53 protein-coding genes and 2 tRNA genes are annotated in these 55,130 nt (G+C 68.8%); 31 read left to right on the top strand and 24 right to left on the bottom strand.

The window, feature by feature from the left end:
• Positions 1 to 239 precede the first annotated feature (239 nt).
• Positions 240 to 1,373, top strand: coding sequence for a carboxylate-amine ligase (locus tag KHC23_RS24155; RefSeq protein WP_213376253.1), 1,134 nt, complete (start codon positions 240 to 242; stop codon positions 1,371 to 1,373).
• Between the two features lie 130 nt (positions 1,374 to 1,503).
• The gene (locus KHC23_RS24150) at positions 1,504 to 2,874 is read left to right on the top strand and encodes a glutamate--cysteine ligase (protein WP_213376252.1); all 1,371 of its coding nucleotides are present in this window, start codon (positions 1,504 to 1,506) and stop codon (positions 2,872 to 2,874) included.
• Positions 2,875 to 2,902: 28 nt separating this feature from the next.
• Here KHC23_RS24150 and KHC23_RS24145 read toward each other — a convergent pair whose 3' ends face one another.
• On the bottom strand, positions 2,903 to 3,787 hold the full coding sequence (locus tag KHC23_RS24145) for a LysR substrate-binding domain-containing protein (RefSeq protein ID WP_213376251.1): 885 nt from the start codon (positions 3,785 to 3,787) through the stop codon (positions 2,903 to 2,905).
• Positions 3,788 to 3,980: 193 nt separating this feature from the next.
• Between KHC23_RS24145 and KHC23_RS24140 the strand changes: the two genes are divergently transcribed.
• Both KHC23_RS24140 and KHC23_RS24135 read left to right on the top strand, forming a co-directional pair.
• Positions 3,981 to 4,382, top strand: coding sequence for a DUF1127 domain-containing protein (locus KHC23_RS24140; protein ID WP_213376250.1), 402 nt, complete (start codon positions 3,981 to 3,983; stop codon positions 4,380 to 4,382).
• 252 nt (positions 4,383 to 4,634) lie between these two features.
• Positions 4,635 to 5,696, top strand: a complete 1,062-nt coding sequence (locus KHC23_RS24135) for an LLM class flavin-dependent oxidoreductase (protein WP_213376249.1) — start codon at positions 4,635 to 4,637, stop codon at positions 5,694 to 5,696.
• Between the two features lie 180 nt (positions 5,697 to 5,876).
• Here KHC23_RS24135 and KHC23_RS24130 read toward each other — a convergent pair whose 3' ends face one another.
• Complete coding sequence (locus KHC23_RS24130) at positions 5,877 to 7,277, bottom strand: glutamine synthetase family protein (RefSeq protein ID WP_213376248.1); 1,401 nt, start codon at positions 7,275 to 7,277, stop codon at positions 5,877 to 5,879.
• 189 nt (positions 7,278 to 7,466) lie between these two features.
• On the opposite strand from KHC23_RS24130, the gene KHC23_RS24125 reads away from it, so the two are divergent.
• From KHC23_RS24125 to KHC23_RS24100, 6 genes are all read left to right on the top strand, one after another.
• Entirely contained in the window at positions 7,467 to 8,642 is a 1,176-nt protein-coding gene (locus tag KHC23_RS24125; protein ID WP_213376247.1) for an ABC transporter ATP-binding protein, read from the top strand.
• A gap of 10 nt (positions 8,643 to 8,652) precedes the next feature.
• Positions 8,653 to 9,564, top strand: coding sequence for an ABC transporter permease (locus tag KHC23_RS24120; RefSeq protein WP_213376246.1), 912 nt, complete (start codon positions 8,653 to 8,655; stop codon positions 9,562 to 9,564).
• Positions 9,564 to 10,382: an ABC transporter permease subunit gene (locus KHC23_RS24115; RefSeq protein WP_213376245.1), complete on the top strand. Its 819-nt coding sequence runs from the start codon at positions 9,564 to 9,566 to the stop codon at positions 10,380 to 10,382. The genes KHC23_RS24120 and KHC23_RS24115 overlap by 1 nt, the downstream gene beginning before the upstream one ends.
• Positions 10,383 to 10,698: 316 nt before the next feature.
• Positions 10,699 to 12,585 carry a DNA mismatch repair endonuclease MutL gene (gene mutL, locus KHC23_RS24110; protein WP_213376244.1) on the top strand — a complete coding sequence of 629 codons (1,887 nt, stop codon included), beginning with the start codon at positions 10,699 to 10,701 and terminating at the stop codon, positions 12,583 to 12,585.
• Positions 12,586 to 12,609: 24 nt separating this feature from the next.
• The gene (locus KHC23_RS24105; RefSeq protein WP_213376243.1) at positions 12,610 to 13,890 is read left to right on the top strand and encodes an NAD(P)/FAD-dependent oxidoreductase; all 1,281 of its coding nucleotides are present in this window, start codon (positions 12,610 to 12,612) and stop codon (positions 13,888 to 13,890) included.
• Between the two features lie 10 nt (positions 13,891 to 13,900).
• A complete protein-coding gene (locus KHC23_RS24100) occupies positions 13,901 to 14,422 on the top strand; it encodes a DedA family protein (RefSeq protein WP_213376242.1) in 522 nt (173 codons plus the stop codon).
• 21 nt (positions 14,423 to 14,443) lie between these two features.
• On the opposite strand, the gene KHC23_RS24095 is transcribed toward KHC23_RS24100, so the two are convergent.
• The 5 genes from KHC23_RS24095 to KHC23_RS24075 form a co-directional block, all read right to left on the bottom strand.
• Complete coding sequence (locus KHC23_RS24095) at positions 14,444 to 14,644, bottom strand: hypothetical protein (RefSeq protein ID WP_213376241.1); 201 nt, start codon at positions 14,642 to 14,644, stop codon at positions 14,444 to 14,446.
• 19 nt (positions 14,645 to 14,663) lie between these two features.
• The gene (locus tag KHC23_RS24735) at positions 14,664 to 14,978 is read right to left on the bottom strand and encodes a BrnT family toxin (RefSeq protein WP_213376240.1); all 315 of its coding nucleotides are present in this window, start codon (positions 14,976 to 14,978) and stop codon (positions 14,664 to 14,666) included.
• A gap of 122 nt (positions 14,979 to 15,100) precedes the next feature.
• Positions 15,101 to 16,120 carry a ketol-acid reductoisomerase gene (gene ilvC / locus KHC23_RS24085; RefSeq protein WP_213376239.1) on the bottom strand — a complete coding sequence of 340 codons (1,020 nt, stop codon included), beginning with the start codon at positions 16,118 to 16,120 and terminating at the stop codon, positions 15,101 to 15,103.
• A 14-nt stretch (positions 16,121 to 16,134) separates the two neighbouring features.
• The gene (locus KHC23_RS24080) at positions 16,135 to 16,797 is read right to left on the bottom strand and encodes a TetR/AcrR family transcriptional regulator C-terminal domain-containing protein (RefSeq protein ID WP_213376238.1); all 663 of its coding nucleotides are present in this window, start codon (positions 16,795 to 16,797) and stop codon (positions 16,135 to 16,137) included.
• A 69-nt stretch (positions 16,798 to 16,866) separates the two neighbouring features.
• A complete protein-coding gene (locus KHC23_RS24075) occupies positions 16,867 to 17,811 on the bottom strand; it encodes a DMT family transporter (RefSeq protein WP_213376237.1) in 945 nt (314 codons plus the stop codon).
• 195 nt (positions 17,812 to 18,006) lie between these two features.
• Between KHC23_RS24075 and KHC23_RS24070 the strand changes: the two genes are divergently transcribed.
• Positions 18,007 to 18,552, top strand: a complete 546-nt coding sequence (locus KHC23_RS24070; RefSeq protein WP_213376236.1) for a DUF924 family protein — start codon at positions 18,007 to 18,009, stop codon at positions 18,550 to 18,552.
• Between the two features lie 54 nt (positions 18,553 to 18,606).
• Here the strand turns inward: KHC23_RS24070 and ilvN are convergent, their stop codons facing one another.
• The gene (gene ilvN, locus KHC23_RS24065; protein WP_213376235.1) at positions 18,607 to 19,122 is read right to left on the bottom strand and encodes an acetolactate synthase small subunit; all 516 of its coding nucleotides are present in this window, start codon (positions 19,120 to 19,122) and stop codon (positions 18,607 to 18,609) included.
• Between the two features lie 158 nt (positions 19,123 to 19,280).
• Positions 19,281 to 21,041 (bottom strand): acetolactate synthase 3 large subunit, encoded by a 1,761-nt coding sequence (locus KHC23_RS24060; RefSeq protein WP_213376234.1) that lies wholly within the window; start codon positions 21,039 to 21,041, stop codon positions 19,281 to 19,283.
• 351 nt (positions 21,042 to 21,392) lie between these two features.
• Here KHC23_RS24060 and dapB point away from each other — a divergent pair, with 351 nt between their 5' ends.
• From dapB to KHC23_RS24045, 3 genes are all read left to right on the top strand, one after another.
• Positions 21,393 to 22,199: a 4-hydroxy-tetrahydrodipicolinate reductase gene (gene dapB / locus KHC23_RS24055; protein ID WP_213376278.1), complete on the top strand. Its 807-nt coding sequence runs from the start codon at positions 21,393 to 21,395 to the stop codon at positions 22,197 to 22,199.
• A 16-nt stretch (positions 22,200 to 22,215) separates the two neighbouring features.
• Positions 22,216 to 22,839, top strand: a complete 624-nt coding sequence (locus KHC23_RS24050; protein WP_213376233.1) for a 2,3-bisphosphoglycerate-dependent phosphoglycerate mutase — start codon at positions 22,216 to 22,218, stop codon at positions 22,837 to 22,839.
• A 154-nt stretch (positions 22,840 to 22,993) separates the two neighbouring features.
• Positions 22,994 to 23,440: a PACE efflux transporter gene (locus tag KHC23_RS24045; protein WP_213376232.1), complete on the top strand. Its 447-nt coding sequence runs from the start codon at positions 22,994 to 22,996 to the stop codon at positions 23,438 to 23,440.
• 129 nt (positions 23,441 to 23,569) lie between these two features.
• Here the strand turns inward: KHC23_RS24045 and KHC23_RS24040 are convergent, their stop codons facing one another.
• Positions 23,570 to 24,469, bottom strand: coding sequence for a methylated-DNA--[protein]-cysteine S-methyltransferase (locus KHC23_RS24040; protein ID WP_373878529.1), 900 nt, complete (start codon positions 24,467 to 24,469; stop codon positions 23,570 to 23,572).
• Between the two features lie 66 nt (positions 24,470 to 24,535).
• A complete protein-coding gene (locus tag KHC23_RS24035) occupies positions 24,536 to 25,066 on the bottom strand; it encodes a DUF2244 domain-containing protein (RefSeq protein ID WP_213376230.1) in 531 nt (176 codons plus the stop codon).
• A 22-nt stretch (positions 25,067 to 25,088) separates the two neighbouring features.
• On the opposite strand from KHC23_RS24035, the gene nth reads away from it, so the two are divergent.
• A complete protein-coding gene (gene nth, locus KHC23_RS24030) occupies positions 25,089 to 25,967 on the top strand; it encodes an endonuclease III (protein ID WP_246544933.1) in 879 nt (292 codons plus the stop codon).
• A gap of 3 nt (positions 25,968 to 25,970) precedes the next feature.
• Here the strand turns inward: nth and KHC23_RS24025 are convergent, their stop codons facing one another.
• Positions 25,971 to 26,633, bottom strand: coding sequence for a sulfate transporter family protein (locus KHC23_RS24025; RefSeq protein WP_213376229.1), 663 nt, complete (start codon positions 26,631 to 26,633; stop codon positions 25,971 to 25,973).
• 364 nt (positions 26,634 to 26,997) lie between these two features.
• Here KHC23_RS24025 and KHC23_RS24020 point away from each other — a divergent pair, with 364 nt between their 5' ends.
• Entirely contained in the window at positions 26,998 to 28,380 is a 1,383-nt protein-coding gene (locus KHC23_RS24020) for a flavin monoamine oxidase family protein (protein ID WP_213376228.1), read from the top strand.
• Between the two features lie 129 nt (positions 28,381 to 28,509).
• Here the strand turns inward: KHC23_RS24020 and pheT are convergent, their stop codons facing one another.
• The 5 genes from pheT to KHC23_RS23995 form a co-directional block, all read right to left on the bottom strand.
• Positions 28,510 to 30,930, bottom strand: a complete 2,421-nt coding sequence (pheT, locus tag KHC23_RS24015) for a phenylalanine--tRNA ligase subunit beta (RefSeq protein WP_213376227.1) — start codon at positions 30,928 to 30,930, stop codon at positions 28,510 to 28,512.
• Positions 30,931 to 30,949: 19 nt separating this feature from the next.
• Positions 30,950 to 32,050 carry a phenylalanine--tRNA ligase subunit alpha gene (pheS, locus tag KHC23_RS24010; RefSeq protein WP_213376226.1) on the bottom strand — a complete coding sequence of 367 codons (1,101 nt, stop codon included), beginning with the start codon at positions 32,048 to 32,050 and terminating at the stop codon, positions 30,950 to 30,952.
• Positions 32,051 to 32,340: 290 nt separating this feature from the next.
• Positions 32,341 to 32,724: a 50S ribosomal protein L20 gene (rplT, locus tag KHC23_RS24005; RefSeq protein WP_213376225.1), complete on the bottom strand. Its 384-nt coding sequence runs from the start codon at positions 32,722 to 32,724 to the stop codon at positions 32,341 to 32,343.
• Positions 32,725 to 32,755: 31 nt separating this feature from the next.
• Complete coding sequence (gene rpmI, locus KHC23_RS24000; RefSeq protein ID WP_213376224.1) at positions 32,756 to 32,956, bottom strand: 50S ribosomal protein L35; 201 nt, start codon at positions 32,954 to 32,956, stop codon at positions 32,756 to 32,758.
• Between the two features lie 245 nt (positions 32,957 to 33,201).
• The gene (locus KHC23_RS23995) at positions 33,202 to 34,224 is read right to left on the bottom strand and encodes an SH3 domain-containing protein (RefSeq protein ID WP_213376223.1); all 1,023 of its coding nucleotides are present in this window, start codon (positions 34,222 to 34,224) and stop codon (positions 33,202 to 33,204) included.
• A 244-nt stretch (positions 34,225 to 34,468) separates the two neighbouring features.
• On the opposite strand from KHC23_RS23995, the gene KHC23_RS23990 reads away from it, so the two are divergent.
• Positions 34,469 to 35,275: an undecaprenyl-diphosphate phosphatase gene (locus tag KHC23_RS23990; protein WP_213376222.1), complete on the top strand. Its 807-nt coding sequence runs from the start codon at positions 34,469 to 34,471 to the stop codon at positions 35,273 to 35,275.
• Between the two features lie 84 nt (positions 35,276 to 35,359).
• Here KHC23_RS23990 and KHC23_RS23985 read toward each other — a convergent pair whose 3' ends face one another.
• Positions 35,360 to 36,382 (bottom strand): complex I NDUFA9 subunit family protein, encoded by a 1,023-nt coding sequence (locus KHC23_RS23985; protein WP_213376221.1) that lies wholly within the window; start codon positions 36,380 to 36,382, stop codon positions 35,360 to 35,362.
• A gap of 343 nt (positions 36,383 to 36,725) precedes the next feature.
• Between KHC23_RS23985 and KHC23_RS23980 the strand changes: the two genes are divergently transcribed.
• A tRNA-Leu gene (locus tag KHC23_RS23980) sits at positions 36,726 to 36,810 on the top strand.
• Between the two features lie 93 nt (positions 36,811 to 36,903).
• Here KHC23_RS23980 and KHC23_RS23975 read toward each other — a convergent pair.
• The gene (locus KHC23_RS23975) at positions 36,904 to 37,671 is read right to left on the bottom strand and encodes a 16S rRNA (uracil(1498)-N(3))-methyltransferase (protein WP_213376220.1); all 768 of its coding nucleotides are present in this window, start codon (positions 37,669 to 37,671) and stop codon (positions 36,904 to 36,906) included.
• A gap of 130 nt (positions 37,672 to 37,801) precedes the next feature.
• On the opposite strand from KHC23_RS23975, the gene KHC23_RS23970 reads away from it, so the two are divergent.
• From KHC23_RS23970 to KHC23_RS23925, 10 genes are all read left to right on the top strand, one after another.
• Entirely contained in the window at positions 37,802 to 38,545 is a 744-nt protein-coding gene (locus KHC23_RS23970) for a hypothetical protein (protein ID WP_246544931.1), read from the top strand.
• 4 nt (positions 38,546 to 38,549) lie between these two features.
• Positions 38,550 to 39,521, top strand: a complete 972-nt coding sequence (ubiA, locus tag KHC23_RS23965; RefSeq protein ID WP_213376219.1) for a 4-hydroxybenzoate octaprenyltransferase — start codon at positions 38,550 to 38,552, stop codon at positions 39,519 to 39,521.
• Between the two features lie 73 nt (positions 39,522 to 39,594).
• Positions 39,595 to 40,227: a ribonuclease D gene (locus KHC23_RS23960; RefSeq protein WP_213376218.1), complete on the top strand. Its 633-nt coding sequence runs from the start codon at positions 39,595 to 39,597 to the stop codon at positions 40,225 to 40,227.
• 153 nt (positions 40,228 to 40,380) lie between these two features.
• Entirely contained in the window at positions 40,381 to 41,169 is a 789-nt protein-coding gene (locus KHC23_RS23955) for a hypothetical protein (protein ID WP_246544929.1), read from the top strand.
• A gap of 47 nt (positions 41,170 to 41,216) precedes the next feature.
• Positions 41,217 to 41,894 (top strand): LptA/OstA family protein, encoded by a 678-nt coding sequence (locus tag KHC23_RS23950; RefSeq protein WP_213376217.1) that lies wholly within the window; start codon positions 41,217 to 41,219, stop codon positions 41,892 to 41,894.
• 247 nt (positions 41,895 to 42,141) lie between these two features.
• A complete protein-coding gene (gene lptB / locus KHC23_RS23945) occupies positions 42,142 to 43,206 on the top strand; it encodes an LPS export ABC transporter ATP-binding protein (RefSeq protein ID WP_213376216.1) in 1,065 nt (354 codons plus the stop codon).
• Positions 43,207 to 43,263: 57 nt separating this feature from the next.
• On the top strand, positions 43,264 to 44,856 hold the full coding sequence (gene rpoN, locus KHC23_RS23940) for an RNA polymerase factor sigma-54 (RefSeq protein ID WP_213376215.1): 1,593 nt from the start codon (positions 43,264 to 43,266) through the stop codon (positions 44,854 to 44,856).
• Between the two features lie 171 nt (positions 44,857 to 45,027).
• Positions 45,028 to 45,633 (top strand): ribosome hibernation-promoting factor, HPF/YfiA family, encoded by a 606-nt coding sequence (gene hpf / locus KHC23_RS23935; RefSeq protein ID WP_213376214.1) that lies wholly within the window; start codon positions 45,028 to 45,030, stop codon positions 45,631 to 45,633.
• 91 nt (positions 45,634 to 45,724) lie between these two features.
• Positions 45,725 to 46,189 carry a PTS IIA-like nitrogen regulatory protein PtsN gene (gene ptsN / locus KHC23_RS23930; RefSeq protein ID WP_213376213.1) on the top strand — a complete coding sequence of 155 codons (465 nt, stop codon included), beginning with the start codon at positions 45,725 to 45,727 and terminating at the stop codon, positions 46,187 to 46,189.
• 102 nt (positions 46,190 to 46,291) lie between these two features.
• Positions 46,292 to 46,615: a helix-turn-helix domain-containing protein gene (locus KHC23_RS23925; protein ID WP_213376212.1), complete on the top strand. Its 324-nt coding sequence runs from the start codon at positions 46,292 to 46,294 to the stop codon at positions 46,613 to 46,615.
• Between the two features lie 178 nt (positions 46,616 to 46,793).
• Here the strand turns inward: KHC23_RS23925 and KHC23_RS23920 are convergent, their stop codons facing one another.
• From KHC23_RS23920 to rpmH, 5 genes are all read right to left on the bottom strand, one after another.
• A complete protein-coding gene (locus tag KHC23_RS23920) occupies positions 46,794 to 47,867 on the bottom strand; it encodes an NAD(P)-dependent alcohol dehydrogenase (RefSeq protein ID WP_213376211.1) in 1,074 nt (357 codons plus the stop codon).
• 115 nt (positions 47,868 to 47,982) lie between these two features.
• Positions 47,983 to 48,657, bottom strand: coding sequence for a ribosome biogenesis GTP-binding protein YihA/YsxC (gene yihA / locus KHC23_RS23915; protein WP_213376210.1), 675 nt, complete (start codon positions 48,655 to 48,657; stop codon positions 47,983 to 47,985).
• A gap of 18 nt (positions 48,658 to 48,675) precedes the next feature.
• Entirely contained in the window at positions 48,676 to 50,508 is a 1,833-nt protein-coding gene (gene yidC, locus KHC23_RS23910; protein WP_213376209.1) for a membrane protein insertase YidC, read from the bottom strand.
• The gene (gene rnpA / locus KHC23_RS23905) at positions 50,498 to 50,905 is read right to left on the bottom strand and encodes a ribonuclease P protein component (protein ID WP_213376208.1); all 408 of its coding nucleotides are present in this window, start codon (positions 50,903 to 50,905) and stop codon (positions 50,498 to 50,500) included. The genes yidC and rnpA overlap by 11 nt, the downstream gene beginning before the upstream one ends.
• A gap of 65 nt (positions 50,906 to 50,970) precedes the next feature.
• Entirely contained in the window at positions 50,971 to 51,105 is a 135-nt protein-coding gene (gene rpmH / locus KHC23_RS23900) for a 50S ribosomal protein L34 (protein ID WP_018389439.1), read from the bottom strand.
• A gap of 499 nt (positions 51,106 to 51,604) precedes the next feature.
• Here rpmH and KHC23_RS23895 point away from each other — a divergent pair, with 499 nt between their 5' ends.
• The 3 genes from KHC23_RS23895 to KHC23_RS23885 all read left to right on the top strand — a co-directional run bounded on the left by KHC23_RS23895 (position 51,605) and on the right by KHC23_RS23885 (position 54,971).
• On the top strand, positions 51,605 to 53,206 hold the full coding sequence (locus tag KHC23_RS23895) for a sensor histidine kinase (protein ID WP_246544927.1): 1,602 nt from the start codon (positions 51,605 to 51,607) through the stop codon (positions 53,204 to 53,206).
• Positions 53,207 to 53,267: 61 nt separating this feature from the next.
• Positions 53,268 to 54,596 carry a glycoside hydrolase 5 family protein gene (locus KHC23_RS23890; protein ID WP_271188705.1) on the top strand — a complete coding sequence of 443 codons (1,329 nt, stop codon included), beginning with the start codon at positions 53,268 to 53,270 and terminating at the stop codon, positions 54,594 to 54,596.
• Positions 54,597 to 54,894: 298 nt separating this feature from the next.
• Positions 54,895 to 54,971, top strand: a tRNA-Arg gene (locus KHC23_RS23885).
• Positions 54,972 to 55,130 lie beyond the last annotated feature (159 nt).

The raw sequence follows: 55,130 nt of genomic DNA, 5'->3' as shown, positions 1-55,130 counted from the left end.
GGGTTGCCGCCCGCTATGCCGCTAGGGGAGGTTGCGGAGGAATTTTCGATATTGCAAGTTTAAATTTTACTTACAGAGCAATAATTGAAATACAACTCCCTATTTATATGACATTTTCATAGGTCATATTCCGGTCTTACTTTTGCATCATGCCTCGTCGCAACGCGCGGCTGATTGATTCTGTGTCGGCTAAGCTGAGACGGGATGCGCCATGGGGAATGAATGCGGGGAAGGACGCCATGTCTGAAGCCAGGACGGAAGACTACCGCATCGGCATCGAGGAAGAATATTTCATCGTCGAGAGCGAGACCAAGAGCGCCCTGCGGCGGGTCCCGCCGGCCTTCATGGGCAAGGTGCGCGATTCGCTCGGCAAGGCGGTCTCCGGCGAGTTGCTGCAGTCGCAGATCGAGGTGATGACCCGTCCCCATGGCAGCGCCGCCGACGCAAGGCGCGAGTTGCACGGTCTGCGCCGGTCCCTCGCCGAGGTGAGCGAGGGCTTCGACCTCGCCTTCATCGCCGCCGGCACCCATCCCACCGCCAGCTGGCAGACCGGCAAGCGCACGCCGACGCAGCGCTATGACGGGGTGATGCACGATTTGCAGATGCTCGGCGAGCGCAACATGCTGTGCGGCATGCATGTGCATGTCGAACTGCCCGACGCCGACCAGCGCATCGACGTGATGCGCCGCATCCTGCCCTATCTCCCGGTCTTCGTGGCGCTGTCGACCTCCTCGCCCTTCTGGGAATCCAAGCGCACCGGCCTGATGGGCTATCGGCTCGCCGCCTATGACGAGCTGCCGCGCACCGGCCTGCCGGAGCTGTTCGAGAGCGCGAAGGACTACCGGGACTATGTCGACGCGCTGGTGGCGGCGCGGGCGATTCGCGATTCGAGCTATGTCTGGTGGACCATCCGCCCGTCGGAAAAGCACCCGACGCTGGAGCTGCGCGCGCCCGACAGCTGCACCCGGGTGGAGGATTCGGTCGCCATCGCCGCGCTCTACCGGGCGCTGGTGCGCCACCTCGTGCGCGACCCGAAGCTCAATGCCGGCATCGACGCGGTCGACCGCGCCATTGCGGTGGAGAACAAGTGGCGGGCGCAGCGCTACGGCATCCATGGCAGCTTCGTCGACCGCCGCGCGCGCGAGGCGATTCCCGTGGCGCAGGCGGTGGAGACGCTGATCGACCAGCTCACCGACGATGCCGAGGCGCTCGGCGGCCGGCCGGAACTCGACCATCTGCGCACCATCATCACGGGCGGCACCAGCGCCGACATTCAGATCGCGGTCTATCAGGAGGCCGCCCACCGCACCGGCAACCGCAACGAGGCGCTCAATGCGGTGAAGACCTGGCTCACCCACGCCTCGGCGCAGTAGACGCTGCGTAAGCCGGGGGGTGGTGATATACGGCGCCGCAATCCCCGTTTTCGGTCGGTAGTTACCGTGATTTGCGCCGCGCCTGCGCCTGTGTATGGTCTCGCGCCCAGCATGCCGGCCGGAGTTTCCTATGGCGCGAGACCAGATCGATACGCAGCCCATCGAATGCCGCGACGAACTCGTCGCGTGGTTCGAGGCCGGCTGCAAGGCGCCGTCGAAGTTCCGCGTCGGCACCGAGCACGAGAAGTTCCCCTTCACGCTGAGGGGTCACGATCCCGTTCCCTATGAGGGCGAAAACGGCATCCGCGCGCTGCTGGAGGGCATGCAGGCGCTGAACTGCTGGGAACCGATCATGGAGGGCGAGACCATCATCGGCCTCGCCGACAATGTCGGCGGCGGCGCCATTTCGTTGGAACCGGGCGGGCAGTTCGAGCTTTCCGGCGCGCCGCTGGTCACCGTCCACGAGACCTGCGCGGAGGTGAACAGCCATCTCGAACAGGTGCGCGAGGTGGCGACGCCGCTCGGCTTCGGCTTCCTCGGCCTCGGCATGAGCCCGAAATGGACGCTGGCGCAGACCCCGGTCATGCCCAAGGGCCGCTACAGGATCATGGCGAACTACATGCCGAAGGTCGGCACGCACGGCCTCGACATGATGTTCCGCACCTGCACCGTGCAGGTGAACCTCGATTTCGGCTCGGAAGCCGACATGGTGAAGAAGCTGCGCGTCGGCCTCGCTTTGCAGCCGGTGGCCACCGCCCTGTTCGCCAATTCGCCGTTCACGGAAGGCAAGCCGAACGGCTTCCTTTCCTTCCGCTCGGAGGTCTGGCGTGACACCGACAACAACCGCGCCGGCATGCTGCCCTTCGCCTTCGAGGACGGCATGGGCTTCGAGCGCTATGTCGACTACGCGCTCGACGTGCCGATGTACTTCATCAAGCGCGGCGACACCTATATCGACGTCGCCGGCTCCTCCTTCCACGACCTGCTCGCCGCCCGGCACGCGGCGGTGCCGGGCGAGAGGGCGACCGTGTCCGACTGGGCCAACCACCTCTCCACCATCTTCCCCGAGGTGCGGCTGAAGCGTTACCTCGAAATGCGCGGCGCCGATGGCGGCCCGTGGCGCAACCTGTGCGCCCTGCCAGCGCTGTGGACCGGGCTTTATTACGACACCACGAGTCTCGACGCCGCCTGGGACCTCGCCAAGGGCTGGACCGCCGACGAGCGGCAAAGGCTGCGCGATGACGTGCCCCGGCTCGGCTTCAAGGCGGAGATCGCCGGCCGCTCGATGCTGGATCTGGCGCGCGAGGTGGTGGAAATCGCCCGCGCCGGCCTCGCCCGCCGGGACTATCGCGACAGCCAGGGGCGCGACGAGAGCCGCTTCCTCGGCCCTCTCGACGCCAGCCTCGCCGCCGGCCTCACCCCGGCCGAGATGCTGCTGGCGCGCTATGGGGGGCAATGGAACCGCTCGATCGAGCCGCTCTTCGACGAGTGCGCCTACTGAGCGGGCGGCGCCGGAGGGCGTTCGCGCGCTACTCCGCCGCGATCGCCGCATCGGAGATGTTGTCGAGGCCCTGCACGATGTGATGGGCCAGCGCGTCGGCGAGCGGCGAGGCTTCGTGCCGGTTGCGCAGCAGGCCGATGCGGCACGGCGCCAGCGTCGGGAAGCCGTCGGAGGGCCCCAGCACCCGCATGCCGGGCCGCAGCCCGGATTCCGGCAGCACCGAGATGGCGAGGCCGGCCAGCACCGCCGCCGAGACCGCCGTCGAGTTGGACGAGGTGTAGAGGATGCGGAACGGCCGGTCGGCGGCCTGCAGCATGGAGATCGCCTCCTGCCGCCAGTTGCAGGTCTGCCGCCCCAGCGCCAGCGGCACCGGGCCTTCCAGATGCACCGAATGACGGGTGGAGCCGACCCAGAGCAGTTGCTCGCGGCGGATGATCTCGGTCTCGCGGTTCATCGTCTCGCAATCGGTGATGATGGCGAGGTCGAGATCGCCGGTATCGATGCGGTCGATGAGATCGGTCGAGGGGTCGCACACCACGGTCAGTTCGACATTGGGGTGGGTGGCGGAGAACCGCGCCATGATTTCGGGGAGATAGCGGTCGGCATAGTCGTCCGGCACACCGAGCCGCACCCGGCCCGACAGCTCGGCGGAGGCGAGGCTGGCCATCGCCTCGATGTTCAGCTTGACGATGCGGCGGGCATAATCGAGCAGCCGGTCGCCCTCGTCGGTGAGGCGGGAGGCGCGCCCGTCACGGGCGAAGATGGCCCGGCCGACCCGTTCCTCCAGCCGTTTCATCTGCATCGAGACCGCCGACTGGGTCTTGTGGACCACCTCGGCCGCCTTTGTGAAACTGCCTGTTTCGGCAATCGCGATGAATGTTCTTAATTGATCAATGTCCAGCAGTACGCTCATCGGAGCCCTCACGACGGCCTATCATCAAGGTTGATGATATCTCGGATCATAAACATTCGCTAGTGTGATTGATCGGAGCCCGTCATAACACACCTGCCGCGAACGGACGATGTCGATATCGGGTGGCCCCTGAGCCTGCCCGCGATCAGAAAACCCAATGTCGTCGCCGCGCGGCCGACAGATGGAGGTTTCGATGTCGTATCTTGGCGAAGTCCGGAGAACCGCGTTCTCCTCGTTCGGTACCGCGGCGAGCGGTCTGCTGATCGCCGCGTTCACGGGTAGCGTCCAGTTCATCAAGGCGGTCGCCAGCCGGCGTCATCTCGCCCAGCTCGGCGAGTTCGACGACCGCATGCTGCGCGACATCGGCCTGACCCGGGCCGATCTGCGCGACGCCTCGTCCGGCCCGCTCTGGCAGGACCCGACCGCCGTGCTCGTGGTCCGCTCGGTCGAGCGCCGCGCCGCCCGCCGCATGTCGATGCGCGACGCGCTGCGCGAGGCCGCCCGTCAGGACGCCGCACAGGCCGCGCGCGCCGGCCGCCCCTCCGGCCACACGCCTGTCACGCCGCGCAACGACGATCTCATCTCCTGCGGCTGACCATGCGCCGTCCCCGTTCACGGCCCCGTCCGGCCGAACCCGACTACGGCGACATCGACCCCCTCGTGTCGCCGACTTGAAGCCCGCTGGTTCGTCCAGCGGGCTTTTTTTCCGCCCGCACGGCCGCACTCTCTGCCGGCCTCGCCTTTGCAGCCGTGAAATCCCGTCCTTGCACGGGCGGTGATGCGCGAGCGCGCCGCCCGGTCCATATGGGTGGCGCCGGCGCGGTGCCGGAGCAAGGGGACCTCTCCCATGGCACAGCTTCTCGAACTTGGCCTCGACACTTTCGGCGATGTCACCTCCGGCGCGGACGGCACGCCGCTCCCCCATGCGCAGGTGATCCGCGACCTGGTCGAGGAGGCCGTGCTGGCCGACGAGGTCGGCGTCGACTTCATCGGCGTCGGCGAGCATCACCGTGACGATTTCGCCGTCTCGGCACCGGAGGTGGTGCTGGCCGGCATGGCCACACGGACGAAGCGCATCCGCCTCGGCTCGGCCGTCACCGTGCTGTCCTCGGACGACCCGATCCGGGTGTTCCAGCGCTTCGCCACCGTCGACGCGCTGTCGAACGGGCGCGCCGAGGTCATTCTCGGCCGCGGCTCCTTCACTGAATCCTTCCCGCTGTTCGGCTTCGACCTGAAGGATTACGAGACGCTGTTCACCGGGAAGCTCGACCTGTTCGCGGCGCTGCTGCGCGGCAATGGGACGGCCGAAGGCATCACCTGGGAGGGCGAACTGCGCCCGCCGCTGAACCGGCAGCACGTCTATCCGCTGGTCGAGACCGGCACCCTCAAGACCTGGATCGGGGTCGGCGGCTCACCTGAATCGGTGGTGCGCGCGGCCCGCTACGGGCTGCCGCTCATGCTCGCCATCATCGGCGGCGAGCCCGGCCGCTTCGCGCCCTATGTCGACCTCTACCACCGCGCCGTCGCCCAGCTCGGCGAAACCGCGCAGCCGATCGGCGTGCATTCGCCCGGCTATGTCGCGGAGACCGACGAGCAGGCGCGCGAGGAATTCTTCGCCGACTACAAGCGCATGCGCGACCGTATCGGCGCCGAGCGCGGCTGGCCGCCCATGGGGCGCGACGAGTTCGAGCGCGAGGTCACCCGCGGCTCGCTCTATCTCGGCTCGCCCGAGACGGTGGCGCAGAAGATCGCACGGACGGCGAAGGCGCTGGGCATCGGGCGTTTCGACATGAAGTACAGTGCCGGCCCGTTGGCCCATGAGAAAGCGCTGAAATGCATCGAACTCTACGGCACCAGGGTCATCCCGCGCGTGCGGGAGATTCTGGCCGAGGAGAAGGTGGAGGCGTAAGGCTCCGTAGGAGCCAACGCCGCCCGCACGACGTCATCCCGGACGGCCGTAGGGCCGATCCGGGATCGCGCCGGGCCGGGCTGAAGATGCGGATGGCCGGGTCAGGCCCGGCCATGACAGTGCTCAAGGATGGCCGGGTCCCGCCCGGCCATGAGGGTCGTCAGGCGCGGCGGCCCCGCCTCACACATTCAGCAGCAGATATTCCCGCTCCCAGGGCGAGATCACCCGCATGAAGGTGTCGAACTCGGTCTGCTTCACCGCCGTGTAGGTCTTCACGAAGGACGGCCCCAGAACGGTGGCGATCGCCTCGGAATGCTGCATCGCCGCCACGGCTTCGAGCAGGCCGCGCGGCAGCTCGAAATCGAGGCCCTTGGCGTCGGCTTCCAGCGGCTCGGTCGGGCGCAGCCCTTCCACCATGCCGAGATAGCCGCAGGCGAGCGAGGCGGCGATGACGAGATAGGGATTGGCGTCGGAGGACGGCACCCGGTTCTCCACCCGCCGCGCCGCCGGCGAGGAGGGCGGAATGCGCAATCCGGCGGTGCGGTTGTCATAGCCCCACTGCACGTTGATCGGCGCCATCGAATCGCGGGTCAGCCGGCGGTAGGAGTTCACGTAAGGGGCGAGGATCGACATCACCGCCGGCAGGTAGCGCTGCTGGCCGGCGATGAAGGAGAAGAACTCCGGCGTCGGGTCGCCGTCGAGATCGGAAAAGATGTTCCTGCCGGTCTCTTCATCGACGATGGACTGGTGGATATGCATGGCCGAGCCGGGCTCGTCGGCGATCGGCTTGGCCATGAAGGTGGCGTAGATCTTGTGCTGCAGCGCCGCCTCGCGGATGGTGCGCTTGAACAGGAACACCTGGTCGGCGAGCACGATCGGGTCGCCGTGCAGCAGGTTGATCTCCATCTGCGCCGCGCCGTCCTCGTGGATCAGCGTGTCGATCTCCAGCCCCTGCGCCTCGGAATAGTCGTACATGTCCTCGAACAGGGCGTCGAACTCGTTCACCGCCTGGATCGAATAGGACTGGCGGCCGATCTCGGGCCGGCCCGAGCGGCCGATCGGTGGCTTGAGCGGGTAGTCGGCATCGACATTCGGCTCGACCAGGTAGAACTCGATCTCCGGCGCCACCACGGCCTTCCAGCCCTTCTTGGCGTAGAGGTCGACCACGTTCTTCAGCACCTGCCGCGGCGCCAGTTCCACCGGACGCCCGTCGCGGTGATAGGCGTCGTGGATGATCTGGGCGGTGGGGTCCTGCGCCCAGGGCACGATGGCGAGGGTGGAGAAGTCCGGCTCCATCACCAGATCGCTGTCCACCACCACCGAATCGACGAGGTTGTCATAGGGCGGGTAGTCACCGGAAATGGTCTGGAAGAACACCGACAATGGCAGGTTCATCGTCGGGCCGGAGAGGAACTTGGATACCGGCATGATCTTGCCGCGGCCGACGCCGGCAAGATCCGGTACGGCGCATTCGATCTCGGTGATGCCGCGGGCGGCCATCCATGCCTTCGCCTCGGCGAGGGAGGAGACACCGCGGGGATTGTCGACCGCGTCCTTGTCGGAACGCTTCTTCTTGGCCATGATTGCCTTCCTGATGCGCGTTCTGCGCCGCCTGAGGCAATCACGGCCCGCTCGGTGTCGTCAAGGCGGCCCACCCCGCCACCTTTCCAGGCATGGTAAAATTGTTCGCATTGTGCCGTTGAGCCGTCGCCCGAAGCCGGTTAGCGTCGACGTGCCGACATAGCCGGCGGGGAAACGGGATCAGTCAGCATGAGCACCGGCGTCGCCGAGAAGACGCAGAAGACCATTGGCGGCATCCGTCGCAAATTTGCTCCCTGGAACGACCCGCAGGCCGTTCCGCTGATCCGTTACCAGAACGTCACCAAGCGCTTCGGCGAGTTCACCGCCGTCGACAATCTCTCCCTCGACATCTACGAGCGCGAATTCTTCGCCCTGCTGGGCCCGTCCGGCTGCGGCAAGACCACGCTGATGCGCATGCTGGCCGGCTTCGAGGACCCGACCGAGGGGCAGATCACCCTCGCCGGGCAGGACCTCGTCGGCACGCCGCCCTACAAGCGGCAGACCAACATGATGTTCCAGTCCTACGCGCTGTTCCCGCATATGAGCGTGTGGGACAACATCGCCTTCGGTCTCCGGCAGGACCGCATGGAGAAGGGCGCCGTTAATGCCCGGGTCGAGGAGATGCTCAAGCTGGTCAAGCTGGAGACCTTCGCCAAGCGCAAGCCGCACCAGCTTTCCGGCGGCCAGCGCCAGCGCGTGGCGCTGGCCCGCTCGCTGGCCAAGCGGCCCAAGGTGCTGCTGCTGGACGAGCCGCTCGGCGCGCTCGACAAGAAGCTGCGCGAGGAGACCCAGTTCGAGCTCATGGACATCCAGATGGAGCTCGGCATGACCTTCCTGATCGTCACCCACGACCAGGAAGAGGCGATGACGGTGGCCGACCGCATCGCGGTGATGAACCATGGCAAGCTGGTGCAGGTCGACCAGCCGGCGGTGATCTACGAGCACCCGAATTCGCGCTACGTGGCCGATTTCGTCGGCGACGTGAACATTCTCGACGCTACCGTGGAGACGGTCGAGCCCGGCATGGTCACGGTGCGGCCTGCGGCGGCGCCGGACCGGCGCTTCCGCATCGCCCAGGACTGCGCGGTCAAGCCCGGCGACAGCGTCGCCATCGCCCTGCGGCCGGAGAAGATGCGGGTCGAGCTCGACCCGCCGGGCGATTCCAGCGTCAACTGCCTCCAGGGCGAGATCTGGGACATCGGCTATCTCGGCGACCTGTCGATCTACCATGTCGAGCTGCCCGGCGGCTCGCGCGTCAAGGCCGCCAAGCCCAACCTCACCCGCATGGTCGAGCGCCCCATCACCTGGGACGACAAGGTCTATGTCTCCTTCACGCCCGACGCCGGCGTGGTCCTGACAAGCTGAGGAGGCATTCATGGCGACCAAGGCGAACGGGCGGTGGCTGGTCCTCGCCATTCCCTATCTGTGGCTGCTGGCGCTGTTCCTCGTCCCGTTCCTGATCGTCTTCAAGATCAGCCTGTCGCAGGACGCGATCGCGCAGCCGCCCTATGTGCCGACCTTCGACCTGGCGCAGGGCTGGGCGCTGTTCCGTGAGAACCTGTCGGAACTCTCCTTCGAGAATTACGGCTATGTGCTCTCCTGGGACAACGAGTTCATCGAGGCCTACGGCTCCAGCCTGTGGATCGCCGGCATCTCGACCATCCTGCTGCTGCTGGTCGGCTATCCCATAGCCTACGCCATGGCGCGGGCGCCGAAATCCATCCGCCCGACGTTGCTGATGCTGGTCATCCTGCCGTTCTGGACCTCGTTCCTGATCCGCGTCTACGCCTGGATCGGCATCCTCTCACCCGAGGGGCTGCTGAACCAGCTGCTGATCGCGCTTCACATCATCAGCCCGGACGCGCCGCTGCAGATTCTCGCCACCGACACGGCGGTCTATATCGGCATCGTCTATTCCTACCTGCCCTTCATGATCCTGCCGCTCTACGCGGCGCTGGAAAAGATGGACGAGACGCTGCTGGAGGCCGCCGCCGATCTCGGCTGCCCGCCCTTCGCGGCGTTCTGGAAGATCACCTGGCCGCTCTCGCTGCCGGGCGTGTTCGCCGGCTGCCTGCTCTGCTTCATCCCGGCGGTGGGCGAGTTCGTCATCCCCGACCTGCTCGGCGGCTCGGACACGCTGATGATCGGCAAGGTGCTGTGGACCGAGTTCTCGGTGAACCGCTCCTGGACCGTTTCCTCGGCGGTGGCGGTGCTGCTGTTGATGGTGCTGGTGATCCCGATCGTCTTCTACCAGAACCTCCAGGCACGCGAAGTCGAGGGACGCTGATGCGCAAGGGACTCTCCTGGTTCAACGTCACCTCGATCGCGCTCGGGTTCACCTTCCTCTACATCCCGATCATCCTTCTGGTGATCTACTCGTTCAACGCCTCGCGGCTGGTGACGGTGTGGGCGGGCTTCTCCACCCACTGGTACTGGCAGCTGTTCCAGAACCAGCAATTGCTGGACGCCGCCTGGGTGACGCTGCGCGTCGCCTTCCTCACCGCCACCGTCGCCACCGTTCTGGGCACGCTGGCGGCGATCACGTTGACGCGCTACGGCCGCTTCCTCGGCCGCACGCTGTTCTCCGGCATGGTCTACGCGCCGCTGGTCATGCCGGAGGTGATCACCGGCCTGTCGCTGCTGCTGCTGTTCGTCGCCATCGGGCTGGACCGCGGCTTCTGGACCATCACGCTGGCGCACATCACCTTCACCATGTGCTTCGTCTCGGTGGTGGTGCAGTCGCGCCTCGTTACCTTCGACCGCTCGCTGGAGGAGGCGGCGCTCGATCTCGGCTGCACGCCGTTCAGGACCTTCTTCGTCATCACCCTGCCGATCATCCTGCCGGCGGTGGTCTCCGGCTGGATGCTGGCCTTCACCCTGTCGCTCGACGACCTCGTCATCGCCAGCTTCACCACCGGCCCGGGCGCCACCACCCTGCCGATGCGCATCTACAGCCAGGTGCGCCTCGGGGTGACGCCGGAGATCAACGCCGCCTGCACCATCCTCATCGCCATCGTCACCGTGGTGGTGATCTTCGCCTCGATCATGACCAAGCGACAGGAGGCGGAGCGCCAGAAGGCCGAGCGGCTGGCGGCAGCAGGGTAGCCCACGCCACCGGCCCGCCGCCCCGTCCGTCATGCTGAGGTGCCGGCCTCGAAGCACACGGCCCGGCGCCGCTGGGCGCGTACAGCGAGAGCCGGGATCACGTCGAACAGGACACCGTGCGTCCTTCGAGGCCCGGCCTGCGCCGGGCGCCTCAGGATGACGGTGGCCAGCAATGCGGCCCAGGCGGGAACGGCTGCGCCGCCTCCCTTCTCCATCCGAGCCCCCGCCGGGCTCATGCGCGCCATCGGGCATGGCCCGCGCCGCCCTGCTATAGTCCGCTCACGCTTTCCCGAATCGGACCCTGCCCGGACCCGCCATGCCGCTGCGCCTGCTGCCCTCCACCCTGGTCGACCGCATCGCTGCCGGCGAAGTGGTCGAGCGTCCGGCGGCGGCGCTGAAGGAGATCGTCGAGAACGCGCTCGACGCCGGCGCTACGCGCGTCGAGATCGTCATCGACGGCGGCGGGCGCCGGCTGATGCGCGTCACCGACGATGGCTGCGGCATGAGCGCGGAGGAGCTCGCCCTCGCGGTGGAGCGCCACGCCACCTCCAAGCTCGACGGCGAGGATTTGCTCGCCATCGCCACGCTCGGCTTTCGCGGCGAGGCGCTGCCCTCCATCGGTTCGGTGGCGCGGCTTTCCATCACCAGCCGGCCGAAGGGAGCCGAGAGCGCGCACGAGATCCGCGTCGAGGGTGGCGTCAAGGCGCCGGTGCGCCCGGCCGCGCTCGGCTTCGGCACGCGGGTGGAGGTGCGCGACCTGTTCTTCGCCACCCCGGCGCGGCTGAAATTCCTCAAATCCGAGCGCGCCGAGACGGCGGCGGCGGTCGATGCGGTCAAGCGCCTCGCGCTGGCCCGGCCCGAGGTCGGCTTCACCCTCGTCACCGATGACCGCCCGCCGATCACCTGGCCCGCCCGCGCGCGCGACCGCGATGGCCGGCGCGCCCGCATCGCGGATATCCTCGGCCAGGAGGCGGGCGGCAATGCGCTCGACGTGGAGGGCCTGCGCGAGGGCGCGCGGCTCTCCGGCCTCGCCGGCCTGCCGACCTACTCCAAGGCCAACTCGCTGTCGCAATACCTGTTTGTGAACGGAAGGCCGGTGCGCGACAAGGTGCTGATCGGCGCCATCCGCGCCGCTTATGCCGACCTGCTGCCTTCCGATCGCCACCCGGTGACGGCGCTGTTCCTCGACCTCGACCCGCGCGAGGTCGATGTGAATGTGCACCCCGCCAAGACCGAGGTGCGGTTTCGCGACGCCGGCAATATCCGCGCGCTGATCGTGCGCACGCTGACCGACGCGCTCACCTCGGGCATCCCGCGCACCGCTTCCACCACCGCCGACCGGCTGGCGCAGTTCGCTCGGCCCGACTTCGCCACCGGCTACCGGCCCGAGGCGCGGCCGGGAAATTACGACTGGACCCGCTCCTGGGCGGCGCCGGGGGAGGGCATGGATGCCGCCGCCCCGCCCGATGGCGGCTTTGGCGAGGCGTCGGCGCGTTTCGACTTCGATGCCTCGGGCGGCGAGGTGGGCGGTGAGGGAAGTTTCGGCGGCGAACTCGGCCTCGCCCTTGCCCCCTCAGCGGACGCCCGCGCCAATATCGGCCCGGCCGCGCCGGAGTTGATGGAGCGCCCGCTCGGCGCCGCCCGGGCGCAGTTGCACGAGACCTATATCATCGCCCAGACGCGCGACGGCGTGGTGGTCGTCGACCAGCACGCCGCGCATGAGCGCATCGTCTATGAGAAGCTGAAGGCGGCGATGGCGCGCGACGGGCTCGGCCGCCAGATGCTGCTGGTGCCCCTCGTGGTCGAACTGGACCCCTCCGAGGCGGCGCGGCTGACGGAGCGTGCCGACGCGCTGGAAAAGCTCGGCCTGGTCATCGAGCCGTTCGGCCCCGGCGCGCTGCTGGTGCGCGAGGTGCCGGCGCTGCTCGGCAATGCCGATGTGCCCGCGCTGGTGCGCGAACTCGCCGAGCACGCGGCGGAATGGGACGATGCGCTGCCGCTGGAGCGCCGGCTTCTCCACATCGCCGCCACCATGGCCTGCCACGGCTCGGTGCGCGCCGGCCGCCGCCTGCGGGTGGAGGAGATGAACGCACTGCTGCGCGAGATGGAGGAGACGCCGAACGCCGCGCAGTGCAATCATGGGCGGCCGACCTTCGTCACGCTGGCGCTCGCCGATATCGAGCGGCTGTTCGCACGGCGCTGAGGGGCCGGCTGGAGTGAAGTGAACATGGCGTCCGACAGCGATCATCCCCGCAGCTGGTATGCGGCCACGGCGAACCGGTCCTCCCCGCTGCCCCCGCTTCAGGGCGGCGCGCGGGCGGATGTCTGCGTCATCGGTGGCGGCTATACCGGCCTTTCCGCCGCGCTGCACATGGCCGAGGCCGGGCTCGACGTGGTGCTGCTGGAGGCCGGGCGCGTCGGCTCGGGCGCCTCGGGCCGCAATGGCGGGCAGATCCACACCGGCCAGCGTCGTGACCAGGACTGGCTGGAGGCGCATGTCGGGCTCGACGACGCCAAGGCGCTGTGGCGGATGGCGGAGGACGCCAGGGCGCTGCTGCACGATCTCATCACCCGGCATGCGATCGACTGCGACGTGCGCGCCGGCCTCGTCGTCGCCGACCACAAGCCCGGCTATGTCGCCCACAGCCACGCCTATGCGCGCAAGCTCAACGAGGTCTACGACTACCCCCACGCCGCCCCGCTGACCCGCGAGGAACTGCGCGCCATCGTCGGCTCCGACGCCTATTATGGCGGCATGATCGACCATGGCGGGGGCCATCTGCACCCGCTCAACCTCGCGCTCGGCCTCGCCGAGGCGGCACGGCGGGCCGGCGCCCGGCTGTTCGAGCATTCCCGCGCGCTGCGCATCGAGGAAGGCGCGAAGGTGCGTGTCATCACCGCCGCCGGCTCGGTGGAGGCGGACTGGGTGCTGGAATGCGGCGACGGGCTGCAGGACGGGCTCGACCGGCGGGTCGACACCCACGTCATGCCGATCTGCAACTACATCGCCGCCACTGCGCCGCTGGGCGCGCGGGCGCGGGAGATCATCTCCAACGACGCCGCCGTGGCCGACAGCCGCTTCGTCGTCAATTACTACCGGCTGTCGAGCGATGGCCGGCTGCTGTTCGGCGGCGGCGAGAGCTATCGGCGCGGGCTGCGGCCCAACCCCGGCGAGTTCGTGCGGCCCTATATGCTGAAAATCTTTCCGCAGCTCGGGGATGTGGCTATCGACTATGGCTGGGGCGGCGTTCTCGGCATCACCCTGACCCGGCTGCCCTTCGTGCGGAAGCTGTCGCCGCGCGTGCTCACCGCCGCCGGCTATTCCGGCCAGGGGGTGATGCTGGCGCCCTATTTCGGCAAGCTGCTGGGCGAGGCGGTGAAGGGTCAGCTCGGCGGGTTGGACCTGCTGGCGCGCCTGCCGGTGCCCGCCTTTCCCGGCGGCCCGCTGATGCGCTGGCCGCTGCTGGTGGCCGGCATGAGCTATTACGCCCTGCGCGACCGGCTGTGACGGCGCGCCGATGGGGTTGGAGGCCTATGCAAGGCAGGTGCTGGATTTCGTCGAGACCCACGCCCATTGGGCGCCGTGGATCGCCTTCATCCTCGCCTTCGGCGAATCGCTGGCGGTGGTCTCACTGTTCTTTCCCGCCACTTTCGTGCTGGTCGGGCTCGGCGCGCTGATCGCGGCGGGCGGCGCACCCTTCCTGCCGGTCTGGCTGGCGGCGGCCCTCGGCGCGGCGCTCGGCGACGCCGTTTCCTACGCGATCGGCCTGCACTTCAAGGACCGGGTGCGGGGTTTCCCCATCCTGCGCGGGCATCCCGGCCTGCTCGACCGCGGCGAACGCTTCTTCAACCGCTGGGGCGTGTGGAGCGTCTTCATCGGGCGGTTCTTCGGCCCCATGCGGGCGGTGGTGCCGCTCGTCGCCGGCATGTTCGCCATGCCGTTCACCCCGTTCCAACTGGCCAACATCACCTCCGCCATGCTGTGGGCGTTGCTGCTGCTGGCGCCCAGCGCGGCGGCGATGAAGGTGCTGGGCTATTGAGGGCGGCGGAGTCGCTGGCGCCTATTCGGCGGCTTCCCTGGGCGGCTTGCTGTGACCGGAATCGTCGTCCCCGTCGCCCGCCTGCTGCGCCTTTTCCGCCTGCGCCCTCTCCCGCCGCGCCTTGGCCGGAAGGACCAGATCGAACTCGGCGAGTTCGGCCTCGGTGGGCCAGGTCATGTCCTTGTCCCACGCCCAATGCGCGCGGATGTCCGCGTCCGACATGGCGTCGAACCTCGACCAGTCAAATTCCTTTGCGAGACGATCCGCCTCTTCCAATTGCTTCTTGGTAGGCACGCCGTTCACTCCGATTGGCGACCCTTAGGGAAATGATGCGCCGACGGCCATCCCGCCAGTGCCAGACGCAGAATAACACGCGGTCGGCCACGACGGCCACGGTTTCGAATCGCGGCTCATCCTCCGGCGATTTGTCGGAGAGGTCCTCGGTCTTTTCGCGACCGTCGAACATCAACGCCGCGAAGAGGAGCGGCAAACCGCGATTGGCACGGTTCGCCGCGTCCTTGTCATCATCCCACTCGAAGTCGTCCGTCTCGCCCACGCGGGTCTCCGCAAACCGTTGAAGGTCAAGATAGCGGAGACCCGAAAAGCGTGAGGCCGAATTGTCGATAAGCCTGGGTATTGCCTGTGGAGGGCCTGTGGAAAGCGGTTTCCCGCTTGACCTCAGTTCTTCGCCTTGTCGACCAGCTGGTTCTTGGCGATCCAGGGCATCATGCCGCGCAGCTTGGCGCCGACTTCCTCGATCTGGTGGGCATCGTTGATGCGGCGGATGCCCTTGAAGCGGGAGGCGCCGGCGCGGTATTCCTGCATCCAGTCGGAGGTGAACTTGCCGGTCTGGATGTCGGTCAGCACGCGCTTCATCTCGGCCTTGGTCTCGGCGGTGATGATGCGCGGGCCGGAGACGTACTCGCCCCATTCGGCGGTGTTGGAGATCGAGTAGTTCATGTTGGCGATGCCGCCCTCATAGATGAGGTCGACGATCAGCTTCACCTCGTGCAGGCACTCGAAATAGGCCATTTCCGGGGCGTAGCCGGCTTCCACCAGCGTCTCGAAGCCGGCGCGGATCAGCTCCACCAGGCCGCCGCACAGCACCACCTGCTCGCCGAACAGGTCGGTCTCGCACTCTTCCTTGAAGGTGGTCTCGATGATGCCCGAGCGGCCGCCGCCAACGCCGCAGGCGTAGCTGAGGCCGAGGTCGAGCGCATTGCCCGAGGCGTCCTGGTGCACCGCCACGAGGCACGGCACGCCGCCGCCCTTCTGGTATTCGCCGCGCACGGTGTGGCCGGGGCCCTTGGGGGCGATCATCACCACGTCGACGCTGGCCTTCGGCTCGATCAGGCCGAAATGCACATTGAGGCCGTGGGCGAAGGCGATGGCGGCGCCGTCGCGGATGTTGGGGGCGATCTCGTCGCGGTAGATGTCGGCCTGCAGCTCGTCCGGGGTGGCCATCATCATCAGGTCGGCCCATTTGGCGACCTCGGCGACGGTCATCACCTTGAGGCCGTCGGCCTCCACCTTCTTGGCGGTCGCCGAGCCGGGCTTCAGGCCGATCGCGATCTCCTTGACGCCGGATTCCTTGAGGTTCAGCGCATGGGCGCGGCCCTGCGAGCCATAGCCGATGATGGCGACCTTCTTGCCCTTGATGAGGTTCACGTCGGCGTCGCGGTCGTAATAAACGCGCATGGATGTCTCCTGTGTCACGCGTTGGCGGTGTGGTGTTCCGGCACGGTGGTCGCCGTGCCGTAGAGGGTGAGAAACTGGTCGGTGGCGCGGGCGGCATCGCGCGCGATCTCGGCCTGGGTGAGGGCGAGCCTGTCGCCCAGCAGGAGCCTGATCTGCACGTCGCGGCCGACCAGCCCGATGAAGCTGCGAAAGGCGGTCTCGGTGTCGTCGAAGTCGATCAGCCCGGCCTCCCGGCCGGCATCGAGCACCGGCTTCAACCGGTCCCCGATGGCGAAGCGCCCGTTCGCCAGCATGATCGCGCCGAGCTTGCCCCCGCCCGTATCGGCCCGGGCGATGGCAAAGCGGTTGAGCGCGATCGAGGTCGGGCTGGAGATGACGCCGAGCCAGTTGCTCGCGAAACGGGTCAGGCTGTCGTGCAGGGCCGTCGCGTCGAGCCGGGTGCGGTCGTAATTGCCGGCGCGCACCTTGGAGGCCTGCCAGCGCACGGTCGCGGTCAGCAGGCCGTCGCGGTCGCCGAACCATTTGTACAGGCTTTCCTTGGAGCAGCTGGCGCGGCGCGCCACCGCATTCATCGTCAGCTCGCCGCCCTGTTCCACCATCAGCGCCAGCACGGCATCGAGCACGGCCTGCTGGCGCGCCGTCAGCGTCTCCTCATGTGGCTCGGCGGGCATCGTCATCGGTGGAAAGGGTCCGTACCGTACGTTACGGTTCGGTCTACAGGAGCGCCCCGCCGCGCGCAAGCGCCGTCAGCGGGGTGCGCGGCGGCGGAAGCGGTATCTCCAGGGAATGCGCGTGAGCGAGGCGAGCGCGACGCCGCCCGCCGCCAGCGCCATGCCGGCCCAGGCGACCAGTGGCATCGCTTCGCCGATCAAGCCCCAGGCGATCAGCGCGCTGCAGGGCGGCACCAGGAAGAACAGCGCCGACACCTTCGCCACCTCGCCGGCACGGATCATGGCGAGATAGAGCGAGATGGCGATCAGCGAGTTGCCGACCACGAGATAGAACAGCACCGCGATGAGCGGCAGCGACCAGTCGACATGGCCATCCTCCAGCAGCAGCGCCAGCGGCAGGGTGCAGGCGAAGCCGACGGCGCATTGCACCGTATTGGAGACCAGCGGGTGCTGCGGCGCGCCGAAGCGCTTCTCGTAGAGCGCGCCGGCGCACATCGCCATCAGCGCACCCACGCCCAGCAGCACCACCCCCGGCGAGGTCACTTCCATCGCCGCGCGCGAGGTGATCACCAGCGCCGCCCCGGCGAGGCCGAGCAGCAGGCCGATCCAGCGCAGCATCCCGACCCGCTCGCCGGTGAAGGCCGGCGCCACCAGCCCGACCACGATCGGCTGCATGGAGACGATGATCGCCAGCGCGCCCGCCGAAATGCCGAAGCGGAAGGCGAAATAGCTCAGGTTGAAATAGAGCACCTGGATGAAGAAGCCGACCACGGCGAGATCGACATAGGCGCGCGGGCGGCGCGGCAGCGGCGGCCGGAACCAGGCCAGCAGCGGCAGCAGCACCGCGAGCACGAAGCCATAGCGCCAGGCCAGCAGGGTGAACGGCCCGGTATAGAGGATGCCGACCTTCGCCACCGCGAAGCCGCCCGACCACAGCAGCAGGAACAGGAACGGCGCCGCCAGCAGCCACAAGGGCTTGCCCGTGCCGGCCGCCGGCACCACGCCTGCACGCTCGCTCACGATGTCGCGTCTCCGTCGCTCCGGCGTGGCAGCGGCGCGAGGCGCCGCGAAGCACCCCGCGAAAGCGGCATCTTCACACGCCTTCCGTCCCGAGGCCAAGAGCGGAAGGTGCGGCGCAGCACGGCCATCGCGCCGGGGCTCGACTTTCGCGCCCGCATCCTTATGTCGGGGCAGCGACAGAAAAGGGGACCGTCCATGAGCCTGCCCACTGCCGACGAGATCATCGCCTTCTGGCGAAACGCCGGGCCGGAACGCTGGTTCGAGAAGGACGCCGCCTTCGACGCCGCCATCCGCGCCCGCTTTTTCCCTGCCTATGAGGCGGCGGCCGCTGGCGCGCTGCGGGCATGGGAGGACACGGCGGAGGGCTGCTACGCGCTGATCCTGCTGCTCGACCAGTTCCCGCGCAACCTGTTCCGCGGCTCACGGCAGGCCTTCGCCACCGATGCGCAGGCGCGCGCGATCGCCGATGCCGCCATCGCGCGCGGCTTCGACCGTGCCTTCGAACTGCCGGAACGGCGCTTCTTCTATGTGCCGTTCATGCATTCGGAGGAACTGGCGGACCAGCAGCGCTGCGTCGCCCTGTGCGAGGCGGCGGGCGACGCGGAGGGGGTGCACCACGCCGTCATCCATCGCGACATCATCCGCGACTTCGGCCGTTTCCCGCACCGCAACCCGGTGCTGGGGCGCGACACCTCGGAGGCGGAGCACACCTTCCTCAAGGACGGTGGCTTCGCCGGCTGAGGCAGGATGGCGGTGGAGCGCCGCCAAAGAGCGCCGGTCCCAGCCGGCGGGCGCTCACATCCCTTCCGGGCCGCGTCCGATGGCGGCGACACCGGTGCGCGACACCTCGACCAGGCCGAGCGGCTCCAGCAGCGAGACGAACTGGTCGATCTTCTCCGGCTTGCCGGTGATCTCGAACACGAAGCTCTCCAGCGTGGTGTCGACGGTGCGGGCGCGGAAACTATCGGCGATCAGCAGCGCTTCCTGCCGGATCTCGCCCTTGCCACGCACCTTGATCAGCGCCAGCTCGCGCTCCACCGCCTTGCCGACCACGGTGAGGTCGACGACGCGGTGCACCGGCACCAGCCGGTCGAGCTGGCTCTTGATCTGCTCGATGATCATCGGCGCGCCGGTGGTCACCACGGTGATGCGCGAGAGGTGCGAGGCATGGCTGACCTCGGAGACGGTCAGGCTGTCGATATTGTAGCCGCGCCCGGAGAACAGGCCGACGATGCGGGCGAGAACGCCCGGCTCGTTGTCGACCAGCATGGAAAGGGTGTGGCGTTCGGCGGGATCGTTGACGGGAGGCATGGGGCACTCTGAAAAGGGGGCTGCCGAAATGCGAAAGATCCATCATTCCTCATGGCCGGGCTTGACCCGGCCACCCAGACTTCGGCTTCACCTGGACACTGGGTCCCCGGGGCGAGCCCGGGGATGAGGGAAGGAAGCGAAGGCGGCGAAAACCCGCCTCACACCAGCATCTTGCCTTCCTCGTCGATGGCGTCGTCCAGCGCTTCGGGATGATCGGGCATGATCATCTCATTGTGCGGCTTGCCCGAGGGGATCATCGGCAGCACGTTCTCGGTCTTGTCGACCAGGCAGTCGAACAGCACCGGGCGATTGACGCTCAGCATCTCGTGGATCGCCCCGTCGAGATCGGCCGGGTTCGAGCAGCGGATGCCGACGCCGCCATAGGCTTCCGCCAGCTTGACGAAGTCCGGCAGCGATTCCGAATAGGAATGCGAGTAGCGCCCGCCATGCAGCAGGTCCTGCCACTGCCGGACCATGCCCATATATTCGTTGTTGAGCACGAAGATCTTCACCGGCAGGTCGAACTGCAGCGCGGTGGAAAGCTCCTGCAGGCACATCTGGATCGAGGCTTCGCCGGCGATGTCGATGACGAGGCTCTCGGGATGGGCCACCTGCACGCCGATGGCGGCGGGTAGGCCATAGCCCATGGTGCCGAGGCCGCCGGAGGTCATCCAGCGGTTGGGCTGCTCGAAGTGGAAGTGCTGCGCCGCCCACATCTGGTGCTGGCCGACCTCGGTGGTGATGTAGACGTCCTTGTCCTTCACCTGCTCGTAGAGCGACTTGATCGCCTGCTGCGGCTTGATGATGCGGGTGGACGACGGGAAGGCGAGCGACTTGCGCGCGCGCCACTTGTCGATCTGGCTCCACCAGGAGGCGATCGCCTTGCGGTCCGGCTCGGCCTTCATGCCGCGCCAGACGGTGAGGATATCTTCCAGCACGTGCTTCACATCGCCGATGATCGGCAGGTCGACCTTGACGTTCTTGTTGATCGAGGACGGGTCGATGTCGATGTGGATCTTCTTCGAGCCGGGCGAGAAGGCGTCGAGGCGGCCGGTGATGCGGTCGTCGAAGCGCGCGCCGATGCACAGCATGACGTCGCAATCATGCATCGCCATGTTGGCCTCATAGGTGCCATGCATGCCCAGCATGCCCAGCCACTGCCGGTCCGAGGCCGGGAAGGCGCCGAGCCCCATCAGCGTGGAGGTGACCGGATAGCCCGACAGCCGGGCGAACTCGCGCAGCACGCGGCTCGCCTCGGGGCCGGAATTGATCACGCCGCCGCCGGTGTAGAGCACCGGCCGCCTGGCCTTGGCCAGCATCTCGACCGCCGCCTTGATCTTCTCCGGGTCGCCCTTCAGCCGCGGCTGGTAGGTGCGGTGCTGGATGTTCTCCGGCCCGACATACATGCCCTTGGCGAACTGCACGTCCTTCGGGATGTCGACCACGACCGGGCCCGGACGCCCGTTCTGCGCCACGTAGAACGCCTCGTGCATGACGCGGGCGAGGTCGTTGATGTCGCGGACGAGGTAGTTGTGCTTGGTGCAGGGCCGGGTGATGCCGACCGTGTCGCACTCCTGGAAGGCGTCGGAGCCGATGAGATGGGTCGGCACCTGCCCGGTGATGCAGACCAGCGGGATGGAGTCGAGCAGCGCGTCGGTGAGGCCGGTGACGGCATTGGTGGCGCCGGGGCCGGAGGTGACCAGCACCACGCCCACCTTGCCGGAGGAGCGGGCATAGCCCTCCGCCATGTGCACCGCGCCCTGCTCGTGCCGCACGAGGATGTGCTTCACCTGGTTCTGGTGGAACATGGCGTCATAGATCGGCAGCACCGCGCCGCCGGGATAGCCGAACATGTGCTCGACATCCTGGTCGATCAGGGCCTGCATCACCATTTCGGCGCCGGTCATCTCGCGCATCATGGTCTTTTTCCTTCTACGCTCGTCGTCTCTTGCGTCGTTTGCCAAATGCCCGAAGGGCGGCCAGAAAATCAAAAGGCCCCGTCAGGGGCCATTTCCGCGCGTCACCGTTGGGCGGAGCAGCCGTCAGGCCAACTCCGCGGGGACGCGCCATCCTACGATAAGGGTAATATTCTTGCGCATCGCGGCGCCGCTCCTTCGTAAAGTTGCGCGAGGTGTACAGCCACGCCGCGCACGCGTCAAGCATATGGGCCTGACGACGCGAAGAATGTAGGCACATAGCGCACTTTTCGTGGCACATGAACGCCGCTATACCGCGCGGGGAAACAGGGAGCAGGCCGTCACATGACGCAGATGCGGCTCGTCGTCGTCGGAGCCTCGGGCCGCATGGGCCGCGTGCTGATGCGCACCATCAGCGAGGCGCCCGACCTGCTGCTGGTCGGCGCGGTCGACCAGCCCGGCAGCGAGTATCTCGGCCGCGACGCCGGCGAACTCGCCGGCCTGCCGCCGCTCGGCCTCAAGGTGTCGGACGACGCGCTCACCCTGTTCGCCGCTGCCGACGGGGTGGTCGACTTCACTATTCCCGCCGCCAGCGTCGCCTATGCCGCCCTCGCGGCGCAGGCGCGGATCGTGCATGTCATCGGCACGACCGGCTTCTCCCCCGAGGACGATGTGAAGATCGCCGCTGCCGCGCGCCACGCCGCCATTGTCCGCTCCGGCAATATGAGCCTCGGCGTGAACCTGCTGTCGGCGCTGGTGCGCCGGGTGGCCCGCACGCTCGACGAGGGCTTCGACATCGAGATCGTCGAGATGCACCACAACCGCAAGATCGACGCCCCCTCCGGCACCGCCCTGCTGCTGGGCGAGGCGGCGGCGCAGGGGCGCGGCGTGACGCTGGAGCAAAACGGCGTGTTCACCCGCCACGGCGTCACCGGGCCGCGCCGCCCCGGCGACATCGGCTTCGCCACGCTGCGCGGCGGCACGGTGGTGGGCGAGCACAACGTCGTCTTCGCCGGCGCCGGCGAGCGCATCGAACTCGCCCACCGGGCCGAGGACCGCGGCATCTTCGCCCGCGGCGCGCTGGCCGCCGCGCGCTGGGCGCGCGGGCGCAAGCCGGACCTCTATTCCATGACCGACGTCCTCGGCCTCACTGATTTCTGACCGCACGGAGCACCCGATGTCCGAACGCCTCCTCGTCCTCGTCCGCCACGGCCAGAGCGAATGGAACCGCAGGAACCTGTTCACCGGCTGGCGCGACCCGGACCTCACCGCGCTCGGCGTCGAGGAGGCCAAGAAGGCCGGCGCCCGGCTGAAGGCGGAAGGCTACCAGTTCGACATCGCGTTCACCTCGCTGCTCTCGCGGGCGCAGAAGACGCTGGATCTCGCGCTGGTCGAACTCGGCCAGGTCGGCCTGCCGGTCATGAAGGACCTCGCCCTCAACGAGCGTAACTATGGCGACCTCGCCGGTCTCAACAAGGACGATGCCCGTGTCAAATGGGGCGAGGAGCAGGTGCATCTCTGGCGCCGTTCCTATGACGTGCCTCCGCCCGGCGGCGAGAGCCTGAAGGACACCGTCGCCCGCACCTTGCCCTACTACGTCACCGAAATCCTGCCCAAGGTGCTGCAGGGCAACCGGGTGCTGGTCTCCGCCCATGGCAATTCGCTGCGCGCGCTGATCATGGTGCTGGAGAAGCACACGCCGGAAACCATCACCCATCGCGAACTCGCCACCGGCGCGCCGGTGATCTACCGGCTGAAGGCGGATTCGACGGTGGAGAGCATCACCGACCTCGCTGGCTGAACGCCGCTCATGCCCTTGTCCCAAAACCGGCGCGCCATCCCGGCCACGCCGGTCTTGCCGTAAATCCAAGCAGACCCATATGAGCCGCGTGAAGACGACTTCCCCCACATCGGGAACCAAGGCGGGACGGCCCGAGACGAAGGGGAGAACCGTCATGCGCGGCACCGCCGATCGCATCCGCCACGTCGTCAGCTTCGAGATCATCGCCCTGTCGCTCATCACCCCGCTCGGCGCGTGGGTGTTCGGCGTGCCTGTGTTCGACATGGGCGCGGTCGGCGCCGCCGCGGCGCTGATCGCCGCCAGCTGGAACTATGTGTTCAATCTCGGCTTCGACCATGCGCTGGCGCGCTGGCGCGGCTCCGTGCGCAAGACGCTGGGGCTGCGCGTGCTGCACGCCGTGCTGTTCGAGGCCGGGCTGGTGGCGGTGCTGGTGCCCTTCGTCGCCTGGTATCTCGGCGTCGGGCTGGTCGAGGCGTTGCTGATGGACCTCGCTCTGGCCGGCTTCTTCCTGGTCTATGCGTTCCTGTTCAACTGGTCGTATGACGCGCTGTTTCCTCTTCGCGAGACGGCGCCGCCGATGCGTGCCGCCGGCCGGGTATAGAGCCCTTGTCCGATCGGCTGGAATCACCTGATCGACAGGAAAATGCTCTGTGATCAATAAATCGGGGTATTTTTTCACCGCGAAAGCCAGTCAACTTTCGCGGTGAATGCTCCAGCGCGGCCGGCGCGCTCAGGCGCCGCCCCATTCCTTGCAGAGCTGCCCCGCTTCCCAGCCGAGGATGGCGCGCTTGCGCGTGAGGCCCCAGTGATAGCCGGTGAGATCGCCATTCTTGCCGAGCACGCGGTGGCAGGGCACGACGAAGGACATCGGGTTCTTGCCCACCGCCGCGCCGATGGCGCGCGCCGCCCTGGGGCGCTCGACGCGCTGGGCGATGCTGGAATAGGTGGTGGCCTTGCCGAGCGGGATGCGCATCAGCGTCTCCCACACCTGCACCTCGAAATCGGTGCCGATGAAGACGATGCGCAGCGGGTCCTCGGGATGCCATGTCTGCTGGTCGAAGATGCGCGCGGCATAGGGGGCGGTGGCCACCGGGTCCTCGATATAGAGCGCGTTCGGCCAGCGCCGGCGCATGTCGGCCAGCGCCTTGTCCTCCTCGCCCTCATCGGCGAAGGCGAGGCCGCACAGGCCGCGCGGCGTGACCATGGCGAGCGCGCTGCCGAATTGCGAGGCGTGGAAGCCGTAGCGCACCACCAGGCCGGCGCCGCCGGTCTTCCACTCGCCGGGCGACATCGATTCATGCACCACGAACAGATCGTGCAGCCGCCCCGGCCCGGAAAGGCCCAGCTCATAGGCGGCGTCCAGCACATTGTCGGATTCCGACAGCACGCGGCGGGCGGCGTCGATCGTCACTGCCTGCAGGAAGTCTTTCGGCGTCAGCCCGCACCAGCGGCGGAACAGGTCGGTCAGCGCCCGGGGATGCACCCCGGAGGCGCGGGCGATCTCTTCCACTTCCGGCTGGTCGCGGAAGCGCAGATTCACATATTCGACGGCGCGGCGCACGATCTCGTAATCGGCGGCGGCGATTTCCAACGGATGGGCGGCATCGAGATTGGGCGCAAGCACGGGCATCTCCTCCCGCTGGTTCCATCCGACCACGGCCCGCAACACCGGGCCACCCGATTTCGACACGCGCCTTCAGACCGCCGAGCGCGCCACGCCGCGCTTGGCCTCGGCGAGCGCGCGCGCGAGGCTTTCCGCCAGTTCCTCGCGCTGCGCCGTGTGCAGGAAACTGCCGATCACATAGGGGCGCCCGCGCGCCTCCAGCGCCAGACGCTGCAGGCCGTAATCCTCGATCCGCTCATGGGTGAGGCGGGTCCAGAGCGGATTCAGTTCCTCGCGATATTCCGACCCGTCCGCCGCGACATGGCGCAACCGGATCACGCTCGGCGTCACGGTGATTTCCTCGCAGGCGCGGGCGGCGCGGAAATTGAGCCGGAAGGCCCACCAGATGGCGAGGACGTCGAGCCCGAACAGCCCGAACACCGGCCACGCCCCCATCATCAGGAAGGCGAGCCCGCAGATGAAGCTGATGCCGGCGACGATGAACATCACCACCATGAAGCCGCGCTGGTCGAGCGAGCGGTGCGGCCGGTAGCGCACCGAAAACAGCTCCGGCTCGTCATGGCCGGCGCCATCAGTCAAAGGGGCGGTATTGGCAGCGCTCATGGGCTCACATTATAGGTCGAAAATGACGGATGAGGACAGGGATTCGGTGCGCCGTCCGGCGCGCCCGCGAAAGCGGCCGGCGGCCGGGCCCGGCCAGCCCGTTGCCGCGGCCGTGAATCGCGCCGAGGGCGCGGGAAAGGCGTCCAAGGTCAAAGCCGCCGGCTCCGCGCTGGCGGCGCTGGAAGAACAGGCCGCCGCCCGCCCCGCCCGTCGGCGCGCGGTGGCCAATGCCGCCGCCGCCGCCCTCGGCGGCGCGTTTCGCCCTTGGACGGAAGGCGAGGTCGAGACCGCCTTCGCCCGTTTCGAAGCGGCCGACCCGCACCCGCAAGGCGAGCTGGAGTATCACGACCCGTTCACCCTGCTGGTCGCCGTGGTGCTCTCCGCGCAGGCGACCGATGTCGGCGTCAACAAGGCGACGCGCGGGCTGTTCAAGGCCGCGCCGACGCCGCAGGCGATGGTGGCGCTGGGCGAGGACGGCGTGGCGCAGCACATCCGCACGCTGGGCCTTTATCGCGGCAAGGCGAGGAACGTGGTGGAACTCTCCCGCCGCCTCATCGCCGAGCATGGCGGGCAGGTGCCACCCGACCGTGCGGCGCTGGAGACGCTGCCCGGCGTCGGCCGCAAGACCGCAAATGTGGTGCTCAACATCGCCTTCGGGTTGCCGACCATCGCCGTCGACACCCATCTGTTCCGCGTCGCCAACCGCACCGGCCTCGCCCCCGGCAAGACCCCGCTGGAGGTCGAGCTGGGGCTGGAGCGCACCATTCCCGACCGCTTCAAGCTGCATGCCCATCACTGGCTGATCCTGCACGGGCGCTATGTCTGCAAGGCGCTGAAGCCCGACTGCCCCCGCTGCCTGATCGCCGATCTATGCCGCTGGCCGGAGAAGACCCCGGGCTGACCCTCACCCCGCCCGCGACAGCCGCTTGTGCAGCCGCACCATGAAGATGGTGGCGAACACCGGGGTGACGAGGTTGAGGATCGGCACCGACACCACGGCGGCGATGACCAGCCCGGCGAGAAAGATGGCGATGCCATGATGCCGGCGCAGCAGCGCCACCTCGTCCTCGCTGCGGTAGCGCATCGCCGCGAGCTGGAAATATTCCCGCCCGAGCAGGTAGCCATTGGCGACGTAGAACACGACGAGGTTCACCCCCGGCACCAGCAACAGCAGCAGCGCCACCAGGTTCACCGCCAGCATCACGCCGAAGAATTTGAGCGTCAGCACCAGCGAGCGGCCGATCGGCAGCGCCTGCCCCTCGCGCTCTTCGGGAAAGTCGGTGCGCTCCACCTGCGCGGCGACATCGTCGAGGAACAGGCCGGCGATCAGCGAGGTCACCGGCGGTACCAGGAAGATGGCGCCGATGAAGATGCCGAAGGCGGCGAGGATGTCGACGGTGATCTGCGCCCAGCGCAAATCGAGCGTCACGAAATAGGTCAGCGCGTAATGCGCGCCGACCCCGAGCGCGATCAGCAGGCCGATGGCGAGGCCGACCGAGCGCAGCAGCACCCGGCGATATTCCGGCGAAAAGGTCTGGGCAAAGGCCGTGAGCGCGTCCCGCAGCATCGGTGTTCCTCTTGTGCGGCCGCCCCGTTGGTGGGCCGGCCGGGCCGCGACATCAGGCATCCGTATGTCGCGGTCGGACCCCTAGGTAAGGCGCCGCACCGCCGCTCTCAAGGCGCAGCCGGCGCGAGGCGGAAGGTCGGCGCGGCGCCCGGCAGCAATCGCTTGGTGGCGCTCCGGGCTTGCTTTTTCGAATCGGGAACCGAGTCCCGATTCGTTCTCCTGTGAACAAAACATGATTCGGCACAAGCGCTTAGCCGGCATCCCCGTTTCCCGCCCGCCTGCGCCGTTCGCGGGTCGGCCGCGCCTTCGCCACGCCGGCCGGGCATGCTAGCGTAGCGCGCATCATCGATCGAGTGCTCGCCGCATGACCCGAACGCGCCCTCCCGGCACGCTGAACCGCCGTCATTTCCTCGCCGCCGCCTCCGCCGCGCTGCTGCCGGCCCCCGCTCTCGCCCAGTCGGGCGGCGGCGTGACCAATGTCGATGTCGTCATCATCGGCGGCGGGGCGGCCGGCATCGCGGCGGCGCGACGGATTGCGGACGCCAAGCGCAGCTATGTGCTGCTCGAGGCGAGCGAGAAGCTGGGCGGCCGGGCGCGCACCGACACCGTCTTCGGCGTCCGGGTCGATCTCGGCGCGGGCGGCTTCGCCCGTAGCGAGGGCACGCTGGCCGCGAGCGCGCAGGCGGCGGGCCAGAGCCTCATTTCCCTGCCCTCCGGCCGGCGCCTGTTCGCCGACGGACATGAGGTGCGTGAGAGCGCCTATGACGCCTTCACCCTCGCCCTCGGCACCGCGCGGCGGGACCTGCGGGCCATGGCCGACAGCGGCAAGGACGTGGCGGCGACGCTGGCGCTGCAGGCGGCCGTGCCCGACCCCGCCACTTCGCGCCTGACCGCGCCCTGGGCCGCCACGGTGGCGCAGTTCCTGGGCCCGCTGAGCTGCGGGCGCGCGCTCGCCACCCTGTCGTCGCTCGACCTCTCGCGCCGCGACGCCCCGCCGGACGACACCACCAGCCCTTCCGGCATCGGCACGCTGATGGAGGGCCTTGGCGCCTGGCTGAACGTGCAGAAGCAGGCGCCGGTCACGCTGATCACCCATGGCGGGCGCTTCCATGCCGTCGCCGTGCGCGGCCAGCGGGCGCCGATCCGCGCCCGCGCCATCGTGCTCGCGGTGCCCGCGCCGGTGCTGGCAGCCGGGGCGATCCGCTTCAACCCGGGGCTGCCGCCGCGCCTCGTCGCCGCGCTGCGGGCGGTGCCCGCCGGCGCGCTGGAGCAGGTGGCGTTCCTGCTGCCGGGAAATCCGCTGGCGCTGGAGCCGAACGAGGCGGTGCTGGCGCGGGCCGGCACCGCGCCGCCGGCCCTGCTGCGCGGCCGCATCGGTGGCAGCGACCTGCACATGCTCACCTTCGGCGACGCCCCCGCCCGCACCATTGCCGAAAAAGGCGAGCCGGCCGCGCTCGCCCTCGCCCGTGACTGGCTGCGGGCGACCTTTCCCGGCAGGGAGGGCGCTATTGGCGAGGTCGCGTGCTCGCGCTGGGGCCAGGACCCGCTCATCCGTGGCGCGCTCAGTGCCGCCCTGCCGGGCCAGGGCGCGCAGCGCCGCATCTTCGCCGACACGGTGCAGAACCGGATCTTCCTCGCCGGCGATTATGTGCCGGCCAGCGGCTGGGGCACGCTGGGCGGCGCCTGGGCCTCCGGCGAGGCCGCCGCCACCCGCGCGTTGCGCCTGTTCGGCGACGGGCCGGCCTGAGGCGCCCCGGCTCTCCGTCCGCCGGCGCGACCGGAGAGCCGGTATCGCTGCCGGATGTCACGATCCCGGATCGGCCGTCCGGCCGTCCGGGACGAAGGTCATGCCGGGATGACGGTCATCCCGCCAGCCTCAGCCGCGCAGCGTGGCGCCGGTCTTCTTCGTCACTTCGGCGACGATCTTCGAAGCCACCGCCTCGATCTCGGCATCGGTCAGCGTCTTCTCGCGCGGCTGCAGCGTGACCGAGAGCGCCACCGATTTCGCCTCGGCGTCGATCCCCGGTGCCTTCAGGTTCTCGCCCTCATAGAGGTCGAACACGTTCACCGCGGTGATCAGCTTGCGGTCGACGCCGGCCGCCGCCTTCACCATGTCGCCGGCGGCGACGCCGCGCGCCACCACGAAGGCGAAGTCGCGCTCCACCGGCTGGAAGGCGGCAAGCTCCAGCAGCGGCTTGACCCGCGTCGGCTTGGCCTTGGGCGCGGGGATGCGGTCGAGCAGCAGCTCGAAGCCGACCAGCGCCCCATCGCAATCGAGCGCCTCCAGCACGGAAGGGTGCAACTCGCCGAAATGGCCGATCACATTGGGGCCGAGGCGGAAGGTGCCGGAGCGGCCGGGATGGAACCAGCCCGGGGCGTCGGTCGAAATCTGCAGGTTCGCCACCGGCGCGCCGCAGGCGGCGAGCAGCGCCAGCGCGTCCGCCTTGGCGTCGAACGCATCCACCGCGCCCGACTTGCCGGACCAGTGCCGCCCGGCGCCCGCCGGCTTGGCCGTAGCGCGGCGCAGCCCGGTGGCGGCGATGAACTGGTCCTGCGGCCGGTCGCCCCTGAATACCTGCCCGACCTCGAACAGCGCGACATCGCCAAGCCCGCGATCCGCATTGGCCTGCGCGGCGCGGATGAGGCCCGGCAGCAGGCTGGGGCGCATGTCGGAGAGGTCGGCGGCGATCGGGTTGGCGAGCGCCAGTTCGTTCTGGCCGCCGCCGAACAGTTCCGCCTGCGCCTTCGGCACGAAGGACCAGGTGACGGCCTCCACCAGCCCGCGCGCGGCGAGCGCCCGCTTGGCCTTGCGGGTGCGCAGCTGCAGCGTGGTCAGCACCGGCTTGCGGGCGGTCTCGTCGCGCGGGAAGGGCAGCGAGGGCACGCGGTCGAGGCCGGCGATGCGGATCACCTCTTCCACCAGGTCGGCCTTGCCCTCGATGTCGCCGCGCCAGCTCGGCGGTGTCACGGCGACGGTGCCGGCGGCGCCTTCCACGGCGAAGCCGAGCCGGCACAGGATCGCCACCTGCTCGGCCTCGTCCGCCACCAGCCCGGTCAGCTTCTCGGTGAGCGCGAGCGGGAAGTCGATCGCCCGCGTGGTGTCGGGGATCGTCCCCGCCAGCACCACTTCGGAGGGTTCGCCGCCGCACAGGTCGAGAATGAGCTTCGTTGCCAGTTCCAGCCCCGGCAGGGTGAAGGCGGGGTCGATACCGCGCTCGAAGCGGAAGCGGGCGTCGGAATTCAGTCCCAGCTTGCGGCCGGTCTGGGCGATGTTGATCGGCTCCCACAGCGCGGATTCGACCAGCACGTCGGTCGTTGCCTCGTCGCAGCCCGATTCCTCGCCGCCCATCACCCCGGCGAGCGATTCGACGCCCCTGTCGTCGGCGATGACGCACATGCCGGCGTCAAGCGCATAGGTCTTGCCGTCGAGCGCCAACAGGCTCTCGCCCTCCCGCGCGCGGCGCACTACGAGGTCGCCGCGCACCTTGGCGGCGTCGAACACGTGCAGCGGGCGGTTCTGGTCGAAGGTCAGGAGGTTGGTGACGTCGACCAGCGCGTTGATGGGGCGCAGGCCGATGGCGCGCAGCTTGGCCTGCAGCCAGTCCGGCGAGGGGCCGTTCGTCACCCCGCGCACCAGCCGCAGCGCGAAGGCGGGGCAGGGCGCCTCGTCGGCGATGGTGACGGCGACCGGGCAGGGGAACATGCCCGCCACCGGCGCGATCTCGTCCTCCACCAGCGTGCCGAGGCCGGCGGCGGCGAGGTCGCGGGCGATGCCGTGCACGCCGAGCGCGTCGGCGCGGTTCGGCGTCACCGCGATCTCGATCACCGGGTCGTCGAGGCCGATCCAGTCGACATAGGTGGCCCCGACCGGCGCGTCCTCGGGCAGGTCGAGAATGCCGTCATGGTCCTCGGAAAGCTCAAGCTCGGCGGCCGAGCACAGCATGCCCCGGCTCTCGACGCCGCGAATGGTGCCGATTCCGAGCGTCATGTCCTTGCCGGGAATATAGGTGCCGGGCGGGGAGAACACGCTCTTCATGCCGGTGCGGGCATTGGGCGCCCCGCACACCACCTGCACCGGCTCGCCGGCGCCGGTGTCGACCATGCACACGCGCAGCTTGTCGGCGTTCGGGTGCTGAACGGCGGAGACGACATAGGCGATGGTGAAGCCCTTGAGCTTGGCCGCCTTGTCCTCGACGCCTTCGACTTCCAGCCCGATGCGGTTGAGCGCGCCGGTCACCTCGTCGAGCCCATAGTCGCCGGAAAGGTGCTCGCGCAGCCAGGAGAGGGTGAATTTCATGGTCGTGTCCTCTCCAGCGTCAGTTCGACAGCCCGCCCGCCAGCGTCGGGAAGTCGAGCGGGCGGAAGCCGTAATGGGACAGCCAGCGCACATCGGCCTCGAAGAAGGCGCGCAGGTCCGGCATGCCGTATTTCAGCATGGCGATGCGGTCGATCCCCATGCCCCAGGCGAAGCCCTGATATTCGTCCGGGTCCAGCCCGCAATTCCTCAGCACGTTCGGGTGCACCATGCCGCAGCCGAGGATCTCCAGCCAGTCCGAGCCCTCGCCGAAGCGGATCTCGCCCGGGCGCGACCGGTCGCACTGGATGTCGACTTCCATCGAGGGCTCGGTGAAGGGGAAGAAGGACGGGCGGAACCGCATCTTCACATTGTCGACCTCGAAGAACGCCTTGCAGAACTCTTCGAGAATCCACTTCAGGTGGCCGAGATTCGACCCCTTGTCGATGACGAGGCCCTCCACCTGGTGGAACATCGGCGTGTGGGTCTGGTCGCTGTCCGAGCGATAGGTGCGGCCGGGGCAGATGACCCGGATCGGCGGCTTGCCGGCCAGCATGGTGCGCACCTGCACCGGCGAGGTGTGGGTGCGCAGCACGAGGCGCGAGCCGTCCTCTTTCGTCGGCAGGTAGAAGGTGTCGTGCATCTCGCGCGCCGGATGCCCCTCGGGGAAGTTCAGCGCGGTGAAATTGTGGAAGTCGTCCTCGATGTCAGGGCCTTCCGCCACCGCGAAGCCCATATCGGCGAAGATGGCGGTCAGTTCGTCAATCACCTGGCTGATCGGGTGCAGGCGCCCCAGTTCGGCCGGGGTCTCGCGCACCGGCAGGGTGACATCGACGCGCTCGGTCTCCAGTCGCTTCGCCAGCGCCGCGGCCTTGAGTTCGGCGCGGCGGGCGCCGAGCGCCGCGTTGAGGCGGTCGCGCAGGCCGTTGATCGCCGGGCCGGCGGATTTGCGCTCCTCCGGGCTCATGCCTCCCAGGCTCTTGAGCAGTTCGGAGACCGAGCCCTTCTTGCCCAGCGCGGCGACGCGGATCGCCTCCAGCGCCGGCTCGTCGGCCGCGCCCGCAATGCCGGCGGTCAGCTCGCGCTCCAGCGCATCGAGATCGGGAAGGGCGGCAACGGACATGAATCGACCTCGACGGCAATGCGGTGTGAATAGAAGGGAAGAGGCGGAACGGAAGCCATGACCTCCGCCCGCCTGCCGTCATCCTGAGGTGCGAACGCAGTGAGCCTCGAAGGATGTTCATCTGGGACGACGTCCTTCGAGGCCCCGCTCACGCGGGGCACCTCAGGATGACGGCGCGAGAGGATGACAGCACCTGACCCGCGGTGTCTTAGCCGAGCTACACCAACGCGAAAAGCCCCAACGCTTGCGCGCGGGGCTTCCCAGACTTCGGTCCCGGCATTACCGGAAGATCAGGCGGCCTGCTTTTCCGGCGCGGACTTCTCCAGCGCCGCCTTGGCCTGCTCGACCAGCGCCGCGAAGGCGGCGGGCTCGTGGATGGCGATATCCGAGAGCACCTTGCGGTCGACCTCGATCCCGGCCTTGCCGAGACCGTCGATAAATCGGCCATAGGTGAAGCCGAGTTCGCGGGTCGCCGCGTTGATGCGCTGGATCCAGAGCGCGCGGAAATTGCGCTTCTTCACCTTACGGTCGCGATAGGCGTATTGCTGCGCCTTCTCGACGGCCTGCTTGGCGATGCGGATGGTGTTCTTGCGGCGGCCGAAATAGCCCTTCGCCGCCTTGAGCACCTTCTTGTGCTTGGCGTGCGAAGTGACGCCGCGTTTGACACGTGCCATGGGAATCTCTCCTGGTACTGGCTAGGGGGCGTCAGCCGTTGGGCAGAAAGAACTTGCGAACGTTGTCGGCATCACGCTCGGACATGACCGTGGTACCGCGCTGGTCGCGGATCTGCTTGTTGGTGCGCTTGATCATGCCGTGGCGCTTGTTGGCCTGGGCCATGATCACCTTGCCGGTGCCGGAGAGCTTGAAGCGCTTCTTCGCTCCGGACTTGGTCTTCATCTTGGGCATTTGCTCGGTCTCCACAGCCGGCGGCGCTCCCGCGAGGGGATGTCCCGGCCCAATCTAGTGTGAGCGTTCGAACCGCCACGGCAGCCCTTGTAGCCGGGCGGTTCTTGAAGGCCGCACCCTCTACAGGAGCGGCGGGATTATTTCAAGTGTACGACAGGCCGCGGCCCGGCATTGTTCACCGGGCATCGCGTCGCTTGGTGCGGCAGCGCGGGCCCGGCGAGAGACGCCGGGTCCGCGCCCGCCTGCTAGTTGCCGCAGCCGGGAGCGCCCTTGATGCAAGGCCCCCGCACCTGACCCGGCTTCTGCCCCTGCTGGGGTGGGCGCCCACCCTGCTGGGGTGGCCTCCCCTGCTGCGGGCGCCCCTGCTCGGGACGACCGCCCTGCTGAGGTGGCCGCCCACCCTGCTGGGGTGGCCTGCCTTGAGGCGGGCGCCCCTGTTCGGGACGGCCGCCCTGTTGAGGCGGGCGCCCGCCCTGATGCGGAGGCCTCCCCTGCTGCGGCCCGCCCTGGGGCGGACGGCCGGCATTGGGGCCACCCGGGCCACCCGGCTTGCCGGGACCGCCCCAGCCGGGACCGCCCGGACCACCCGGCTTTCCGGGGCCACCCGGACCTCCGGGGCCACCCGGGCCACCCGGCTTGCCGGGACCACCCCAGCCGGGGCCACCCGGCTTGCCGGGACCACCCCAGCCGGGGCCACCCGGGCCACCTGGCTTTCCAGGGCCACCCGGTCCGCCCGGCTTGCCGGGACCGCCCCAACCGGGGCCGCCGGGACCTCCGGGCTTGCCAGGGCCACCCCAACCCGGACCTCCGGGGCCGCCCGGCCCCCAGCCCGGCGGGCGCGGGCCCGGATGCGGGCCCGGCCGATAAGGCGGCCGGTAGCCCGGCCCCCAGCGGTCATAGGTCGAGTACCAAGGCCGACCGCGGTAATAGCGGCCCCAATAATCATTGAAACTGAAGGCGATGATCGGCACGCCGATGGTCGGGGCGTAATCGTAGAACTCGACCCGCCGGCCGCGATAATCAGTTTCGATATACGCCGCCGCCACCCAGCCGCGCACATCGTCCACGGCCACGTCGCACCAGCTGTAGTCGTCGAGACAGCCGAAAATGGTGAGCGGCGCGCCTTCGGCCAGCACCACGACGACGGGGTAATCCGTGCCGGGGCCCGCCCGCAGATTGAGATTTGTCGTAACGTAACCACGGTCCTGTGCCACTGCGGCACCGGCAAGCGCCAGCCACAGCAGCGCGCCCGCAACCAGACTTTTCATCGAAAACTCCCAAACGCCGCCATTTCCGGGCAACGCCGACCGGGTGAAAGGGAACCCGCCAGTTGAGGCGGATTCATGTCCGCCCCCGCCGGGCACCGGCGGCGGCGAAACTTTATGTCGCGGAACGAGGGCGCCGCCTGACACAGCGTCACGTTGCTTGTGCGGTGCGAAGCGGACAGGATGCGCCCGCGCCCGCCCGGTCGCCCCCATCTGTTCGGCCACCTCTTCCCACGGAACCCGCCCCATGTCGTTCGGCACCTTGCTCGAAGCCTTCCTACTCGGCCTGCTGGAAGGCTTTACCGAGTTCCTGCCCGTCTCTTCAACTGGCCATATCCTCCTCGCCGGCCACTTCCTCGGCTTCGAGAGCGAGGGCAAGGTGTTCGAGGTCGTCATCCAGCTCGGCGCGATCCTCGCCCTCGTTGTGGTGTATTTCCAGCGGTTTCTGAAGATCCTCCTCACCCTGCCGTCGAGCCCGCGCTCGCGCAACTTCGTCCTCGGCATCCTCATCGCCTTCCTGCCGGCCGCAGTGATCGGCGCCCTCGCGCATGGCTTCATCAAGAGCGTGCTGTTCGAGACCCCCTCGCTGATCTGCGTGATGCTGATTCTCGGCGGCATCGTGCTGCTATGGGTGGACACGCTGAAGATGAAGCCGGTGCACGAGGATGCCATGGCCTTTCCGCCGCTGCTGGCGCTGAAGATCGGGTTCATCCAGTGCCTCGCCATGATTCCCGGCGTGTCGCGCTCGGGCTCGACCATCGTCGGTGGCCTGCTACTGGGCGCCAGCAAGCCGGCGGCGGCCGAATTCTCGTTCTTCCTGGCTCTGCCGACCATGACCGGCGCCTTTGCCTACGACCTCTACAAGAATCGCGACGTGCTCAATGCCGACGACACGACGCTGATCGTCGTCGGCTTCGGTGCCGCTTTCATCGCCGCGTTGGCGGTGGTGCGCGGCCTCATCGCCTTTGTCTCCCGCCACGGCTTCGCGCCGTTCGGCTGGTGGCGCATCGGTGTGGGCGGCGTCGGCCTGGTGGCGCTGGCGCTGACGGGCTGAGGGCGCCGCACCGACCGGCACGCATGAAAAAGCCGCCGGCGCTGGCGCGTCCGGCGGCTTTTCTGTTCTCGGATCGGGAGGGCTTCAGGCCGCTTCCGGCCGGGAGAACTGGCCGGCCTTGCGGTAGCGCCAGAGATAGCCGGGCAGGATGGCGCCCAGCGCCGTCGGCGCGATGCCCAGCCCCTCCAGCGTGCGCCCTTCCGCCTTGGCGGCCGCCGAGACGACGTTGTCATAGGCCAGGAGGCGGACCTGGTCGCGGGTCAGCAGCGGGTTCGGCAGCAATTCGAGGAAGCGGGCGTTGAACGAGGCCAGCCCGGCCGGCATCGGCACCAGCAGGCGCTTGCGGTCGATCTCGGCCAGAAGGATCTCCATCAGTTGCTTGAAGGTCAGCACTTCCGGCCCGCCCAGCTCATAAATCGTGCCCGGCCGCGCGAGCCCGTCCACCGCCTTGGCGAAGGCGCTGGCGACATCGCCGACAAAGGCCGGCTGGAACCGCGTCAGTCCGCCGCCGATCAGCGGCAGCGCCGGCGACAGCCGCGCCATGGCGGCGAAGCGGTTGAAGAAATCATCCTCCGGCCCGAACATGATGGAGGGGCGCATCACCACCGCGCCGGGCACCAGCTCCAGCGCCGCCGCCTCGCCCGCGGCCTTGCTGCGGGCATAGAACGAGCTGGAATCGGCGGCCGCGCCGATGGCGGAGCCGTGGATCAGCCGCGCGCCCACTTCCCGGGCCGCCTGCGCCACCTGCCGGGCGCCGAAGGCGTGCACGGCCTCGAAGCTCTGGCGGCCGCTCTCATGCAGCACGCCGACAAGGTTGATGAGCACCTCCGCCCCTTCCGCCGCGCGCAGCACCGAGGCGGGATAGCGCAGATTGGCCTGCACCGGGATGATCTGTCCCACCGCGCCGAGCGGCTGGAGATGGCCGATGAGGTCCGGCCGCCGCACCGCGACGCGCACCCGCCAGCCAAGCCGCGTCAGCGCGCGCACCACATGGCGGCCGACAAAGCCGGAGCCGCCATAGATCGTCACCAGCCGCTCCATCGGCGCGGGGCGCTGGACCAGTTCAGCCTCGCTTTCCAGCGGCAGTTCGTTCGTGATGTCGACCATGTGACGTCTCCCGGCCCGGCATTGGCATGCCACGACGATTAGCGCGCCGCCGCGGCAGCGTCCAGCGTTGCCGCGCGCCTGGAGCCGGGGTCTGCGCGCATGACGGCCACGCCGGGCGCATCCGCCGCCGGCAAGGCCCGTTCGAAGCCGATGCCGGCATGGCGCGAGGCGGCAGCCCGCAGTCGGGAACAGCAGCTTGAAGTGGCAGCAGCTCGCAGTCTGTAGTGCGCGGCCCTTGTCGAGGCGGAGATTTCCACCGCTTCCACGCCTCGGGGCCGAAAGCGCGTTGACAAGAGGGAGTTCCCCCGACTATCTCTCGCCGCCGTGGCCGCAAGGTCCACATGCCCAGGTGGCGGAATTGGTAGACGCGCACGGTTCAGGTCCGTGTGGGTAACACCGTGGAGGTTCGAGTCCTCTCCTGGGCACCACTCATTTTCTAACCTCTTGATTTTTCTGAGGTTTTCGGCTTTGCGTCCGCACTTCGAGAGAAGGTGCGGGCGTTTTGTTCGTGGGCTGTTTCCTCAGCCTTTCGCCTGCCGGGCCGCCTGGACCAGGGCGAGCGCCGCCACGGCGGCGGTATCGGCGCGCAGGATACGCGGGCCGAGCGACAGCACGATGGCGCCGGGGCGGGCGGCAAGGAGGCGCCGTTCCTCCTCCGCGAAACCGCCTTCCGGGCCGATGAGCACCGCCAGCGGGCTGGCGATGACCTGGCGCAGCGGTGCCAGCGCATCGGCCTGCGGCGCCGCCTCGTCGCAGAACACCAGCGTGCTGGTGGGCGGCAGATCCGCCAGCCAGCGGGGCAGGGCGACCGGTTCGAGCACGTCGGGCAGATTGAGGATGCCGCACTGCTCGGTGGCCTCGATGGCGTTGGCCCGCATGCGCTCGGTGTTGACGCGCGTCGCCTGGGTGCGGCGGGTCATCACTGGCACCAGCCGGCCGGCGCCCATCTCCACCGCCTTCTGCACCATGTAGTCCAGCCGGGCGTGCTTGAGCGGGGCGAAGACATAATCGAGATCGGGCCGCGGCGACTGGCGCCTGAGCTGCGCCTCGCAGCGCAGCAGCACCTCGCGCCGGCCGCCGGCCTCGCGCACCGCGCGCCATTCGCCGTCGCGGCCGTTGAACAAATGGAGGTGCCCGCCTACCGCGAGGCGGATCACATCCGAGACATAATGCGCGCGGTCGCGGTCGAGCCGGATAGCGGCGCCTTCGGCGAGATCGTCCCCGACAAGGAGCCGTTGGGCACGGAAATCATAGGGTTCGGCGGTGGAATCGTCGTGAGCGCGGGTCATGAGGCGGTTTTCGTCCGGATTCGTGCGGGCAATATCGCGCACGCCGTGATGTTGCCCAATCTTCCGTGCCTCTGTATCACGCTTGGTCATCGAAACGGCACCGATCGACCACCTGATGAGAGATTGGCCTTTGAAACGTCTCCCGATGCGCCTGCGGGCAAGCTCCCTGACGCCGATGCTGGCAGGTGTCCTGCTCGCCGGCACGCTCGGCACGCTTCCGGCCGGAGCTCAATGGATCGGCGCCCCTGGCGGCTCGACCGGTGGTGCCTCCTCCGGAGCGGTGACGGTAACCCCGGTGCCGGAGCCCGAGGCGGAACTGCCGGCGGCCGAACCGGCTCCCGGGTTCGATCCCGGCTTTTCCTCCAGCGTCGGGCCGGCCTCCCCGGGGAGCGCCGCACCGGGCTTTTCGCCCGGCGCGGGCGCGGCGATCGAAGCCCCGCGACAGGCCAACCCGAACGCGGCCGAGTGCCAGGAACAGGTCGCGAAGCTGCGCGGTGAGGTGGAAACACGCGGCGGAGCGCTGCAGGGCGCAGCCAAGAAGAAGCTGTCACCGTCCGAGCTGTGCCCGATGTTCCGCAGTTTCGCCAGCGCGCAGCAGAACTTCTACTCCTTCCTCAGCACCAACAAGGCGAAGTGCGGCGTGCCGGACGAGGTGCTGACCAAGTTCAAGGAGAACGTCTCCTCGGTGAACACCACGCGCAACCGCATCTGCCAGGTGGCCAAGATGCAGGAGAGCGGCGGTGGGGCCGGCCCCGGCGGGCCGCCGCCGCAGGGCTCGGTGTCGGCGGGCCTCGGCCTGTCGAGCGGATTGCCGACCATGGAGACCCCTCCGGGCGGCGTGTTCGACACGCTCGGCGGCGACGCGCTGCGCTGAGCCGATGACACCCGCCGCGCCGGCTCCCGCAGCGCCGCACTCCCCGGCTCCGGCGCCCGCCGATTCCGATCGCAACTGGGTCGACCGGCGCGCGCCGGCCGCGTTGCGCCCTTTTCTGCGCCTCGCGCGGGCCGACCGGCCGATCGGCAGCTGGCTGCTGCTCATCCCGTGCTGGTGGTCGGTGGCGCTTGCCCTGCGAATGCAGGGCGCCGCCGGCACGCCCGATTATGTTCATGCGGCGGTGCTGCTGGTGCTGTTCGCTATCGGCGCGGTGGCGATGCGCGGTGCCGGCTGCACCTGGAACGACATTCTCGACCGCGACATCGATGGTTTGGTTGAGCGCACGCGCTCGCGACCCTTGCCGTCGGGGCAGGTGACGCTGAAGGGCGCCGTCGCCTTTCTCGCGCTGCAGGGCCTCGCCGGGCTGGTCGTGCTGCTCTGCCTGCCGGGCTTCGCCATCGGGGTGGCCCTGTCCTCGCTGGGGCTGGTGGCGGTCTACCCGCTGATGAAGCGGGTGATCTGGATTCCACAGCTGGTGCTGGGGCTCACCTTCTCCTGGGGCGCGCTGATGGGTTTCGCCGCGCTCGACGAGGCATTGCCGGCCGCGGCCTTTCTTCTCTATGCCGGCTCGGCGCTGTGGGTGGTGGGATATGACACCATCTACGCCCATCAGGACCGCGAGGACGACGCCGTCGTCGGGGTGAAGTCCTCCGCCCTGCTGTTCGCCGGCGACACGCGCAAATGGCTGGTCGGCCTGTATGGCGCGGCGGTGGTGCTGATCGGCCTTGCTTTGGCGATGGCAGCAGCCGGACCTGTCGCCTGGGCCGGGCTCGGCGTCTTCGCCGTGCATCTCGCCACCCAGGTGCGCCGGCTCGACATTGACGACCGCGACCTGTGCCTGCGGCTGTTCCGCTCCAACCGCGACGCCGGGCTGATGCTGTTTGCCGGCCTTCTCGCCGACGCGCTGCTGGTCTGAGCCGCTCCCGTTGCGGTTGCGGGAGCGGGCAGGGTGGTGCTAAGGAGCCGAAACTCCTGAACGCACGGTTCCCATGAGCATCCGCCTGCACCGCGGCGACCTTGTCGACCTCGCCCGCTACACACCTGAGACAGCCCCCTTCGTCGCCATCGACACCGAGACGCTGGGGCTCAACCCGCATCGCGACCGGTTGTGCGTGGTGCAGCTTTCGCCCGGCGACGGCACCGCTGACGTGGTGCAGATTCCGGCCGGGGCGGGGCCGGGCAGCGCGCCCAATCTGGAGCGTCTGCTGACCGACCCGCGCAGCGTGAAGCTGTTTCATTACGCCCGCTTCGACATCGCGGTGCTGGGCAAGACCTTCGGGCTGACAGTCTCGCCGGTGTGGTGCACCAAGATCGCCTCGCGGCTGACCCGCACCTATACCGACCGCCACGGACTGAAGGAGCTGGTGCGCGAACTGCTCGGCATCGACCTCTCCAAGCAGCAGCAGAGTTCGGACTGGGCGGCCGAGGAACTGAGCGACGCCCAGCTCAGCTATGCGGCGTCCGACGTGCTGCACCTGCACGCGCTGCAGGCGAGGCTGGCCGCCATGCTGGCGCGCGAGGGGCGCGGCGAGCTGGCGCAGGCCTGCTTCGACTTTCTGCCCACCCGCGCCCGGCTCGACCTGGCGGGATGGCCGGACGAGGACATCTTCGCGCATACGTGAGCGTGAAATCCCGGCCTGCCCGACAATCGCCGGCTTCTCACGGCAGTTGGGGGCCCGTGGCCGCTTCGGCTTGCGCCTTCGGCCGGAAGCCGCCATTTTGGGCGGTGGCCGTTATGCGGGCGGCGGCCGTCAGTCGGGGATGAACCGTCGCGCATGAACAAGCATGTCGAACCCCCCATGCAGCGGGGCGCGAAAGCGAGCGAGCCGCCGGCGCGCCCTGCGTCGACGCGCGCGCCTTCGCGGGCGACGCTGTTCAAGCATGCCCGGCGCCACAGCCGGCGGGTGCGGTTCTTTCGCGTCGCCCTGCCGCTCGGCGTGCTGCTGGCGCTTGGCGGGACCCTGGCGGTCAACTATCTCGATCCCTTCACCCTCGGGGTCGACCTGCCCTTCGATCTTGGACGGGTGTCGCTGTCGGGCACCCAGGTGAAGATGGAATTTCCGCGCCTGCACGGCTTCACCGCCGATAATCGCAGCTACAACGTCTCGGCCTTCGCCGCCTCGCAGGACCTGACGCAGCCCAACCTGATCTCGTTGGACAAGATCGAGGCCAAGCTGGAGCTGGCGGACAAGGGCTGGGCCAACCTTACCGCCATCGCCGGCCATTACGACACCAAGACCGAGAATCTGACGCTGGACGGCGGCGTGAGCTTCGACACCTCGTCCGGCTATGGCGGGCGGCTGAAGGAGGCCTCGATCGACATCAAGGGCGGCAAGATGGTGTCGAACAGCCCGGTCGAGCTGACCTATCTCGACGGCAAGCTGACCGCCGACAGCCTGGAGGTGTTGCAGAAAGATTCGCGCGCCCTGCTCGTCGGCAACGTCCAGCTCGATTTCAGGATGCCGGTGTCGGACGAAGAGGCGGGAGGCGCGGTCGGGCCCGGCGGTGCGGCTTCCGGAAGCGCTCCCGCCGCCAGCACGACGGCGGCCGGAGCCCTGCCGTGAGGCTCCCGGCATTGAACGCACGGCCCGGCACGGCTAGACATGCAGGCATGAACATGCCCCACGCTTTCACCGGCGCCAGTCTTGTCGCCCTTATCATGGCCGCCGCGTGCCTCGGCCCGCTGGCCCCGCCTGCCCTGGCGCAGGGCAAGAATGTGCCGAACGCGCTTCAGGGTTTCGCGACCAATCGCAACCAGCCGATCCGCATCAACGCCAACAGCCTCGAGGTCCGCGACCAGCAGAAGCAGGCGGTGTTCAGTGGCAATGTCGTGGTGCAGCAGGGCGACACCACGATGCGCTGCAAGGAACTGGTGGTGTTCTACGACGGCAAGGAGGCGCCCGGCGCATCGGCCGGCGACAAGGAGGCGGCCAAGCCGGCTAGCGGCGAGGCGCTCGCCGCCGGCAGCCCGATCAATTCCTCCGCCATCCGCCGGCTGGAGATCAACGGCTCCGTGGTGGTGACCACCAAGGAGCAGACCGCGACCGGCGACCAGGGCGTGTTCGAGACCAGGGCCAACACCATCACCCTCACCGGCAATCCGGTCGTGCTCACCTCCGGGCCGAACGTCATCCGCGGCAAGAAGCTGACCGTCGACCTGACCAGCGGCGTGTCGCGCTTCGATGGTGGGCGTATCGAAAGCCTGATCGTGCCCAACAGCATGAAGGGCGCCGACGGGGTGCTGCCGGGCGGCAGACCCGCTGCTCCGGCCGCGAAGCCGGCACCGTGACGTGGGCGGCCCGGCGACGTGGCCGGCATCGGGGACCGACGCCGGGTTCCGCCGTTGCGGCTGGCGGGTCGGTCCGGCCGATCGAGCGTCCGGCGTGGCCACTTCGGAATATTGGTGCATCAACACCGGAATTACCGCCCCGCACGACGACGAGGGCGTTCCGGCCCGCTTCTTGCATCTCGATTTGCCAGCGGCGCGCTGAACGTTTATCACCTTTCGGGTGGTGATCTCACCACGGAGGGTGCGCGTGGGACTATTCTCGACCATCGTCGGGCGCGGCAAGGCGGCGCCCCAGGGCACGGCTTCGGTGCGTCCGCGCGGGTTCGGCACCAACGGCCGGGCCGAGCGCAGCGAAGACGAGCTGGAAGCGCAGTTCCAGGCTGATTTCGAGGCCGCTCTCGCTGCGGATCTGCAGCCGGCGCCCGCCCCGCCACCGACTTCCGCGCCGCAGGTCTCGCGGCCGCTGTCGGTTGCACCGCTGTCTGTCGCCTCCCCGGCCACTTCATCGAAGACCTCCGGCGCCGCTGCCGAACCTTCCCGGTCTGAGGCAGCGCCGCTGTTCCGCACTCCCGAGCCGGCGGCCGGCGAACAGCGCATGCTGAATGCGGTCGGCCTCGCCAAGAGCTATGTCGGGCGCCAGGTGGTGCGCGGGGCCAGCCTGCACGTGCGGCGGGGCGAGGCGGTGGGCCTGCTGGGGCCGAACGGGGCCGGCAAGACCACCATCTTCTACATGATCACCGGGCTGGTGAAGGCCGATGCCGGCCGCATCGAGCTCGACGGCCATGACGTGACGCATCTGCCGATGTATCGCCGGGCCCGCCTCGGCGTCGGCTACCTGCCGCAGGAGGCCTCGATCTTTCGCGGCCTGTCGGTGGAGAACAACATCCGCGCCGTGCTGGAGGTGGTGGAGCCCAACCGCCGCGAGCGGCAGCGCCAGCTTGACGAACTGCTGGAAGAATTCCGCATCACCCATGTGCGCAAGTCGCCCTCCATCGCGCTGTCCGGCGGCGAGCGGCGACGGGTGGAAATCGCCCGCGCTCTGGCCTCGCGGCCGACCTTCATGCTGCTCGACGAGCCCTTCGCCGGCATCGACCCGATCGCGGTCGGCGACATCCAGGCGCTGGTGCGCCAGCTCACCGAGCGCGGCATCGGGGTACTGATCACCGACCACAATGTGCGCGAGACGCTGGGGCTGATCGACCGCGCCTACATCATCCATTCCGGTTCGGTGCTGATGGAAGGTTCGCCCGAGGAAATCGTGGCGAGCGAGGAAGTGCGTCGTCTCTATCTCGGCGAGGAGTTCCGTCTGTAGCATGGAACCAGCACCGCCAACCGCCACGTTTGCCGCCGCCCGTGGAGAGTGCGCGCCATGTCGCTAGGTCCGCGTCTCGAATTCCGCCAGACCCAGTCGCTGGTGATGACGCCGCAGCTCATGCAGGCGATCAAGCTGCTGCAGCTCTCCAATCTCGATCTGGTGGCCTATGTCGAGGCGGAACTGGAGCGCAACCCGCTGCTGGAGCGGCAGGCCGAGCCGGAAGGCGAGCGCGCCGGCGAGGGCGAGGCCGACGGCAATGCGGTGCGCGAGCGCACCAGCGATGCCGATCTCGATCCCCGGGCGGAATCCGGCGGCGAGCGCGATCCGGGTGACGAGCGGGCCTCGGACTGGCTGGAAGAGCGGCTCGACACCAGCCGCAGCGCCATAGAGGACCGGCTCGACACCGGCATGGAGAACGTGTTTCCCGACGATGCTGGCCGCGAACCGGTCGGGCCTGCGCCCAGCGGCGAGGCCCCGGCCTATTCGGAATGGACCGGCGTCGGCGGCGGCGGGCACGACGCCGAAGGCTATAATCTCGAAGCCTTCGTCTCGGCGGAAACCTCGCTGGCGGACCATCTCGAGTCGCAGCTTACCCTGGCGGTCAGCGATCCCGTCGAGCGGATCATCGGCCATAACCTGATCGACATGATCGACGAGGCCGGCTACCTCTCGGCCGATCTCGCCGGCGTCGCCGAGCGGCTGGGTGCCCCGCTGACGACGGTGGAGAAGGTGCTTGGCGTGGTCCAGACCTTCGACCCGGCAGGCATCGGCGCCCGCTCTCTCGCCGAATGCCTCGCCATCCAGCTGCGCGAGCGCAACCGCTACGACCCGTGCATGGCGGCGCTGCTCGCCCACCTCGAACTGCTGGCCCGGCGCGAATTCACCACGTTGAAGCGCGTTTGCGGCGTCGACGACGAGGATCTCGCCGAGATGGTCGGCGAGATCCGCCGGCTGAACCCGAAGCCCGGCCTGGCCTTCGGCTCCGGCATCATCCAGCCGGTGGTGCCGGACGTGTTCGTGCGTGGCGCCACCGACAACTGGCTGGTCGAGCTGAATTCGGAGACGCTGCCGCGCGTGCTGGTCAACCAGGCCTATTATTCCCGGGTGCAGAAGATCACCCGCGACGAGCGGGAAAAGGCCTTCCTCTCCGACTGCATGCAGACGGCGACCTGGCTCACCCGCTCGCTCGACCAGCGCGCCCGCACCATCCTCAAGGTGGCGACCGAGATCGTGCGTCAGCAGGATGCCTTCCTCTCGCTCGGGGTGCAGCATCTGCGGCCGCTGAACCTGCGCATGGTGGCCGACGCCATCGGCATGCACGAATCCACCGTGTCGCGCGTCACCTCGAACAAATACATGTCGACACCGCGCGGAATCTTCGAGATGAAGTATTTCTTCTCGTCGTCTATTTCGTCCTCCGACGGCGGCGAGGCGCATTCGGCGGAATCGGTGCGCTTCCGCATCAAGCAGATGATCGAGGCGGAAAGCCCCGACGACGTGCTCTCCGACGACACGCTGGTGCAGCGGCTGCGCGAGGCGGGTATCGACATCGCCCGTCGCACGGTGGCGAAATACCGTGAGGCGATGCGGATTCCCTCTTCCGTGCAGCGCCGGCGCGAGAAGCAGGCGGCGGTCTCCGCCGGCTGAAGGCGCGCCGGCGGCGGCCTTCGCACACGCTGTCCACCGCTCCTCGTTGACACTTTCCCTCGCGGCTCATACCTCTTAGGGGCACCGGCCGGGCATGTAAGGGGTTCGGGCAGGGCGAGGGGCGAATTCGCGAACGCTTCCCGTCCCGCCCCAGCAGAGGGACTAGTCACGATGCCGCTGCGGGTTTCTGGAAAAAATCTCGACGTGGGCGAGGCCCTGAGGCAACGCGTTTCCGATCGCGTCGCCGGGGCGATGGACAAGTACTTCGACGGTGGCTGGTCCGGCCATGTCACGGTGGCCCGCGAGGGCTCCGGCTATCGCTCGGACTGCGCGCTGCATCTCGACAGCGGGACGGTGCTGCAGGCCCATGCGGACGCGCAGGACCCTTACGCCAGCGCCGACGCTGCCGTGGAGCGGATCGAGACGCGGCTGCGCCGCTACAAGAGCCGGGTCAAGCGCCGCGTCGTCAATGGCGATGGTGCCGGCGAGGCCGTGGTGATGGCCGAAACGGTTCCGCTCACCGTGTTCTCGGCGCCGGACCACGAGGACGCCGAGCCGTCCGAGGGCTGGTGCCCCACGGTGGTGGCCGAGGCGACCGCCAACCTGCCGCGTCTCTCGGTGAGCGACGCGGTGCTGGAGCTCGACTTCACCGGCGTCACAGCCCTGGTGTTCCGCCATGCCGGCCACGGCCGCATCAACGTGGTCTACCGGCGCGGGGATGGCCATGTCGGCTGGGTCGACCCGCCGGCCAGCGCCCTGGCGGAAGAAGTCCATTGATCGCCCAAGCTCATTGCAAGCGCGCGGCCGCTGGAGCGGTTCGCGCGCTTCGTCTCGCCCCGACCCGGATCGCCACGCCGCGGATCGTCTCATGGCTCTGAACGATATTCTGCCGCCCTCGGCGGTGTTTCCGACCCTCAAGGTCGGTAGCAAGAAGCAGGCCCTGCAGGAGCTTTCCGCCCATGCCGCAGCACTGCTGAAGCGGGATGAGCGCGAGATCTTCGAGACGCTGAACCAGCGCGAGCGCCTCGGCTCCACCGGGGTGGGCAACGGCATCGCCATTCCGCACGGCAAGCTGGCGAAGATGGACAAGCTGTTCGGGATGTTTGCCCGGCTCGACAAGCCGATCGACTTCGAGGCGCTGGACGGCGAGCCGGTCGACCTGATCTTCCTGCTGCTGGCGCCGGAGGCGGCGGGGGCTGATCATCTCAAGGCGCTGGCGCGGGTGGCGCGGCTGCTGCGCGATCCCGAGACCGCGCGCAAGCTGCGTAATTCGCGCGATGCGACTTCGATCCACGCCATTCTGACAGGCGCGCCGGCCACCGACGCGGCATGACGCGCTTTTCGACCTGAGGTTATGCCGCGGGCGGGATGATGACATTCCTGCCCCGGCGCCCTACCTCAGGAGGGCCAGAGTTCGTCCGCCAGGAGACCCGCCATGCCCGAGACCCTTCCCGCCAGTCTCGTTCTTTCCGCCGGTCAGTGCCGCGCGGCGCGTGCCCTGCTGGGCTGGAGCGCGCAGGACCTCGCCGTCAAGGCACGGGTGACGCCGGACTGGCTGGCCGCGTTCGAGCGCGGCGGTGAGACCGTCGACGACCTCGATCCGAGCGAGGCGGAGCGGGTGCTGCGCGCGCTGGAGGATGCGGGCGTGGAACTGCTGGCGTCCGGCCAGGCGAGCACCGGCGGCGGGCCGGGCCTGCGCATCCGCCAGCAGGGCGGCTACATCCCGGCCGAGAGCCTCAGCTCCGCCAATGATGGCTAGAGACTGATTCACCGATCAGGTTGAATCAGTCTCTAGCCATCCGCGCTGGCGCATGCGTCTTCCTTCCTCTCCCCCGCCTGGGAGAGTTCGCCGCGTCGCGACGGGATGGGGGGCGTCGGCCTGACCTCCCTCACCCCGGCCCTCTCCCCCGCGGGGAGAGGGAGAGGACGCCGGGCGGCTACGGCGTGATCGCCACCTTCAGCACGCCGTCGCGCTGGTGCGAGAACAGGTCGTAGGCGGCCTCGATATCGTCCAGCTTGAAGCGGTGAGTGACCAGCGGCTTGAGGTCGACGCGGCCGGAGGCGACGACGTCGATCAGCCGGCGCATGCGCTCCTTGCCGCCGGGGCAGAGTGTGGTGACGATCTTGTTGTCACCGAGCCCGGCGGAAAAAGCCCCGAGCGGGATCGTCAGGTCGGTGGAATAGACGCCGAGCGAGGACAGCGTGCCGCCGGGGCGCAGCACCTTGAGCGCGCTCTCGAACGTGCCCTGCGTGCCCAGCGCCTCGATGGCGACATCGACGCCGCGCCCGTCGGTGAGCGCCATGATCTGCTCGACCACGTCGCCCTGCTTGAAGTCGACCACATCGCTGCAGCCGAGCTGGCGGGCGATGGCGAGCCGCTCCGGCACCGTGTCGACGCCGATGATGCGGGTGGCGCCCTTCAGCCTGGCGCCGGCCACCGCGCACAGGCCAATCGGGCCGAGGGCGAACACCGCCACGATGTCGCCGATCTGCACCGCGCCGCTCTCGGCGCCGGAAAAGCCGGTGGACATGATGTCCGGGCACATCAGCACTTCCTCGTCGGAGAGCTTGTCCGGCACCGGGGCGAGATTGGCCAGCGCGTCGGGCACCAGCACATATTCGGCCTGCGCGCCGTCGATGGTGTTGCCGAACTTCCAGCCGCCCATCGGCTTGAAGCCGTGCTTCATGCCGGGGCCGTCCTGCGAGCCGCAGCCGCACAGGCAGGCATAGGAATGGCCGCTGGGTGTGATGGCGCCGGCGATGACGCGCTGGCCTTCGCGATAGCCCGTCACCTGCGAGCCGAGCTTCTCGATGATGCCGACGGGCTCGTGGCCGATGGTCAGCCCCTTCGCCACCGGGTACTCGCCCTTGAGGATATGGACGTCGGTGCCGCAGATGGTGGTCGTGGTCACCCGCAGCAGCGCGTCGAGCGGGCCGACCTCCGGTATCGGCTTCTCGTCGAGCACGATGCGGCCGGGTTCGACGAAGATGGCGGCTTTCATCCTGGACATGGGCGTCTCCTGCGGTTGAGGAGCGCCATCATGCCGCTGCCGGCGGGGGCAGCCATGACACGGGTCAAACGCCGGCGATCAAAAGCCGGCGACCGCGCGCGGGACGCCGACCGCGTCAGCCGATGCCGCGTTCGGCCATCAGCCGGATTACCGCCGCGCGCAGATCGGCGATGCCGCCGCCGTCGCGGCTGGAGGTGGGGAAGACGAGGGGAAAGGCGGCGGGGCGGCGGGCAAGGCCGGCCTGCGTCTCCGTCACCCGCTCGGCCAGTTCCGCCGGCTTGAGCTGGTCGGCTTTGGTCAGCACCACGGCATAGGAGACGGCGGCCTTGTCCAGCCCGTCCAGCACCTCGAGGTCGATCGGCTTCAGCCCGTGGCGGGAATCGATCAGCACGAACACCCGGGCGAGATTGGCCCTCCCGCGCAGATAGGCATGGACGGTGGCGGTCCAGGCGTCGACCTTGTCCTTCGGCGCCTTGGCGAAGCCGTAGCCGGGCATGTCGACCAGGGTCAGGTCCGGCCCGAGGCCGAAAAAGATAAGTTCCTGCGTGCGCCCCGGCGTCACCGAGGTGCGGGCCAGCGCCTTGCGCCCGGTCAGCGCGTTGACCAGGCTCGACTTGCCGACATTGGAACGGCCGGCCAGTGCGATCTCCATGCTGCGCATGGGCGGCAGGGTGGCGATGGTGGGCGCCGCCGAGAGGAAGTTCCACTCGCCGGCAAAGAGGCGTCGCCCCGCCTCGATCTCGTCGGGCGTGAAGGCCGACGCGGCGGACGTGTCGTCGGCCTGGGTCATGGGTTCAGGTGCTCCGCATCAGCCGGCCTTCGGCTTCTTCTTGCGGATGAAGGTGCTCTTCACATTGTCCCACAATTCGATCTTCACGCCGTTCTTGCGCATGATGATCGACTGCTGGATCACCGACAGCGTGTTGTTCCACGCCCAGTAGATGACGAGGCCGGAGGCGAAGGAGGCCAGCATGAAGGTGAAGACCAGCGGCATCCAGTCGAAGATCATCTTCTGCGTCGGGTCCGGCGGGGTCGGGTTGAGCTTCATCTGCGCCCACATGGTGCAGCCCATGATGATCGGCCACACGCCGAGCATGAGGAAATGCCCGATCACCGGCACCGTGCCGGGATCCCACGGGATGAGGCCGAACAGGTTGAAGATGGTCGTCGGGTCGGGCGCCGAGAGGTCGCGGATCCAGCCGAAGAACGGCGCGTGGCGCATCTCGATGGTGACGAACAGCACCTTGTAGAGGGCGAAGAAGACCGGGATCTGGATCAGGATCGGAAGGCAGCCCGCGACCGGGTTGATCTTCTCCTTCTTGTAGATCTCCATCATCTCCTGCTGGAGCTTCACCCGATCGTCGCCATAGCGCTCGCGCAGCGCCGCGATCTCCGGCTGCACCGCCTTCATCTTCGCCATCGAGGCGTAGCTCTTGTTGGCGAGCGGGAAGAAGATGGCCTTCAGCATCACCGTGACGGCCAGGATCGCGACGCCGAAATTGCCGACGAAGCGATAGATCCAGTCGATCACGAGGAACAGCGGCTTGGTGATGAAATAGAACCAGCCCCAGTCGATCAGCCGGTCGAAACGGTCGATATTGTACTGCTGCTGGTAGCCGTCGACGAGCTGCACCACCTTGGCGCCGGCGAACAGGCGGCCATCGGTGGACGCCTTGGCGCCGGGCGCGACGGTGACCGCGTCGCCGAGAAAGTCGGTCTGGTAGGTCAGGTCGTTGCCGGCCTGGGCGGCGGAAAAGCGCGCCTGCACCTTCTCCTCGGCACCGGGAATGACGGTGGCGGCCCAGTACTTGTCGGTGATGCCGAGCCAGCCGCCGACCGAGGGGAAGCTCTCCGACTTGCGCTCGGCGATGTCCTTGTACTTGACCTCGTGCAGGCCCCCCTCGGAGGTCACGCCGATCAGGCCCTCATGCAGGATGTAGTAGCCCAGCGTGTGCGGCGTGCCGTGGCGCGAGACCAGCGCGTAGGGGTGCAGCGCCACCGGCTCGGCGGTGGCGTTGTCCACCTCGTCCACCACGTGGAACATGTAGTTTGCGTCGATGGAGACGGTGCGGCGGAAGGTGAGGCCGGCGCCGTTATCCCAGGTGAGGACGAGCGGTGTTTCCGGGGTCAGGCGGGCGCCTTCCGGAGCGGTCCACAGCGTGTCGGCCGCCGGCACCGCGACGGTCGAGCCAGCGCCGGGCACCCAGCCGAATTCGGCGTAGAATGGGTTCGGCCCGCCGGAGGGCGACAGCAGCACGATGATCGGGCTGCTGTTGTCGACGGTCTCGTGGTAGCCCTTGAGCGAGAGATCGTCGATGCGCCCGCCGCGCAGGGCGATGGAGCCGACGACGCTCGGCGTGTCGATGGCGACGCGCGGCGTGCGGGCCAGCGCCTCGGCGCGGGTCATCGCCCGGGGCGGGGTCGCTGCGGGGGAGGGGGCCACCGTTCCGGGAGCGGGGGCCTGGGTGCCGGCATCGGTGCCAGCCTGCCCGGGCGCCGGGGTCTGCTGCTGTGCCGCCTGTTGCTGGGCCGCCTGGCGCTGCTGCTCCATCTGCGGAACGCCGGAGAAGAACTGCCAGGCGATGAGCACCGCCATCGACATGACGATGGCGAGGATCATGTTGCGGTTTTCACTGGTCATGCAGCGTCTCTCCGTCGGCGCGCGGCGGGCGCTGCGCGGCGTCGGCGCGCGCAGGCTTCTGCGGGCGCCGGCTTCCTGAGTGAAGGCGGGCAATTCCCCGCTCTATGTCGTGGACGAGGTCGGCGAAGGGCGTGCCGAGCGCGGCGCGCCGGGCGACGATGACGTAATCGAAACCGCTCTTGCCCGCGCGCGGCAGGGCGTCGCGGACCGCGGCGCGCAGGCGCCGGCGGATGCGGTTCCGCGCGACGGCATTGCCGTGTTTCTTGGTGACGGTGAGCCCGATGCGGGCCGGCGCCTCGTCGGCGCGATCACGGCCCTGCAGCAGCAACGGGCCGGAATTGGCGCGCAGCCCGGAGGCTGCGGCCAGAAAATCCTTGCGCTTGACGAGCCGGTCCATGGCAGGGCGCCGATCCTCAGGCAACAGAGCGGCGCGCCCCAGCCATGTGGGGTCGAAAGGCGAGGTCAGGCCGACAGGCGCTTGCGGCCATGGGCACGGCGCAGATTGATGATCTTGCGGCCGGTGCGGGTCGCCATGCGCGCACGGAAGCCGTGCCGGCGGGCGCGCACGAGCTTGCTCGGTTGATAAGTGCGCTTCACGGGTCTTTCTCCGCTCTTGTTCGATATGCTGCCTGTGCCGGAAAGCTTCCCGTTCCGGCGCACCACGGAACCAGCCGTGGTGAAGGACGCAGATGCGGGGAGCGGCCCGACGGCGAGGCAGCCGTGGTTGGGCGGCTTATAGGGGGCACTCTTGCCCAAGTCAATGCGCCCGGGCGAGGCACGCGGGACTATGCACGCACAATCTATCATGCGCCGCGCCTAGGTCGGATCACCACGTCCGCCGCATCGCCCATGCCGGATTCGCACGGCCGCCCGCCGGTACCCGCTCCGCGCCGCCTGTCGCCTCTGGCAGGATGACCAGGGCGCCTTACATGAATGTGATAGGGCAGGGGAGGCGGAAACGGCGCGGGCGGAGATCGGGCGGGCATTGCGCCATCCTGATCCGGCGTCGTTTCCCTGCCGTAATCATTGAATCCGATAGGCCGGTCGCTTGCCGCCGGAAGGGGCGCGAGATCGGGCTGGCCAAGAGCAGGTTGGGATGGAGAAGCGTTCGGGAGCCGGAACCGATGTCGCCACCGCCCCCCCCGTGCGGGTGGGGGAGGAAGCCGCGCGTCTGGTGACCGGGCCGGCGCCGGCCGTGCCTGCCGAGGCGGCGGCTGCGGGCGGGTCCGGCGCCTGGGGCACGCCCCTGCCGGGGAGGCGGGGTTTCCATCTCGGCCTTTCCGGCAAGCTGCTGGCGTTTACCCTTGCTTTCGTGCTGCTGGCGGAAGTGCTGATCCTGGTGCCGGCGGTGGCGGCGTTCCGGCTCAACTGGCTGTCCGACCGGCTGGCCTCGGCCCGTACCGCAGCCTTGGTGCTCGACGCCGCGCCGGACGGCATGATCTCGCCTGAGTTGACCCAGGAATTGCTGCGCAGCGTCGGCGCCATCACCGTGGCGCTGAAGCGCGACAATACGCGCCGGCTGCTCGCTTCCTCCGACATGCCGCCGGAGGTCGACCACCACGCCGACGTGCGCGATGTCGGGCCGTGGCAGGCGGTGCGCGAGGCGTTCGACACGCTGCTGTCGCCGGACGGCCGGGTGATCCGCGCCGTCGGTACCCCGCCGCGCGGCGGTGGTTTCGTCGAGATCGTCATCAGCGAGACGCCGCTGCGCAAGGCGATGCTGCGCTTCACCGGTAATTTGCTGCTGGTATCGCTGGTCATCGCCGCGCTCACCGGGGCGCTGGTCTATCTCGGCCTCGCCTGGATGTTCGTGCGGCCGATGAGCCGTCTCACCCGCCGCATGGTGGCGTTCCGCACCAATCCGGCCCTGCCCGTGCCGGAGGACGAGCCGGGCCGCCGCCTCGACGAGATCGGCCAGGCCGAACGCGAGCTGACCGCCATGCAGCGGCAGATCGCCGAGACGCTGCAGCAGAAGAGCCATCTGGCCGCGCTCGGCCTCGCCGTGTCGAAGATCAACCACGACCTGCGCAACCTTCTCGCCTCGGTGCAGCTCATCTCGGACCGCCTCGCCGACATTCGCGATCCAGCGGTGCAGCGCTTCGCGCCCAAGCTGGAGGCGGCGCTCGACCGCGCCATCGCCTATTGCGAGCACACGCTGGCCTATGGCAAGGCGCAGGAGCCCCCGCCCGAGCGCCGCATGGTGGCGCTCGCCCCGCTGGTGGCCGAGGTGCGCGACACGCTGGGCCTCACTGTAGGCGAGGACGGCGCCGGCATCGGCTTTGTCGAGTCGATCGACCGCGACCTGATGGTGGACGCCGACCCCGACCAGCTTTTCCGCGTGCTGCTCAATCTCTGCCGCAACGCCGTCGAGGCTCTGGGGGCGCGCGCGCCCAACGATGTCGCCCGCGACCAGATCCGCATCACCGGCCGCCGCGAGGGCGCCATCGTCGTGATCGAGCTGGCCGATACCGGCCCCGGCGTGCCCGAACGGGCGCGCGAGCATCTGTTCGAGGCGTTCCAGGGATCGGTGAGCCGGGGGGGCACCGGGCTCGGCCTCGCCATCGCCGCCGAACTGATGCAGGCGCATGGCGGCGATCTCCAACTGGTGCCGGGCACCATCGGCGCCACCTTCCAGCTGCGCCTGCCGGACCGGCCGGTCGACCTCGACGCGCACCGGGCCCTGCGCTCGCATGGCTGAGCGCGGGAGGCCGGAGGCTCATTTAGAGAGAGGACGCAATTTGCATAAAGGTCGCAAAGCCGTGGGGACGCGCGGGCAGATCACCATCAGCCGGCGGACCGTGCTGGCCGCGCTGGCGGCCTCGGTGCCCCTGATGTCCGCTTCCGCCACCCGCGCCCAGTCCGATCTCGCCACGCCCGTGCTTCCTGGCTCGCCCGATGCCCGCCCGGTGACCGTCACCGTGGCCGGGCGCGGGATTCGCGTCGACGGGCAGCCCTTCGCGGTGCGCGGCGTCGCCGGCGACGGACCGCTGGCGCTGCTGCCCGGGCTCGGCGCCACCACGGTGCGCAGCTATGGCGAAGACCCCGGCCCGCTGCTCGACGAGGCCGGCCTACTCGGCCTCAAGGTGATCGCCGGCCTGTGGGTTGGCCAGCCCCGGCAGGGCGCCGACTACGCCGATGCGGCCTTCCGTGCCCGCCAGCTGGCCGAGCTGGAGGCGGTGGTGACCCGCTATCGCGAGCATCCCGCGCTGTTGATGTGGGGCATCGGCAATGAGGTGGAGGTCGAGCTTGCCGACGACACGCCGGTCTGGCCGGTGATCGAGGAGGTGGCCGCCATGGTCGCCCGGGTCGATCCTGCCCATCCGTCGCTCGCCGTGCTGGCGGAGACCGGCACCGACAAGGTGGAGAAGCTGCGCCGGGCGGCGCCGAGCGTCACGGTGCTCGGTCTCAATTCCTATGGCGACGCGCTCTATACGGTGGCCGAGCGGTCCCGCAAGCAGGGCTGGGACGGGCCGATCATCGTCACCGAGCTCGGCGCGCTCGGCCAGTGGCAGGCCGCGCGCACGCCGTGGGGGGCGCCCTTCGAGCCCAGCTCGAGCCAGAAGGCGATCCAGCTGCGGCGCTATCTCACGGCTCTGGAGGAGGCGCAGGTCGGCGCCATTCTCTTCCTCTGGGGCCAGAAGCAGGAGGTGACGCCGACCTGGCACAGTCTGCTGCTGCCGGACGGCGCCTGGCTGGAGGCGGCGGAGGCGATGGCGGAGGCCTGGGGCGGGCAGGCGCCGGGCGGCAACCAGGCGCCACGCATCGACACGCTGCGCGTCGCCACCGACCCCAGCGCCCCCTACGCCTCCTGGGCGGCGGAACAGGAAGGCTCGTTCACGCTCGACGCGGTAGAACCGGGCAGCGACCTGATGGAGGTGCGCTGGCTGGTGATGGCAGAAAGCACGGGCCGCGGCGTTGGTGGCGACCCCGAAGCGGTGCCTGAGCTTTATCCCGACGCGGTGCGCCAGAGCGGCCCCACCGGTGCGCGGGTGTCTGGCCTCGCGCCGGGGCATTATCGCCTGTTCGTCGAGGTGCGGGACGGCCAGGGCGCGGCCGCCACCGCCAACATGCCGTTCGAGGTCCGGTGAGGACGGGATCGGATCGGCGGGGCCAGCGGCGCGACGACGGCGAGGTGCCGGATCGGCGCCCATAAACCGGCGTTTCGAGGGCGGCAGCCGTCACTGACGGCAGCGCCCGGGGGCCGGCCGGCGACGCGGCTTCGCCCGCCGGGCCCGAAGCGCCTTCCGCGGTCGATAGCCTGTGGAAAGCGCGCTTCGTCGTCGCGACGTCTTGCAATGCGCGCGCAAACGGGGTAGCAGACGGGCCCTCGCGGTTGGCGATGCCAGTCGCGACCAAGGCTTCCTCCGCCAGCCGGTCGGAAGCCGGGCGCCCGTAGCTCAGCTGGATAGAGCACCAGACTACGAATCTGGGGGTCAGGAGTTCGAATCTCTTCGGGCGCGCCACTTCGGTACAAAACCGCGAACGCCGTTCGCCGCCGCTCCTGTGCTTGATGCGGCGGCAAGGGCGCGCAGAAGGTCCGATTTGTTTCCCATCAGCCGAATCTCCGATTTGCTCATTACCTCGACGCGCTGGGCCAGCGCTCGAAGGTGATCGCGGTGATA

The organism is Ancylobacter dichloromethanicus (assembly GCF_018390645.1).
GTDB lineage: Bacteria > Pseudomonadota > Alphaproteobacteria > Rhizobiales > Xanthobacteraceae > Ancylobacter > Ancylobacter dichloromethanicus.
This window is presented reverse-complemented; position numbering and strand designations above follow the sequence as displayed.

What these genes read in the sequence shown, in the direction of transcription:
- KHC23_RS24155 (WP_213376253.1), top strand. Translation starts at nt 240, where the DNA reads ATGTCTGAAGCCAGGACGGAAGACTACCGCATCGGCATCGAGGAAGAA.
- KHC23_RS24150 (WP_213376252.1), top strand. Translation starts at nt 1,504, where the DNA reads ATGGCGCGAGACCAGATCGATACGCAGCCCATCGAATGCCGCGACGAA.
- KHC23_RS24145 (WP_213376251.1), bottom strand. Translation starts at nt 3,787, where the DNA reads ATGAGCGTACTGCTGGACATTGATCAATTAAGAACATTCATCGCGATT.
- KHC23_RS24140 (WP_213376250.1), top strand. Translation starts at nt 3,981, where the DNA reads ATGTCGTATCTTGGCGAAGTCCGGAGAACCGCGTTCTCCTCGTTCGGT.
- KHC23_RS24135 (WP_213376249.1), top strand. Translation starts at nt 4,635, where the DNA reads ATGGCACAGCTTCTCGAACTTGGCCTCGACACTTTCGGCGATGTCACC.
- KHC23_RS24130 (WP_213376248.1), bottom strand. Translation starts at nt 7,277, where the DNA reads ATGGCCAAGAAGAAGCGTTCCGACAAGGACGCGGTCGACAATCCCCGC.
- KHC23_RS24125 (WP_213376247.1), top strand. Translation starts at nt 7,467, where the DNA reads ATGAGCACCGGCGTCGCCGAGAAGACGCAGAAGACCATTGGCGGCATC.
- KHC23_RS24120 (WP_213376246.1), top strand. Translation starts at nt 8,653, where the DNA reads ATGGCGACCAAGGCGAACGGGCGGTGGCTGGTCCTCGCCATTCCCTAT.
- KHC23_RS24115 (WP_213376245.1), top strand. Translation starts at nt 9,564, where the DNA reads ATGCGCAAGGGACTCTCCTGGTTCAACGTCACCTCGATCGCGCTCGGG.
- mutL (WP_213376244.1), top strand. Translation starts at nt 10,699, where the DNA reads ATGCCGCTGCGCCTGCTGCCCTCCACCCTGGTCGACCGCATCGCTGCC.
- KHC23_RS24105 (WP_213376243.1), top strand. Translation starts at nt 12,610, where the DNA reads ATGGCGTCCGACAGCGATCATCCCCGCAGCTGGTATGCGGCCACGGCG.
- KHC23_RS24100 (WP_213376242.1), top strand. Translation starts at nt 13,901, where the DNA reads ATGGGGTTGGAGGCCTATGCAAGGCAGGTGCTGGATTTCGTCGAGACC.
- KHC23_RS24095 (WP_213376241.1), bottom strand. Translation starts at nt 14,644, where the DNA reads ATGTCGGACGCGGACATCCGCGCGCATTGGGCGTGGGACAAGGACATG.
- ilvC (WP_213376239.1), bottom strand. Translation starts at nt 16,120, where the DNA reads ATGCGCGTTTATTACGACCGCGACGCCGACGTGAACCTCATCAAGGGC.
- KHC23_RS24080 (WP_213376238.1), bottom strand. Translation starts at nt 16,797, where the DNA reads ATGACGATGCCCGCCGAGCCACATGAGGAGACGCTGACGGCGCGCCAG.
- KHC23_RS24070 (WP_213376236.1), top strand. Translation starts at nt 18,007, where the DNA reads ATGAGCCTGCCCACTGCCGACGAGATCATCGCCTTCTGGCGAAACGCC.
- ilvN (WP_213376235.1), bottom strand. Translation starts at nt 19,122, where the DNA reads ATGCCTCCCGTCAACGATCCCGCCGAACGCCACACCCTTTCCATGCTG.
- KHC23_RS24060 (WP_213376234.1), bottom strand. Translation starts at nt 21,041, where the DNA reads ATGATGCGCGAGATGACCGGCGCCGAAATGGTGATGCAGGCCCTGATC.
- dapB (WP_213376278.1), top strand. Translation starts at nt 21,393, where the DNA reads ATGCGGCTCGTCGTCGTCGGAGCCTCGGGCCGCATGGGCCGCGTGCTG.
- KHC23_RS24050 (WP_213376233.1), top strand. Translation starts at nt 22,216, where the DNA reads ATGTCCGAACGCCTCCTCGTCCTCGTCCGCCACGGCCAGAGCGAATGG.
- KHC23_RS24045 (WP_213376232.1), top strand. Translation starts at nt 22,994, where the DNA reads ATGCGCGGCACCGCCGATCGCATCCGCCACGTCGTCAGCTTCGAGATC.
- KHC23_RS24040 (WP_373878529.1), bottom strand. Translation starts at nt 24,469, where the DNA reads ATGCCCGTGCTTGCGCCCAATCTCGATGCCGCCCATCCGTTGGAAATC.
- KHC23_RS24035 (WP_213376230.1), bottom strand. Translation starts at nt 25,066, where the DNA reads ATGAGCGCTGCCAATACCGCCCCTTTGACTGATGGCGCCGGCCATGAC.
- nth (WP_246544933.1), top strand. Translation starts at nt 25,089, where the DNA reads ATGACGGATGAGGACAGGGATTCGGTGCGCCGTCCGGCGCGCCCGCGA.
- KHC23_RS24025 (WP_213376229.1), bottom strand. Translation starts at nt 26,633, where the DNA reads ATGCTGCGGGACGCGCTCACGGCCTTTGCCCAGACCTTTTCGCCGGAA.
- KHC23_RS24020 (WP_213376228.1), top strand. Translation starts at nt 26,998, where the DNA reads ATGACCCGAACGCGCCCTCCCGGCACGCTGAACCGCCGTCATTTCCTC.
- pheT (WP_213376227.1), bottom strand. Translation starts at nt 30,930, where the DNA reads ATGAAATTCACCCTCTCCTGGCTGCGCGAGCACCTTTCCGGCGACTAT.
- pheS (WP_213376226.1), bottom strand. Translation starts at nt 32,050, where the DNA reads ATGTCCGTTGCCGCCCTTCCCGATCTCGATGCGCTGGAGCGCGAGCTG.
- rplT (WP_213376225.1), bottom strand. Translation starts at nt 32,724, where the DNA reads ATGGCACGTGTCAAACGCGGCGTCACTTCGCACGCCAAGCACAAGAAG.
- rpmI (WP_213376224.1), bottom strand. Translation starts at nt 32,956, where the DNA reads ATGCCCAAGATGAAGACCAAGTCCGGAGCGAAGAAGCGCTTCAAGCTC.
- KHC23_RS23995 (WP_213376223.1), bottom strand. Translation starts at nt 34,224, where the DNA reads ATGAAAAGTCTGGTTGCGGGCGCGCTGCTGTGGCTGGCGCTTGCCGGT.
- KHC23_RS23990 (WP_213376222.1), top strand. Translation starts at nt 34,469, where the DNA reads ATGTCGTTCGGCACCTTGCTCGAAGCCTTCCTACTCGGCCTGCTGGAA.
- KHC23_RS23985 (WP_213376221.1), bottom strand. Translation starts at nt 36,382, where the DNA reads ATGGTCGACATCACGAACGAACTGCCGCTGGAAAGCGAGGCTGAACTG.
- KHC23_RS23975 (WP_213376220.1), bottom strand. Translation starts at nt 37,671, where the DNA reads ATGACCCGCGCTCACGACGATTCCACCGCCGAACCCTATGATTTCCGT.
- ubiA (WP_213376219.1), top strand. Translation starts at nt 38,550, where the DNA reads ATGACACCCGCCGCGCCGGCTCCCGCAGCGCCGCACTCCCCGGCTCCG.
- KHC23_RS23960 (WP_213376218.1), top strand. Translation starts at nt 39,595, where the DNA reads ATGAGCATCCGCCTGCACCGCGGCGACCTTGTCGACCTCGCCCGCTAC.
- KHC23_RS23955 (WP_246544929.1), top strand. Translation starts at nt 40,381, where the DNA reads ATGAACAAGCATGTCGAACCCCCCATGCAGCGGGGCGCGAAAGCGAGC.
- KHC23_RS23950 (WP_213376217.1), top strand. Translation starts at nt 41,217, where the DNA reads ATGAACATGCCCCACGCTTTCACCGGCGCCAGTCTTGTCGCCCTTATC.
- rpoN (WP_213376215.1), top strand. Translation starts at nt 43,264, where the DNA reads ATGTCGCTAGGTCCGCGTCTCGAATTCCGCCAGACCCAGTCGCTGGTG.
- hpf (WP_213376214.1), top strand. Translation starts at nt 45,028, where the DNA reads ATGCCGCTGCGGGTTTCTGGAAAAAATCTCGACGTGGGCGAGGCCCTG.
- ptsN (WP_213376213.1), top strand. Translation starts at nt 45,725, where the DNA reads ATGGCTCTGAACGATATTCTGCCGCCCTCGGCGGTGTTTCCGACCCTC.
- KHC23_RS23925 (WP_213376212.1), top strand. Translation starts at nt 46,292, where the DNA reads ATGCCCGAGACCCTTCCCGCCAGTCTCGTTCTTTCCGCCGGTCAGTGC.
- KHC23_RS23920 (WP_213376211.1), bottom strand. Translation starts at nt 47,867, where the DNA reads ATGTCCAGGATGAAAGCCGCCATCTTCGTCGAACCCGGCCGCATCGTG.
- yihA (WP_213376210.1), bottom strand. Translation starts at nt 48,657, where the DNA reads ATGACCCAGGCCGACGACACGTCCGCCGCGTCGGCCTTCACGCCCGAC.
- yidC (WP_213376209.1), bottom strand. Translation starts at nt 50,508, where the DNA reads ATGACCAGTGAAAACCGCAACATGATCCTCGCCATCGTCATGTCGATG.
- rnpA (WP_213376208.1), bottom strand. Translation starts at nt 50,905, where the DNA reads ATGGACCGGCTCGTCAAGCGCAAGGATTTTCTGGCCGCAGCCTCCGGG.
- KHC23_RS23895 (WP_246544927.1), top strand. Translation starts at nt 51,605, where the DNA reads ATGGAGAAGCGTTCGGGAGCCGGAACCGATGTCGCCACCGCCCCCCCC.